Consider the following 43,140-nt stretch of genomic DNA (forward strand, 5'->3'; position numbering starts at 1 on the left):
GGCCCGTCCGTTCCAGCTCGCCGGCGACCGCCTGCGCGCCTGGCCCGCCGACCTCGACGCGCTGCCACAAGTCGTCGAGCAAAGGGTCGACGGACGCACCGTACGGGGCTTTCCCGGTTTCGTCGATGCCGGTGGCGCGGTGGACCTGCGAGTGTTCGCAACGTCGGCGGAGCGGGACCACATGCTGGGGCCGGCCCTGCGCCGACTGGTGCGGCTCAGCGTGGCTTCACCGGTCAAAGCCGTTGAGCGACAACTGGCCCCGCGAACACGGCTGGCACTGGGGTCGAACCCGGATGGCTCGCTGACCGCGCTGCTCGAGGACTGCGCCGACGCCGCGACCGACACGTTGATACCCGGGCCGCTGTGGACCCGCGACGAGTTCACCGCGCTGCGCGAGCGGGTGCGCGGGAACATGGTGTCGGCGACGGCCGACACCGCGGCCCGCGTGGAGCGGGTGTTGGCCGCCGCGCAGGACGTGCAACTGCTCCTGCCCGACCAGCCACCGGCTGCACAGGCCGACGCGATCGCCGACGTCCGCGCCCAGCTGGATCGGCTCTTGCCGCCGGGCTTCGTCACCGCCACCGGACGCGACCACCTGACCGATCTCACCCGCTACCTGAACGCGATCCGCCGGCGCCTGGACCGGCTGCCGCACGGGATCGACGCGGACCGAGAGCGGATGCGGCGGGTGCACGCCGTCCAGCGGGCCTACGACGAATGGGTTTACGCGCTGCCGCCCGCGCGGCGGGCGGCCGACGACGTCCGCGATATCGCGCGGCAGATCGAGGAACTGCGCGTGAGCCTGTGGGCGCAACAGTTGGGCACCCCGCGGCCGGTGAGCGAGCAGCGAATCTACCGAGCCATCGACGCGCTGTGGGACCGTTCGGCGGATTAATCCCCTCCCACTCTCAACCTATAGCGCACTGGGGGGCTTGCGGCAAGGCCCGGGTGATGCCGCACAATCGCTGGCCGAAGTCGGTTTTCGCTGTTAACGGGGGTGGGAAATGTTGTCGCACAGGAACGTCGACCATGCGGTGCTGGTTGTCGGGGGAGGCCCGACGGGGCTGATGTTGGCCGGTGAACTGGCGTTGGTGGGGGTCGATGTGGCGATCATCGAGCGGCGCGTCGGCCAGGACCTCGTCGGCGCCCGCGCGGGGGGTTTGCATGCGCGCACCATCGAGGTCCTCGATCAGCGGGGAATCGCCGATCGGTTCCTCGCCCGCGGGCAGGTCGCCCAGGTCACCGGGTTCTCCCAGATCCGTTTGGACATCAGCGACTTTCCCACCCGGCATCCGTACGGTCTGGCGCTGTGGCAGAACGAGATCGAGCGGATACTCGCCGACTGGGTGCGCGAGCTGGGCGTGCGGTTGTACCGCGGATGCGAGGTGACGGGCATCGCCCAAGACCATGGTCGCGTGGGCGTCGCGTTGTCCGATGGGCGATCCCTCCGCGGGGAGTACCTGGCGGGGTGCGACGGCGGACGCAGCGTGGTCCGCAAGACCGCGGGCATCGACTTCGTCGGCTGGGCGCCGACCACCAGCTACCTGCTCGCCGAGGTCGAAATGGATCGGGGCACAGGCGATTCGCCGGTGTGGGGGATCCGCCACGACGCGATCGGGGTTCATTCTCTGGCCGCGGCCGACGATGGGCGGGTGCGGGTGATGGTCACCGAGCAACGCCTGGGCCCCGCGAGCGAACCCAGCCTGAGTGACCTCCGCGAGGCGCTCATCGCCGTCTATGGTACCGACTATGGGATCCACAGTCCCGCTTGGCTTTCCAGATTCACCGACACGGCGCGACAGGCCGCAACCTATCGTGCCGGACTCGTCCTGCTCGCCGGTGACTCCGCGCATGTCCACCACCCGATCGGCGGACAGGGCCTGAATACCGGCGTGCAGGACGCGGTCAACCTGGGATGGAAGTTGGGGCAGGTGGTCAACGGAACTTCACCGGACAGCCTGCTCGACACCTACCATGCCGAACGGCACCCGGTCGCCGCGCGAGTGCTGCGGAACTCGATCGCGCAGATGGCGCTTCTTCGCCCGGACGACCGCACCAAGGCCTTGCGCGAGACCATGTCCGAACTCCTCGAGATGGACGAGCCCCGCAAACGGTTCGCCGCCATGATGTCCGGCCTTGATATCCGCTATGACCTGGGCGACGGGCACCCGCTGCTCGGACGCCGCATGCCCGACCTCGACCTGACCACGAACGACGGCCCCCTGCGGGTTTTCACGCTGCTGCACCGGGCCCGGCCGGTGTTGCTCAACCTCGGTGGACCCGGCCGTTTCGACGTAGCCCCATGGACGAACCGGGTTCAGCTGATCGACGCGCAATATGCGGGTGCCTGGAAGCTGCCGGTCGTCGGTGCGGTCGCGGCTCCCGAGGCGGTGCTGATCCGGCCGGACGGACATGTCGCCTGGGTCGAAGGATGCGGCCGGTGCGAGCTTGGCGACGCGCTCACCGCGTGGTGCGGCGACCCGCGCGGCTCCTAGCTGCTAGTCCGGTGGTTCGTCGCCCGAGCCGCGGGTGGGGGCGCGTTCTCGGTCGCTGGGCTTGCCGGCAACGCCCTCGGCCTCCCGGTCGTCGGCGACCTTCTCCTCGAGCTGGTCGACGATGTCCTCCAGCTCCTGAGAATGACCGCGCAGATCTTTGTCGGGTTTCGTCATATCGCTTCCCATTGACTGTGATCGGGTACCGTCCCGTCGGTATCCAGTACCCCGTCAGCCGGGTGGTAACCCGTCGGGGGCTGTGATCCTCGGTTCATCGTCCACGCCGGGTGGACCAGCTGGCAACGACGGACGCGACATAACGCCGCGGCGGTGGAAGTATCGCAATTGTGGCCGACAAAAAACCGCAGACCATCTCTTACCCGGCGGCTGACGGACGTCCCCGCCGCCACCAGACCGAACGACTCGACCCCCACGTCATCGTCCTGTTCGGCGCGACGGGGGATCTGGCCAAACGCAAGCTGATCCCCGGTCTGGCCTACCTGGACCAGTCCGAGCTCGCACCCGATATCCATATCGTCGCAACGTCGCTGGAAGACCTCAGCGACGACGAATTTCGCGAGATCGCCAAAGACGCGATCGATTCGTTCGGCACGCACAAGCTCACGCCCGAACAGTGGGCCAACTTCGCGAAGATCGTCACCTATGTCCCGCAGGGCGCGGGACCCGAAGCGTTGGCCGCGGCGGTCGCGGACGCCGAGGCGGAACTCGGTCCCGACGTCCGGCGTCTGCACTACTTGTCGGTGCCGCCGAAAGCCGCGCGTCAGGTCATCACCATGCTGCGCGACGCCAAGCTCGTCGAGCGCTCAAGGGTGGTGATGGAGAAGCCGTTCGGGACCGACTTCGCCAGCGCGGTGGCGCTCAACGACTTCGTGCATGAAACATTCGAGGAATCCCAGATTTTCCGCATCGACCACTTCTTGGGCAAGGAGGCCGCCCAGAACATCTTGGCGTTCCGCTTTGCCAACGGCCTGTTCGAGCCGATCTGGAACCGCAACTTCATCGACCACATCCAGATCGACATCCCCGAAGCCCTCGGCCTGGATCAGCGGGCGAATTTCTACGAGGAGACCGGCGCCTACAAGGACATGGTGGTGACCCATCTGTTTCAGGTGATGGCGTTCGTGGTCATGGAGCCGCCGACGGCGCTCGAGCCCTTTGCCATCAGCGAAGAAAAAAACAAGGTGTTCCGGTCGATGCTGCCAGTCAAGCCGTCCGAAGTGGTGCGCGGCCAGTACAACGGATACCGCGACGAACAGGGTGTGGCCAAGGACTCCGACACCGAGACGTTCATCGCCCTCAAGGTCGGCATCGACAACTGGCGCTGGGCCGGCGTGCCCATCTATCTGCGCACCGGCAAGAAGATGGCGGAGGGCATCCGCATCATCTCGATCGCGTTCCGGGAGGCGCCCCGGACGATGTTCCCGCCCGGCTCAGGGGTCGGGACTCAAGGTCCGGATCACCTCACTTTCGACCTCGCCGACAACTCGAAGGTGTCGCTGTCTTTCTACGGGAAGCGGCCGGGCCCCGGCATGAAGCTGGACAAGCTGTCCATGCAGTTCTCCTCGCAGGAGATCGACACCGTGGTGGACGTGTTGGAGGCGTACGAACGGCTCATCCTCGACGCGATGCGTGGCGATCACACGCTTTTCACCACTGCCGAGGGCATCGAATCGTTGTGGGAGCGTTCGCAGGAACTGCTCGACGACCCTCCGCCGGCGAAGATGTACCAGCCGGGCACCTGGGGCCCCAACGCCATTCATCAATTGATCGCACCCAATGCGTGGCGGCTGCCGTTCGAGCGCGAGTGGCGGGACGTGAGGGGCTGATTGCACCCCGGTTAGCCGGATCCGTCCTGGGCAACCCAGGGCATATGACGAATAAGACCAATACCAGAAACGACGTCGCCAGCATCCAAGCGGTAACCCAAGCATGGGAGAAGGCACTGGCGGAGCACGATGTCGAGGGGCTGCTGGCGTGCTATGCGCAGGACGCGGTACTGGAAAGCCCGGTCGCCGCTCACATACTCGGCGGCCCGGGGGTGTGCCGGGGTCACGATGAGCTGCGTCCGTTCCTGACCGAAGTCGTTGCTCGTACACCTCATGAACGCCAGTACCACCGCGCCGGATTCTTCACCGATGGGCACCGCGCGACGTGGGAATACCCGCGCGAGACGCCGAACGGTCTCCAGATGGACTTCGTCGAGGTCATGGAGATTGACGACGGGCTGATCACCGCCCACCGCGTCTACTGGGGATGGCGGGGCGTTCAGATCCTCATCGACGATGAGTACCACCGGGCGGACGGAAGCTAGGGATCTGAACTCCCTCCGCTTTACGCGGCCCACCAGAGAAGGCCGCGTTCAGCCCCGTTCGGCACTGATGTAGGTGACGGCGCGCCGGAAAGTCTTGAGGATCTCGCTGTCGGGAACGGCGAAGCCGTAGTCGGCGTACAGCCGCTCGGTGGGGTGGGGGGTGACGACCCAGCCGGTGGCGGCCAGGTGCTCCCCGGCTGGCTGGCGCTCCCCGTGCCACACCAGTTCGGCGACATCGATGTCCAGCCCGTGCTTGCGCCAGGTGGTGCGCATCGCCCGGGCTCGCTCATCGCTGAACACGCCCATGTCGGTGATGTTCTCGGTGGCCAGCCGGCTGCCCGGCGCGCTGAGCGCGGTGATGTTGTCCAACAGCCGGTCCTGTGCCTGCGGCGGCAGGTACGGGAGCAGACCCTCAGCGATCCACGCGGTGGGGGCGGTAACGTCAAAGCCATTGTCACGTAGGACTTTTGGCCAGTCGTCACGCAGGTCGATACCCACGGTTCGGCGTTCAGCGGTCGGTTCGGCCCCGATCCGCGCCAGCGTGTCGCCTTTGAACGCGATCACCTCGGGCTGATCGACCTCGTAGACGACCGTGCCCGCGGGCCACGGCAACCGGTAGGCGCGAGCGTCAAGTCCGGCTGCCAAGATGACGGCCTGACGTACGCCGGCGCCGGTCGCCGACGTCAGGAAGTCATCGAAAAACTTGGTACGCACGGCGATCTGCTCACGACGCTGCTGCAGCGTCAAGGGCATGTCGTCGCTGTCGAGCGGGATCTCGCCGTCCAGCATGCGGACGAAGAACGGGTGTCCGACCGCGCGCACCAACGGCTCGGCGAACCGGTCGTCGAGCAGCGGGTCCGGCGCACGGGATGCCAGCGCCCGGGACGCCGCAACCATGGTCGCGGTCGCCCCGACGCTGGAGGCCAGATCCCAGCTGTCACCCTCGGTGCGCGCGGAGCCAAGTGTTGACATTCGCTGCTCCCTCCTGGGATTCAGCCGCCGCGGCGGCCAATTCGCGTTTCGCGAGGCTCACCGTAGACCCACCGCGCGGCTAAACCACCCGAATCGAAGGGTACTTTCTGCCTATGCCGCGGTCACTATGCACCCATGAGCTCGCCGACGAGAAGCGAATCGGTTGATGGCACCCACGTTGCGCCCGCGTCGCTCGGCCTTATACCTGCCGGGCAACAAGCCCCGGGCATTGGAGAAAGGCAAATCGCTCGCCGCCGACGTGGTCATCTTCGACCTCGAGGACGCCGTCGGGCCTGACGCCAAAGCCGATTCGAGGGCGACGGTCTGCGACGCGATCGCGTCCGACGGTTACCGCCCCCGGGAGGTCGTCGTGCGCATCAACGGTTTGGACACCGAGTGGCACGACGAGGACCTGGCAGCCGTGGCTCGCTCGACCGCCGACGGCGTGCTGGTGCCGAAGGTGGAGTCGGGTGACCAGGTTCGAGCGCTGGCCGAAACGCTGGACGCGCTCGACGCGCCGGAGTCGTTGCGGCTGTGGGTGATGATCGAAACGCCGCGGTCGTTCCTGCGGGCTGAGGAGATCGCCTCGGCCAGCAATCGATTGGCGGCAATGGTGGTCGGCACCAATGACCTGGTGAACGATCTGCACGGCTTGCACGTGCCGGGGCGCGCGCCCGTCGTGCCCGCGCTGGCGTTGGCCGTGCTGGGAGCCAGGGCGGCCGGAAAGGTGATCCTCGACGGGGTCTTCAACGACATCACCGACGAAGACGGATTTCGTGCCGAGGTCCGGCAAGGCCGCGAAATGGGTTTTGACGGCAAGACTTTGATTCATCCGTCCCAGATAGCCCCGGCCAACGACCTGTTCGGCCCCTCGCAAGAGGAACTCGCCGACGCCCGCAAGGTCATCACGGCCTACGAGGAAGCGCGGGCCGCGGGCACCAGTGTCATCACGGTGGACGGTCGGATGATCGAGAGCCTGCACGTCCGCAGCGCCGAGCGGATTCTCGCCCTCGCCGAGCTCATCGCGGAATTGGCATCCGCCTCATAGGCGTGCTCGCTTATTGCTTGTTGACTTTGCCGGCGATCTGACCGGCAAGCTTGACGGCCAAGTCCGATGGGTCCTTGCGGACCGCGCTGACATCGATCGCGACGTTGTTGCGCACGGTCAGCGCCCGCTGGCAGGTCATGGTCAGCAGAACGTTGCCGTTGTCGCGAATAGTCATCGTCAGGGTGGTGCTCAACATTCCGTTCGCGTTGGAGACCGCTCCCACCTGCCAACCCGTCTCCGGGGTGTCCTGCCCGGCTGGGGTGGTGAACTGGCGGTTGGCGCAGGCCGGCCAGCGCTGCGCCGAGGTGGAGAAGAAGGAGTTCGCCTCCTTGGCGGTCGGGAACAACACCACCACCTGTTCCACCTCGGGGTCCGGTTCGCTGGAATTCGGGGGACTGGGCGCGAGTTCGTCGTCGCCACTGGAAGCGGTGTAGCCGCTGCCGGCATACACGGGGGCCTGCCCGGGGCCGATGGCGTAGACGCAGTCGTCGGGGAATTTCCAGCCTGCAGGCCACGGCTGCTTCGCGGCGTCGTCCTTCAGCTTGTCGCTCTTTTCCTTGCTCTTCGATCCGGTGGTCCCCAGGGCGCTGTCAAGGTCCGCTGACGTAAGCAGCAAGCCCGGTAGCGCGGCCTGCGCCACCGGCGGACTGGTGGAGGTCGTGGTCGAAGAGCCGGGAGCGCCGCCGTTGCTACCGCCGCACGCGGCAACCAGAATTCCGATGGCGGCGGCGGACACCGCGGTCGATAGTTGGCGCATGTGTTGCTCACCCTTCGTGGTCGCACCGAGCCGTCGAGCATCCGCGCGACCGGCGCATCCGCCGCCCGAAGCTCAGAGGTGGACGGAAGCATAACCGCTCCGGCAGCAAATTGCGTGAATCATCGCAAAGTAGTCATCGGTTCAACCGTCCAACGGCGCTGTTCCGCGTTGAGCGCATGCGAACACGGCGAGCTTTCACGCCGGAGTCGGATTCGCTGGGCACCGCGTGAAATGAAACCGTTCGCAGATCAAGGGTTTCCTAGGTCAACAAATGGGCGGTTTCTGGCCAGGCTCCCTTGTCGCACAGTCTGCCGACGAGGTGAACAAGGCGCACAAACCGCTTCGATCCGATATCCGCGGCCGGTAGGGTGCATGCAGCAAACAGATCTTTGGGGGACAAAGGAGTGTCCGATGCGGCGAGCCCAAACTACCTGCGCGGGACTGGTCGCCATCGCGATCGTCACGGCGGGATGCTCGAACGACTCGTCGCCGACGACGTCCTCGTCCAGTCAATCGCGGACCTCGAGTTCGCAGCCGCCCGCCGCGTCACCGTCTCCGACGACGCCGGCGTCGTCTTCCGCGCAAGCCCAGTCGTTCGACCAATCCACCTGCCTGGATATCTCCTTCGCCAAAGACAACCTGATGGTGGCCAACAACCCGGAGAAGGCGCGCAAGTACGCCGACACGCTGGAGAAGTACGGCCCACCCGAGACCGTGAAGGCCGCAATCGAGCACTTCGTCACCACCGGCGGTGCACAGCCCAACGATGCCGATTTGAACAGCAACAGGGACCTGATCACCAACTGGATCAAGCAGGCCTGCCACGACGTGAACCCTTGACCTGATCAGCCACCTCTAGGCGACCGAATCGGTTTGCCCTCTTGTGGTGCGAGTCTCACGGCCCGGGCCGGTGGATCGACGGTGACCACGGGGTAGGTTGAACGCGGTCCCGGACGATCCGAGAGGAGACACCTTGCGTGACACCGCGGCCATGACCGACGCCGACCGCACGTGGATGGTCGACACCCTGCTCGCGCTGCTGCAGACGCCAAGCCCGGCGGGGCGGACGGATGCGGTGATGCAGCACATCGGCGACATCTTCGATGACTTCGGCGTGCCCTTCTCTTTGACGCGGCGCGGTGCGCTGACCGCGGAACTTCCAGGGGCGTCAGCCACCACCGACCGCGCGCTTGTCGTCCACGCCGACACCATCGGCTGCATGGTGCGCAGGCTCAAGGACAACGGCCGCCTCGAGGTCATCCCGGTCGGCACCTTCTCGGCCCGGTTCGCCGCGGGCGCCCGGGTGCGGATCTTCTCCGACGACCCCGACGAATTCATCACCGGCACGGTCATGCCCCTCAAAGCCAGCGGCCACGCATTCGGTGATGAGATCGATCTGCAGCCCACGGACTGGGAACACGTCGAGGTGCGCGTCGACCGCAAGGTCTCCTCGCGGGACGACCTCGTCCGCCTCGGCCTGCAGATCGGCGACTTCGTCGCCCTCATCGCCAGCCCCGAACTGACCGCCGACGGCTATATCGTCTCCCGCCACCTCGACGGTAAGGCGGGCGTCGCGATCGCGCTCGCCCTGGCCAAGAACTTCGCCGAGCAGAAGCTGGTGCTGCCGCACCGCACCATGCTCATGATCACCATCACCGAGGAGGTCGGCCACGGGGCGAGTCACGGCCTGCCCGCCGACGTCGCCGAATTGGTTTCGGTGGACAACGCCGTCTGCGCGCCGGGGCAGCATTCCATCGAGGACGGCGTGACGATACCGATGGCCGACCTGCACGGGCCGTTCGACTACCACCTGACCCGCAAGTTGTGCCGGCTCGCCGAGGAGCAGGGCATCCCGTGCGCGCGCGATGTGTTCCGCTTCTACCGCTCAGACGCCGCCGCGGCGATCGAGGCGGGCGCGGGCACCCGCGCCGCGCTCGTCGGGTTCGGCCTCGACGGCAGCCATGGTTGGGAGCGCACACATCTGGACTCGTTGCAGGCGGTCTACTGCCTGCTGCACTCCTGGCTGCAGACGCCACTGACCTTCGCCAAATGGGACGCCAAGCCGTCGGGCAAGCTGCGGGACTTCCCGTCGTCCAAACAACCCGCCCCGAGCGAGCGGTGGGTGCCGCTGGCCCGCGGGGAACACGATTCGCCCGGCGAGGCGTCGCCGGGCTCGCATTGGCCGCCCTCGGAGGGTCCGCAGGCCTGAGACGCAAACCCCCTAACGGTCGCCGCGGGGGATCCGGTCTGCGCGCCAGCACCTGGACTTCATGGGGACGTCTATCGCTTCGGCGTCAAAGAATCGCTCGTTCAAGGCGGCGCGGGCATTGGCCAGTCGCGCCGCGCGCTCATCCGGCGACGCGGTGATCACCCTGCTGTAGGTGCCGACCATCGAGACGACATCGTCTATGGTCATCGTCCGCATAAACGTGAACGTCTCGCGCGAAACGTTGTGGAAGATCTGCGGGTCGGGAAGCACGACGTTCTCGTGGCGCCGGCGGAAGCGGTCGGGGGATTCCGCCTCGGGCGTGTCTTCGCCCGGAAGCAGGTCCAGGTCCCGGACCCAATCCACCTCACGGTCTCGGCTGGTCCAAATCAAGCCGAATCGCCCGTGGTCGCGCAGCACGCGGCCAATCTCGGGAACTGCGCGCTGGGGATCCATCCAGTGCCACGCCGAGGAGACGAACACCGCGTCGACGGAAGCGTCGGGAAGCGGGATCAATTCACCCGTGCCTTCGACGGCACGCACCTCAGGCGACCGCTCGGTGAGCACCGCCCGCATGCGTGCGTCGGGTTCCACGGCGATGACCTTCGCCGCCCTGCTGATCAGGGCGCGGGTGAACAGGCCGGTGCCCGCACCCAGGTCCACGGCCACGCCACACCGGGGCGGCACCAGCCAGTCCACCGCCCCTTCCGGAGGCCGCGGACGAAAGCCGTCATAGTCGTCGGCGATCGAGCCGAATGACATCGCGCGTTCCTGGCGGTCGGTCATAGCGGCCAAAGTAATCCGTCTTGCTGGGCGGGAGGTGAGAACGAGTTGTGCGTCACCACAGCGCACTGTGGTTGACGAGCGCGTCGGCTATCAGCCCGATCCCGAAGACCAGGAACAGAAGTCGCACCGATATCGGGCCGTAGCGGGTCAGGGCCCGCACCAGACTGCGCTGAATGCGCTTGGCTCGCATGGTTTTCCTCATCGAAAGCGCAAGGATCAACAGCGGCGGGGAAAGCGCGATCGACCAGTAGACCAGGATGACCAACGGCCAGAGCGGCGGCCTCGGGTGTAGGGCGGCGAGCATGGTCAAGGCGGTGAGATAGGGGATGGCGGTTGGCGCTTGGCCGCTACCGACCGCCAACCCGAGAAACCCGAGCAACCACGGGCGCTGGCGCATCGCCGCCAACGCCCAGCCGGGCGCCGATGATTGAGCGGTCAGCGGGAAGTAGGCCAGGCCGGTCAGCAGCACGCCGAGCGCCAGCTCGCCGCGAAAACGGACGGCCGGTGTCACGTGGAAGCCGACGGCGTGGGTCAGGAAGCTCAGACCCAGCACCGTGCACACCCCGAACGTGGTCGTCACGGCGAACACGCCCGCGACGAAGCTGAGGGCACCCGGAACCGGCGAGCGGCGATTCAACCGACTGTCGAAGATGACCGCGGAAACCACACCCAGGTTGAGGACGTTCAACGAATCGAGAAGCGCCAGGCCGGCAAGCGCCAGCACAAGAGCACCCACCTGCCAGAGCCCCGCTTACCGTGCGATCTCGCGGGGCGCGCACATCGAAGCGGCGATCATGCTGCAGACAATACGAGGCGAAGACCCGCCTGTCTGTCCGAGGTTGCGTACGTGGGGCCACGAGTGGATCACCGGTGCGGTTCGGATGGGTTTCGATCCGGTCACAGGGCATGGGGCACCGCGAATTTCGTTGTCGCGGCGTCAAGGATGCGAAACATGAGGCAGACGCGGGAGGCCGCCGGTGGCGCGTGAATTCTCCCGTCAGGCCTTCCTGCGGGGTACCGCCGGAGCGCTGGCCGCCGGTGCGGTCTTGGGCCCGGGCCGGGCCGCGGCCGCCCCGAATCCCACCGGCTGGGAGGGTCTGTCCACCGCCATCGGTGGACAGGTGCTGTTGCCGGACAACGGTGGGTTCGGCTCGGCCAAGCAGGTCTTCAACACCAACTACAACGGCTTGACGCCCGCGGCGATCGTCACCCCGTCCTCGGCGGCGGACGTGCAGAAGGCCATGGCGTTCGCCGCGGCGCACAACCTCAAGGTGGCTCCGCGCAGCGGCGGTCATTCCTACATCGGCGCGTCCACGGCGAACGGCGTCATGGTGCTCGACCTGCGCCAGCTGCCGGGGGGAATCAACTACGACGCCGCCACCGGGCAGATCACCGTGCCGCCCGCGACGAGTTTGTATGCCATGCACGAGGCGTTGGCCGGCGCGGGCCGGGGCATCCCGACCGGCACCTGCCCGTCGGTCGGCGCCTCCGGGCATGCCCTGGGCGGGGGACTGGGCGCCAATTCCCGCCATGCGGGCCTGCTCTGTGATCAATTGGTGTCGGCCTCGGTGGTGCTGCCCGGCGGCCAGGCGGTGACCGCGTCCAACGCCAGCAATCCCGACCTGTTCTGGGCGTTGCGCGGTGGCGGTGGCGGCAACTTCGGCGTGACCACTTCGCTGACGTTTGCGACGTTTCCGACCACCGATCTCGACGTGGTGAATCTGAACTTTCCGCCCGAATCGTTTGCGCAGGTTCTGGTGGGGTGGCAGAACTGGCTGCGCACCGCCGACCGGAACAGCTGGGCACTGGCGGACGCCACGGTCGACGCGATGGGAACGCATTGCCGGATCATGGCGACCTGCCCGGTCGGGTCCGGGGGCAGCGTCGGGGCGGCCATCACCAAAGCCGTTGGGGTGCAACCCTCGGGGACCGAGAACCACACCTTCAATTATCTGGACCTGGTGAGGTATCTGGCCGTCGGGAACCTCAACCCGGCACCACTTGGATATGTCGGCGGATCCGATGTGCTGCCCGCCGTCAACGCCGCCACCGCCCAGGGGATCGCCAAGGCCGTCGAGGCATTTCCCCGCGGAGCCGGGCGGATGTTGGCGATCATGCACGCGCTGGACGGCGCCCTCGCCGACGTGGCGCCGGGAGCCACCGCCTTCCCGTGGCGGCGGCAGTACGCGCTGGTGCAGTGGTATGTCGAAACCGGTGACGCGGCGGCCGCGACCAATTGGCTCAGCACCGCGCATCAAGCCGTGCAACCGTATTCGGTCGGCGGTTATGTGAACTACGTCGAGGCGAACCAGCCCGCGTCGCGGTACTTCAGCTCGAACCTGTCCCGGCTGACCGCCGTGCGCCAGAAATACGATCCCGGCCGAATCATGTTCTCGGGACTCACCTTCTAGTGAATGGCGTGGGTGTCTGACCTCAGGACATAATCCGCAGCATGACCGACACGGTAAAAGTCACGCTGGATCGCAACAGCGTTGCGATGGGCGACGACGTCGAGTCCCATCGGGTCTTCTGGATCTTCCCCGGCTCGGCCACCGTCGACGATTTGCTCGTCGAAATCTCCCACTACCTGCCGGGGGTTGCCGGACCGGTCGGGTGGTTTGTCGACGTCAACACCGACGATCAGCTGCGTCGGCGCGACCTGGGGCTGATCTACACGCGCGACGACCTCGGGCAGGAGGATCACATCTGCAGGTTGACGGCCGGTAAGACAACATTGGCTGATCTGGCCCGCTGGTCTAACCTCCCCGACCTCGATGTCTACGCCAAGTATCTGACCTGGGACATGGGACGTCCGCTCACGTTGAGCGAGGTGACGGGCGGCGCCACCTACACCGGGGCCCAGCCGACCAAGCTGCAATCGGAAGCCGCCGCACAAGCCGACACGGACTGGGTTCTGGTGCACGAGCTGGATCGCCGCGCCGCAGCGATCGCCAGCGCGCGGCGTGACTGGATTCGCACCAACATCGTTTCGGGGAGCCCGCCGCCGCCCGGGACCGAGGTTTTCATCGCGCGGAACTTCCACTACTTGGCCGATCTGCACTGCCCGGCCAGCATGGATGTCGCCGCGCAGCTGCTGGGGACCGATGAAGCGCGATACGAAAACCTGGAATCCACAACCGATTTCGATGCGCGCCCGGCGATGGTGACCCTGGCGTTGGTGCTCGCGGCGTTTGAATGGCGCACCGCCCGCGGCAGCTGGCAAGCGGGCGGACGCCCATACCTCAAGCCGTACTTCGAATACCTCGCCGGTTGCGGCTACCGGCTGTCCCCGATAGAACACGTCATGGCCGGGCACATCACGGCGACGCAATTGAAGTTCTCAGCGGACGACACCACGAGGCTGGACCGCATCCGGCAGTTGCGCAATCTGCAATACCAGCTGCGCATGAACCGCTATTACAACAAGACGCTGGCCGACGACCAGTACCAGGCCGCGATCGCGTCTGTCCACGCCGAACTCTTGGAGCTCGGCGAGCTTCCCGGGCCCGTGTAGCCATCGCGGCGGGGAGTCGACTTCCCGGCTGGCCCCGGCCCGCCAGTGCTGCAGGTCGGCGCACCCGAACCGGCCAGTCGAGCTAGCTTGAGGCGCTGAGGATCTTGATCGCGAAAACGAGCGAGTCGCCCGGCCGGATTCCCGCGCTGGGCTGACCGTTCGGGTAGCCATCCGCCGACGTCATCGCGACGGCCACCGTGGAGCCGACCTTCTGCCCCGCGATGGCCTTCTGGAAGCCCGGCACGACCCCGCTGAGCGGGAAGTCGATGGGGGCGCCCCGCTGGTAGCTGCTGTCGAAGACGGACCCGTCACGCCCGTTGACCCCCATGTAGCAGACGGACACCGTGGCGGTGCCCGGCACGACGGGTCCGTCTCCGGCGTGCAGCGTATGGACCTGGGTCTGCGTGACGCTGAACGGTGTCGTCACGTCCACCCGCGGAGCGGCCGTATCCGTGGAACCGGTAACCGCGACGCTGCCGCTGGTCCCGGCCAGGGTCCAGTCGGGGGTGCCACCGGCCGGCGGTGCCGCGGTGGGGCATGAGCCGGCGGCGGCGGCGTCGTTCGACGCGGCGATCGCCAGGACACTCGCCGCGACGCAGGTCGCGACGGCTGAATACACCAGGGAGGACTTCACGGGCGTCACGCTACAGGCCAGGGATTGCGCGCATTGGCGCTGCCCTTAGCCGGGTCGCAGGCGAGCGCGAGGGCCGCGAGGCGACTTCACTGCGAAGCAAGCGGCCTTCTCGGCGTTTCGTTTATTCTTCAGATGCGCGCTGCTGTGGACCCGAAAAGTGCCGGCGGCCTGGCGGAACGGAGCGAATCGAATGTCCTCACCTCGCTTGCTTGCCCCACTGGCCGTCGCGGTGGCGGCGGGCGCCGCCCTGGTCGGGAGCGCTGCCGTCGCGACCGCCACCACACCGCAAGATGAGGCATACCTCGCCCAATTGCGCGCCGTCGGCCTGTCGTGGCCACCCCAGACGGAAGAGGCTCTCATCGGCGAGGCCCACCTCATCTGCTACGACCTCACCTGGGGTTGGACGCCACAACAGATCGCCGACGACGTCCACGCCCACCTGAACGCGAGGGGCGTCACGCTGTTAGACGTCGGAACCATGGTCGACGCCGCGCACTCGGTCTATTGCCCCGGCAACGTGTGCGACGCCCCCACGCTTTGCACGTGACAGCCCGTCAACGCAGCGCGCCCTGATCACCTGGTCCGGTTTCCCGTCAGGGCGCCCACCCCCGAAACACGCCAGCATCACGCAGAACTGCTCGTGCGGTGTGACATGGCCATATCCTGCTTGCAAACCGCACGCGACCGATCGAGGGAAACATTGCCATTCACACGAAGCCAAGGCGTGGTGGTCGTGTTGGCAACCATCGCGCTCGTCGTGTTTGCCGGCATGTTGTTCGGCGCCGGTAGTGCCTCCCAGCACGCGGTAGTCGCGTCGACAGGGACTTTCATCGGGGGCGTATTCGCCACCACATTCTCGGTCCGTGCCGCCCGCCGCTCTCGAGGCCGCCAACGGTTTGCGTGGACGGTCCAGTCGATCGCGCTAGTGGGTTGGACGGCCGGCGAAGCCGTGTGGTGTTACGAAGCTGCGGGTGGCACCCTTCCGGCCGCGGATCTTTCGGCGGCCAGCATGGGCTACTTGATTCTGCCGCTGTGCGCGTTGATCGCCTCGGTTGCGATTCCCAGCCGGGACGACTCCCGATTCGGACTCAGCCTCTTCCTCGACGGCATCCTCATCACGGCGTCGATACTGGTCGTCCTCGTCGTTCTGCCGCTAGGTCGCGTGACCCACCCATCAGAGGAGCTCAGCGTCGCGCAGATCTTGTCAGCCGCCGCCGCGGCCGTGTATGTGGGTCTGGCCACCATGGCCTTCATCGTCCTTCGGAAGGCCGAGGCGGGCCGCAAGCTGTCGCCCGCGCTGATAATGCTGGGTTGGGGAGTCATCGGTGCGGCCGGGATCGTGTACCTCTACCAGGACAATGCCCACCAGATGCCCAATGACCTCGTCATCCTTGGCTGGGCCGGCGGCATGTATCTCCTCGCGCTCTCCGGTATTGCTTCCCGGCCCACAGCGGAACCCGATCTGGGCTTTTCGCAACCCTCGTCGAGGGCCGCTCTGTGGCTGCCGTACCTGCCAGTCCTGCTGGCCATTGTCGTTGGCGCTGTGCACTTTTGGCCCACATACCGAGGCGAGGCATTCATCTTCTCGGTTTGCGTGGTGCTGTTCCTCACCACCGTGATCCGCCACATCCTGCTCTTGGACCGAAAGCAACGCCTGCTTGTCGCGATGTCTGACGCCGCGCTGCGGGACCCGACAACTGGCTTGGCGAATCACCGACTCTTCGACGATCGCCTCGCCCACGCGCTGCGCTTACACGTTCACCACGGCGTGCCCGTCAGCGTCCTTGCGGTGAGCGTGGACGATTTCAAGTTGGTCCATGACACGCTTGGCGAGAACGCGGGAAACCAACTATTGCGCGGCGTCGCCGAGCGGATCCAGGCCAACATCAACGACAGCCACACCGTTGCGCGGGTCGGCGGCAACGAATTCGCCGTCCTGGTCGAAGACCGTCCCGACGTGGCAACGCTGGTCGCCAACGGGCTGGCCCGATCATTCGAAGAGCCCGTCGCCATCGACGATCACCGCCTGGACGTTCGTGTAAGCATCGGCGTGGCCTCGGCCGGATCTGGGGTCGCCGTCGCTCCGACGTCGAGCAACCTCCTCGAACAGGCGGACGCGGCTCGCTCCTATGCCCAGCTGGCGGGCGCCGCCCATGTGCGGACCTACACCCCGGGGATGGACACCCACATCGGCGAGGCGCATGAACACGAGAGTGCCATCGCCCGACTGCAACTGCTCGGAGAACTGCGACGCGCCATCGAGAGCGGCTCCCTCACGCTGCTATACCAGCCAAAGTTCAGCATGTGGACCGGTTGCGTCAGCGGGGTAGAGGCGCTCGTCCGGTGGCAGCACCCGCAATTTGGCGTGCTGGAGCCGGACAAGTTCTTACCGCTCGCACGCGAACACGGGCTGATGGACGCGCTCACCGATCTGGTGCTGTCACGAGCCGTCGCCGATGCTGCCGCCTGGCACAGGGCGGGCACCGCGATCCCTGTCGCCATCAATCTGGGGGCGCCCTCGGTCAACCAGGATTCGCTGCCCGATCGCATCATGTCCGTGATCGATACCTACGCGATGTCTCCCAGTTGTCTCACGATCGAGATCACCGAGGAATTGGTGGTCGCCGACTTGGCGAAGGCACGCACAGTGCTCAATCGTCTTCGTGAGCACGGCATCCGGGTGGCGATCGACGACTTCGGCAGCGGCTACGCCACTTTGACCTACCTGCGCGAGCTGCCGGCCGATGAGGTCAAACTCGGCCGTGAATTCATCGCACCGATCCTGCACGACGGCCGCGCCGCCACGATCGTGCGCTCGGTGCTCGAGTTGTCATCGGGGTTCGACATCACCACCGTTGCCGAAGGCGTCGAAGACTACGCAACGGCCCGCCGGCTCAAGGAATACGGTTGCGACGCCGTGCAGGGGAACTTTTTCTGCCCGCCGTTACCCGCTTCCGACATCCCGCGGGTCCCCGCGAACTCGACGCTCGCGGCGCAGTAGTTCGGCGCCGCGAGTCATCCGTTTTCCCTGGCTCCGTAGGCGGCGGCGATATCGGGGGAGCCAGGCCACCCCGAATAAGTGGGGCGCGAAGGCCACCCTTCGGGTGAATCCAGCCACTCCTCCTGCCGCCCCCACGGCAGGATGTCGATCAGCCCGAACGTGTGGCTGAGTTGCTCGGTCCCTCGCCCGTTCGTATGCCACGTGCGGTACACGGTGTCACCATCGCGCAGGAACACGTTGACCCCGAAGCCCCCGCCGGGCGGCGCATCCATGTCGGCGGCGAAGGGGCTCTGCGAGGACGAGTACCACTCCATGCGGTTGCCGACCTTCCGCTTGTAGGCGAGGGCTTCCTCGATCGGTCCGTTGGTGACGATGACGAATCGGGCGTCGTAGTTGTCGAGGAATTCCAGCCGGGTGAATTGCGACGTAAAGCCTGTACACCCGCTGCACTGCCACTCCGCGCCGTCGGACCACATGTGGTGGTACACGATGAGCTGCGAGCGGCCGCCGAACACATCGACCAGGCGGATGGGCCCGTCAGCGCCCACCAGCGTGTAGTCCGGCAACTCGACCATCGGCAGACGTCGGCGCTCAGCGGCGATCGCATCCAGTTCGCGGGTGGCGGCCTTCTCGCGTTTGCGCAATTCGTCGAGTGCGGCCCGCCAGGTTTGCTCATCGACGACCGGCGGCAGGGCGGCACGTTCAGAAGACATGGGATCCACCTTTCCCTTCGATTGGCTCTTCTCCCAGGGTCTGACCGGTGAAGTGCCCGGAATTCATCGCAGGACCGCCGTAGTCGCGGAAGCGTCGTCGACGCGCACGGCTCTTGACCCCTTCGCCCCGCCTCGCTTCGATGAAGGTTAGGCACGAGGGGAGGCCCACAATGAGGACGTTTGTTCGCCACCTTGTCGTCGTCGCCATGATGGCGTTCGCGTCAATGGCAGCGGTGACCATCGCGACGCCGGCGGTGAGTTCGGCGGACTGCGCTGACAATGAGTGGTGGGACCCGACGGGCAAGGTATGCCGACCACTCGGCGTCGGCCCGCAACCTTTGGCGTGCGATCCGGGTCAGTGGTGGGACCCGACGGCTAATGTGTGCCGGCCTCTTGGCGTCGGGCCGCAACCGCTGGCGTGCGACAACGGCTGGTGGTGGGACCCCGGAGCCAATGTATGCCGGCCGCCCGTGGTACCGCCGGCCGGCCAGTAGGAACGAGTCGCTGGACTCACGGTGCCGTAACCAAATTGGGTTTCCGCGTCGGTGCCTCAACAATCACCCGCACGCGGCTTGCAAAGAGTTTCCGATAGCAGGAGCCGAGATTCTCAAAGACCCGGAATTGCTTACCCCGCAACATGTTTGAGGGAGTTCCCGGCACACATAGCAGCGCTGCGTCTAGTGGTGCGAGCGCACTATCAGCAAACAAAAGCGCGCTGGATGAGATGCCCGATTTGGGCTACGGCGTCGATCCTCGCCCGCCGGTGAACTGCCTGACGAGCAGCTGAAGACGTTCCGATTCGTAGCCGGGTCGTAGCCGTCCGGTGCGGGTAAGGCTGACCAGTCCGTGCAGTGCGGCCCACAACACCTCGGTGAGGGCGTCGGCATCCCGCTCATCTGCGACCAGGCAGACCGCGTGGCGCAGCTCGGCGAACCCTGCCGCCAGCTGAGGCGGTGTGTCTTGGGCGGCGAAGCGCAAGGTGGTCGCGCGGGTGAACATCGCGTCGTATACGGCCGGGTTATCGCGGGCGAAGTCCAGATAGGCCTGGGCGATCCGGGTGAGGACGTCGGCGGCCCCACCCTCGCCCGAGCGGGCGGCCCGAATGGCGTCTGCGAGTTCGCCGAAGCCATCGACGGCGACGGCGTCAGCGATGTGTTCCATGCCGGTGAAGTGCTTGTACAACACAGGTTGGCTGTATTCGATTTCGGTCGACAGTCGACGAGTGGTGACGGCGTCCCAGCCTTCGGCCTCGGCGAGCCTGCGGGCCGTGGTGACGATCAGCCGCCGCCGGGCGGCTCGCTCACGCTCCCGACGATCCTCGATAGCCATGCCCAGATGGTAGCACGACTAGAAATACTAGCGCCGCTATTGACTGCGCTCGACGCGAGCGGTTAGCGTTGCTAGCAGCTGCGAGCAAGAGGAGTAACGAAATGGCCCTGGATTTCCTCACGCGTGCGGTCGCACTGCTCGCGGTGCTGGGCACCGCGGTGGTCTACGGCACCGATGTGTTCTGCGCGATCGTGTTGCGGCCGGCGCTGGCGGCCATCGACAACGACGCGTTGGTCGCGGTCATGGGGAGGGTGCATCGATACGGAGACCGGCGAATGCCCATGCCTGGGGTGCTCGGGATCGTCGCCGCCGCGGCGAGCGCGGTGCTGGCCACCGTCGCCGCGCACTGGCCGCAGGCGATAGCGGCGGCCGCCGCACTGGTGTTGCTGTTGGTCTGGGTTGGGCTCTACACAAAGGTCAGTGTGCCCATCAATCGCCAACTGACAGCGGCCGCCGACGCCGGACAACCACTCCCGAGCGGACGTGTGCTGCAAGCAAAGTGGGACTCCGTCATCGATGCCCGCGCGGTGCTGGAAGGTCTGGCGGTAGCCGCCCTGTGCGTGGCGCTGGCGATCTGACGAGCCCATAACCGGCCGAGTTCGATTGAAGGGGAACAGAGTTCGATGTTTCAGCTCAGGATTTACACTCTGCGATCGCCAGCAGCTTTGGAGCAGTATGCAACGGTGCACTGGGCCCGCCATCTCGCGACCTTCGAGACATTCGGGGTGACCACCCCCGGTGTGTGGACCGAGCAAAGCGGCGGTTCAAACCGACTCGTCGCGCTGATCCGCTACCCACCGGGCGCAGACCTCGAACAACTCACGGGCCACATCATGGCCAGCGCGGAATTCGCCGCCGACATGGCCGGCTTCGACATCGGCGACATCGTCGACGTCCAGACGACACTGCTTGACCCGACCTCGTTCTCATCAATTCACTGACGAAACCCAGGAGTGCTCGACATGACCATCACCATCATCGGCTACTCGCTCGCCGGACTGCTCGCCGCGGGCATCATCTTGATCGGCGCACGCTTCCTCGTCGCGCCGCGTATCGCCGCCGCCGGCTACGGGGTGCTGCCCGATCCGGACCGGCCGGGTGCGGGCGCGTATTTGAGCGTCAAGGGCGTGCGCGACATCGCCTCGGGGCTAGTCGTCATCATTTTGATGGTCGCGGGCGCGACCCATCTGGTCGGCTGGGTGATGTTGGCGGCCACCATCATTCCGCTCGCCGACGCGGCCATCGTGTTGCGCAACGGCGGCTCCAAGTCGATCGCCTGGGGCGTCCACGGCGTCACCGCCGCCGTCATGCTCATCACGACAGCGCTCCTGCTCGTCTCCTAACGCGTGGGCGGCAGCGGATGCCGGAGCTGTGCAAGACAGCGAGCGCTGAGCCCCCTTTGAAATTGGGCGTCAGTGCTCGTCGTAATGTCCGTCGTGCGCGGCGTGCCGACAGCCGTCATGCACATAGTCGACGTGGTCCCCGTGGGGGATCGCGACGTGGCCACATCCGTCGCCGTGCCGATGATCGTGGTGCTCGTGCACCGTGTGGCCAGCCGGCTCGCATTCGTCGTAGTGGTTCTCGTGCTGCCGATGAACGTGACCGTCGTGGACGTAGTCGACGTGGTCACCATGCGGGATCGCGACGTGACCGCATCCCGCTCCGTGCATGTGGTCGTGCTGAAGATGTTCGTTGTGCAGTGTGCCGGTCATTGTGTTCATCACCGCCCGTACCGAAATTGATTCGCGCGCTATTGGTGCGACCGAGAGCTCCACTGTAACCCCGTACTCGTGCACGACGCCAGACATGGCCGTAGTTCATCTGCCCGCTGACCCGGCCCGCGGTGGCGCACGGATCCAACGGCGTGGGGCGCTCGTTGGAGGGCGTGCTTCACGAAGTGCCGCTAGGCCTTTCGGCGCGACGCACCCTTATCCGGCTGCGACGCCGAGGGGCGGTTCCACGCTGGCCGTGGGGAGGCATCCGGTAGCAGTTACAGCAGTAAACACGAGGATCGCGGCAACGGCGACCTTTGTGGCTAGACGTGACATGACGACTCCATTCATCCGGCCCCTGCCCAAACTGTAGAGGGATCCGAGCCCTATTTCAATAGCCATTGAAATAGGGCTGACTTGCAGGCATAGTCCTTACAGAGAATTCAGCCGCAGAGCCCGTCAATCGTGGCGAATCGAATGAGAAAGGAAGTCACTTGACGTCCAAGGTTCCACCGGTCAAGGTCGCGCTAGCCGTTGAACAGGTCCGTCATCGCCTGTCGCGGTTGCGCCAACGCTTCGCTCCGCCTGCAGCGGTGATGATGGAGTTGATCCTGAATGCGTGGGTTGCTCAAGCGATTACGTCTGCTACGGATCTCGGCGTGGCGGACGCCCTGGCGGATGGCCCGCTGTCCGGTGAGCACCTGGCGAACCAAGTCGGCGCGGACGCCGACGCTCTGAGTCGGCTCATGCGCGCGTTGATCGGCATCGGGATTTTCCGCCAGCGCAGCGACGGGCGTTATGCACTCACCCCGCTCGCGGACACTCTGCGCACCGATGCGCCCGTGTCGATGGCCGGGATGGCGCGGTGGGTTGGGTCGCCCCAACACCGCGAGCACTGGAGCCACCTGACCGACGCGATCCGGAGCGGGAACGCGGTGGTCCCCGAGGTTCGCGGGAAACCGGCCTTCGAGTACCTAGCTGACGAAGTGGAGCTAGGGGAGATTTTCAACTCGGCCATGACCAACGTGTCCGAGTTCGCGACCGTGCCCGTGACCGCGGCTTACGACTTCAGCGCTTTCGGCACGATCGTCGATGTCGGTGGGGGACACGGTCGGCTGTTGGCGGCGATCCTGGAGACGGCCCCGAATTCGCGCGGTGTGCTGTTCGATCTTCCGCAGGTCGTGGCGGACGCTCACGAATTATTTCGCAAGTACGGTGTCGACGACCGCGTCCGAATCGAGGAGGGTTCGTTTTTCGATTCGGTGCCGGAGGGCGGCGACGCGTATGTGCTCAAAAACGTCATCCACGACTGGCCCGAGGAAGACGCGGTCCGAATCCTGAAAAACGTCCGCACCGCGACCCGCGCCGGCGCACGACTGTTGCTCTGCGAGTTTGTCATTCCTGACAACGACCGCGACTTCCACGGCAAGTGGGTGGACATCGAAATGCTGGTCGTCGCCGGCGCGCGCGAACGCACCGCGGACGAATATGGTCGGCTGTTCAGCCGAGCCGGCTTCCGGTTGAACCGCGTCGTCGACACGGTATCGCCGCTGAGCATCGTCGAGGCGACCGCGGTGTAGTCGAGACATTCGCCGCCGCGTCGGCGCTTGGCCGGCTTACTACGACGGCAGGTCCAGCCCCAGGTCCTCGGCCGGAACGGTCAAGAACCGGTGCACTGCGGGCCCCACCGACCGGACCACCTCGTCCACCCCGAGCGTCGACAGTGGCGGCACACGCATGATGTACCGCAGCATCGCGGTGCCGACGAGGTTGGTCGCGGCCAGCATCGCACGCAGTCGCGCTTCTTCACCACCGCCCAAAGTGCTGGAAACCGCAGTGAACAGGTAGTCGTACAGGAACCCGCGAAATGCATCGTTGGCATCGCTGTTCGTCGTCGCGGATTGCACCATCGACGCCATGCTCGCTGCCGTATCGGGTTGCTCCCAGAGCCGAAGGTAGGCCCGCACCACGCGGCAGCCCAAGTCGTCGTCCTTTTGCGCGAGCTCTGTAGTGAGCAGGTCAGACGGCAGCACCAACTTCATCGACTCCCGAAACAGTGCCGCCTTCGAGCCGAAGAGATAGAGGACCATCGACGGATCTACTCGCGCATCGTCGGCGACCACCCGCAGGGTCGTCTTGTCATAGCCATGCATGGCGAACTGCCGCTTTGCCGCGCGAAGGGCCGTCGCCTCTCGCGGGCGCCCCCGCGCTCGAGTCACAGTCAACCGCAAGCCACGTGCTTTTTCCTGCGAGCCCTTCGCTTCGTTTCATCAGCAAGCGAACCCCGATTTTAACAAGCTGCAATCGGCGGCGTCCGCGCCAGCACCGAAAATGACTTGCTAGGCAACAAAATTGGCAATACACGTGAGGCAAGGCTGCGCGGTGGGCAGCACCGTCAGTGCTACGCCGAACGCAACGCCGACTCTTCTCGGCCGCTCAGCGCGGCGACTCCCAGGCCGGCGAACAGTGCCGCGCCACCCCCGGCGACGATGGCACCGGCAGACGACAGCGTGCGGGCCCGGAATCCGCGAATGGCAGCGATGACGTCCAGTAAATCGGTCAGCAGCCCTAGCTGCAGCGCGCGCGTCCGCAGTCGGGGTGAAGCGGCGACGACGACATCGTCTTCATCGAATTTCGGCTCCCCGCCAGCCTCGGAGGCGACGTACTCGAATGGCCCAACGTCAACCGGCTCCGGCTGCGTGACGGCAAAGGGATCGAGCGCATCACCTACTTCCACCCTCTAGCCGTGCTGCCAGCACTGGTGCACCACCCGTCAATAGCGTGGCGCTGGTACCGCTTCAAGGTGCGGAAGTGCAAGCGAGATTCGACGGGGGAATCATGCCCGCCGACCGGTAGCGTTACGCGGCATGACCGACTCCGTCGTCGTCAGGGTCAAACCCGGCAGTCGCAAGGGCCCCCTAGTCGAGGTTGGCCGGGATGGTGAGCTGACCATCTACGTTCGGGAGCCGGCGGTTGACGGCAAGGCCAACGATGCCGTCACCCGGCTACTGGCAGCCCACCTTCAATTGCCCAAAAGCCGGGTCGAATTGATATCCGGAGCGACGTCGCGGCTCAAACGGTTCCGCGTGAGCCGCTGAGCGCAGCACCCTCGTACGTCATGTCACATACCGATGTCCTATTCCGTCTAGCAAGCAGAGGCAAGAAAGCACTGTCGGAAGGGCGGCATCATGAATCGATTGAGTACACCGGCGCGGATCTTCCTGATTGCGGTGACGGCGGCCGTAGGGGTCGCCACCGTGGGGATCGGGATCTGGTGCCTGGTCGATCCGAATTCGTTCGCCGATGCTGTCGAATTTGATGCGCACCGGCACTTCTTGCATGACGTGGGCGCGTTTCAGGTGGGCCTGGGGCTCACCCTGCTGCTCGCCCTGATTTGGGCCGACACGCTGGCCACGGCGCTGGCCGGATTCCTGGTGGCGAACACCGTGCACACGGTGAACCACATTGTGGACCTGGACGTGGGCGGCTCCATCGGCCAAGCGTGGGTGCTCGCTGTGATTTCCGTTGCCTTGGTTCTTGCGCTCGTGCTGCGGTTGCGTCAGCTCGGCTACGTTCTGGGATCTGTTGGCACAACGAGTAATCCGATGCTGGCGCCATTCGTGCGCCAAAAGACCATCAGCCTCACGACCTTTCGCAAAGACGGCACAGTGGGCTCCAGCCCGGTCAGCATCGTGGTAGACGGCGACCACGCCTATTTTCGAAGTTTCGAACGGGCTGTCAAGGTGCGCAGAATTCGCCACAATCCGAGTGTCGAATTCTGCCGGGCAAGGGCATCGGGCAAGCCGATCGGATCCACGCTATCTGGCCGCGCACGTCTGCTAGAGGGCGCTGAATACCAGAAGGCGGCACGTCTGCTGCGGCAGAAATATCCTTTTCTGCATGGCGTGCTGGTGCCTTCGGCACACCGGCTCATGCGGTCCAAGTTCGGCCGCACCATACACGCAGAGTTGGCTCTGTTTTCCGAATCGCGGAGCTAGCACCGTTGTGGTCACCTCTCCTCGGTGCGGACCTGAATTGGTTCGCCGGATGAATCACTGGCTCTTCTGGGCCGCGAGCATGGCATCGCCCAGTAATGCTGTGATGCGAGTTATTTCTGCACAATTCAAGCGCCCACTCCGACCCCACGGCGAGGTGGCGTAGCGGTAGGGGCGCTGTCAGCCGAGCACGGTTGGCGCGGAGCATGACTCTGTGCTGTGACCGTTAAGGATCGTTACCGAAATCGTGATTTTCTCCCTCTTATCATTGCATTACGCGAGATCCAAAGCTTTCGACCTCAAACAACGCCGATCGGCATCCGCGAGCCTAGGGGGCTGATATGACGACCGCAATCGCAGCGCACGAGCCAGTCGAGAAAGATGCGCTCCACGCGCATGACGATGTCACTTTGGCGATCGCCAGAGTTAACGCTTTTGGCTGTCGCGGGGAAACTGTTCTCGCCGAATTGAAGCCGCGCTGGCGCGCCACCGAAGAAGAAATCATGCGCGCGGCGATCACGGTGATTTTGGTAGCTCTCGTGGCGATGATCGGCATCGCCGCGGGCGGGATCTTGACAATGGGCTAGCAGCGGATACGGCGCGTGGCCGTAAGCCCGCATGAGAGAACTCGATCTGAGACCACAAGTTATCGGCATGGGCGGATAGCTTGAAAAATGCTGCAGCACAACACTAGTAATCCGTTGTATTCGATTTCTGCATACTGCTCCCGCGCGACGTCGCCGGGGAGCGGACGTCAATGCGTCGTCATGAGACAAGCTGCCCAGCAGATGCGCACCATCGTTGAAGTCAGAGCTGGATCGCCTACCGACTGGACTGCCTGCAGGGATGACGGTGTTCGAGATCGATCAACCGGCCGTCATCGAGTTCAAAACCACTACACTGGCCAAGCTCGGTGCCAAACCAAAAGTTGACTTGCGCACGGTCGCCGTCGACCTGCGCGACGACTGGTCGACGGCGCTGGCGACAGCGGGTTTGGACACCAGGAAGCCCACGGTGTGGATCGCCGAAGGCCTATTCGGCTATCTCACACCGGAGGCCCAGGATGGGCTGCTCGATACGGTCACTGCGCTGAGCGCGCCAGGCAGCCGACTCGGGAGTGAGGCGGTGCCGAATACCGCCGACATGGACCCCAACGCAGCGCGCGAACGCATGCGCGAGGCGACGGCCAAGTGGCGCGACCACGGCTTCGAACTCGACTTCGACATAATCGGGTTTGAGGGTGAGCGCCACGACGTCGGGGCGTACCTAGAGGCACACGGCTGGACGTCGGTCCCAACTCCGATGGCCGAGCTGCTCGCTCGCCACGGGTTGGGGACGATCACGCAGACCGACGATGACCGACAGACGATGAACGGCGTCACCTACTACACGTCAACGCTGGGCACAGACCGTCAGCGTTAGCGGCAAACCCATCCCACCGGCCTGCGCGATCGCGCTGATGCAACCCTCAATTGCCGCTCGGCGTGGCGATTCTCGCGCGGGATCGCACTATCCGCAGAATCGGAAAATCTAAACCGTGGATGCCCAGCTGCGTCGGCGTTGCATCGCCGCGGGCGAAATTAAACGCGTTGCGGAGCAAACGATTGGACAGCCTCGACGAGCTCGTCAGCCGCCTCCCAATTCAACAGATGCCCGGCGTCGGGCACCGAGACGAGCCGCGCACCGGGAATGCCCTCAACGAGCCGGCGCGAATGGCTGAGCGGTGTCGTGCGATCGGCGGTGCCGACCATCACCACGGTCGGTGTCGTGATTTCGCCCAGTCGTGGATACCGGTCCTCACGCGAGAACGCCCGCACGATCGGCAGTAGCGGCCCGTGCTCCTGCATGTGCTTGTTGAAGAATTCGACGAACACCGAGATCATGGCCGGCGACGGACGCGCTCCGCACTGCGCGGCGCCGAACAGCGTCGCGACGGTCTCGTTGCGCATCAACCGCTGCATGATGCCGAGTTGCAGCAAGGGGATCTGCAACCGGTTCTGCGGCGCCTCGTCCAGGATGCGGCCCGCCCAGGTGGCGAACAAGATGAGACCGCGCAGCCGTGCCGCCAAGCCGACGTGATCGAGCATCGCGCGGATGGTGACGAACCCGCCCATCGAGTGGCCAACCAGGACAGCGTCGCGAAGATCGAAATGCTCTGCGACAGCGGCTAAGTCGGCTGCCATGGGCTCTGATCCGACTCCGTCGGAGCCTAGGGTCGAGCGCCCGTGGCCGCGCTGGTCGAACGCGATGACCCGAAACCCGCGGGCTTGCAGTTCATCCCACACCAGGTTCCACTCCAGAACGTTGGCGCTGTAGCCGTGGACCAGGAGCACCGGCGGGCCTTCGCCGGCCACCAATGCATGCAGCTCGGTACCGTCAGGGCGAGGGATCGTGACGCGCTCCCCGGTGGGTTCGACGACCAGCTGTTCGCGCGGGAAGGGGTCGGGGTTTCGCCCGATGCGAGTGGTGATTTCCCGCGCGGCGGCCCAGCCGACCACGCCGGTAGTCCCAAGCGCGACGCCCGCCGTCAGCCCTGTTCTCACGCGCAGATCCTTCCACCGGGCAGCGTCGCCCGCCCTACTCGACACCGAGTGCTTCGCACACCCAAGGTATGTCACTTAGGTACGGTGGCGGCACTCACCATCGTCGGCGTTGTCCGCTGCTGGCTTGCTCCAGGTCCGTCGCTGCCTGCTTTTGCGGTGAAATGCCGATTCCTTGCAGACATTAGGTCCAAATCCAAAATAGCGCCCGGGATTGGGTGCACGGTCGGTATCGTATTTTCGCAACCCTCACACGTCGCCGGGAAACGGGGGTGAATGTGGAGAGCCTGGTTCAGACACTGGCCGCGTCGATGGATCCGGCGTCTCTGATGGGGCGCGTTGCGGAGCAGGCTTGCGCGTTCATGCAGAATGCCGATGGAGCGGCCGTCACTCTACTTCGCGCCTCCGATAACGCTTACGTGACCGTTTCCGGACACGGCGTGCTCGCGTCTACACCGGGTTTCGTAGTGCCCAAACAGAGCAGTTTTCAGGGTCTCGCGGCGCGTGAGAAACACCCCAAGCTGATAGCCGATGCCCTCGTAGACCGACGACTGTCACCACGCGTTCGTGCGATGAACAAGCAATGGGGGACACGGTCTTGGGCCGCGATTCCCCTCATGTACAACGACGAAGCCATCGGTTCGCTGCTGCTGGCCGCGACGACGCCCGGTGCGTTCACTGACGCCGATGTCGACGCGATGCTCGACATCAGTGAGTTCGTTTCCGCGGTGATCGGCGCCCAATCACAACTCTCCACGCTGCTGACCCACGTGATGACCGACAGCGAGGATCGCGGGCAACGCGCCCTCACGGCGCGATTCATCGCCTCGGTGATGTTGCCCGAAGCAGTGGAGACCGAGGGGCTGCGGCACCGCCTGGACGCAGTCCTGGCTCAGCCGAGCGCGCTGAGCGCGGTCTTCCAACCAATCGTCCATCTGGCGAGCGGCACGACGATTGCCTACGAAGGGTTGATACGTTTTCCCGCATCGTCGGAGTTGACCCCAACGCAATGGTTCAGCGCTGCCCGGCGCCTGGGCCGCGGTCTGGATTTAGAACGCGCCGCTTTGCACACCGTCCTGAGTGCTGCTCAACGCATTCCCGGGGATTGCCCGGTCACCGTCAATCTCAGCCCGAGCGCCACACTGGAGCCGGAGATTCAAGACGTGCTGGCGGCCCAGGATCGGGCGTTGGTCCTGGAAATCACCGAGCACGAACCGTTTCCCGATGACCTTGGCCCGGGTCTCAAACCTCTGCGTGATCGCGGCATAGGGGTGGCAGTCGACGATGCCGGCGCCGGATACGCCAGCTTCACCCAACTGCTGCGGCTACGTCCGGACATCATCAAGATCGACGGGGAGTTGATCGCCGGCATCGACGACGATCCCGTTAAGCGTGCGTTGGTGATCGCCCTGAACGCGCTGGCGTCGGAGCTGCACGCGAAATTGGTGGCCGAGGCGGTTGAGACAGCCAGCCAGCTCGAGACCCTCATTCGTCTCGGCATCGAATACGGTCAAGGTCTACATCTCGGGCGACCTCAACCAGACGCTGTGCCATACCCAGACAGGCGCCCTTGAGTTCGACCTGCTCGACATTGCGGTCGGAGCACATCCGACGATCGATTCCTGCGAGCCCTCCGGCGCCCGCCGCGGCCCAGCAAGCCCAGACCCATGTCGTCAACTCTCCTGATCACACGCAGCGATACCGATGTTCCGCCAATTGTTACCGGATCATTTGGAATGCGCACAGCAACCGACCTTGTCGGCATCGAAAAGCCGTCGAGAAAAGCGAATAGTCAACCTAATGGCCGACGTCGGCGCATTGCTGCCGACCATAGGTGGGTGGCTCGATCCGAAAGCTCGATCTGGAGCCCGTCGGCCAGCGCGGCGTAGACGTCGTTGAGTCGGCCCCTTGAACGCTCTGAGGATTCACGCGACACAATTTGTAGCGTGAAGACGAGGAACGTCCGATTCTCCATTGACAAAAACGGCTTGGGTTATTGATAACCCGCGATATTCAATCTCCACCGCATTGCCCTCGATACGCCTTAGACAGACTAGTCGAGATGTGGAAAGGGAGTGGCCGCCCATCGCCGCGTGGCAGCGGCCGAATGAAAGTGAAGTCGATTCCCGGCGAGTTCGATTGCTGACAGGCGCGACGTCATGGTGCCTGAAAGCGATCTCCACAGCGATCATCAACCTTCGTCCGAGCTGATCGTGGACGGCTTGAGCCAAGCGCGCTTAACCCGGCCAGCGTCGGGATAGCTTCTCGGACGCCCACGCCGGCCATGTCGGTGCGCCGATGATCGTGCCCGCGGTCAGCTGCGCAACAATTCGAGGGCCCTTGCGGCGTGAATTGTCGTAGATCGTTGCGGTATCGGCGATCTCGATCGCATCGGTCACCAACTGCCATAATCGGCGGTGCCGTTCCCGGATCTTGTCCTCGGGGACGTCGTGACCGCCGTGGCGGACGCGCCGCCGCACGCGTTCGACGGCGAGGCCCTCGGGGATCAGCATCACATGCAGAGCGATGACGTATCCCGCATCGTGGGCAGAGCGGATCAGGTCCAGCTTCGACGGATGGGAGAAGACGGTCTCAGCGATGAACGAGACGCCAGCCTCGATCAGCTTGGCGCGGGTATCTGCAGCGATGCGCGCCGCATCGTAGGCGTGCGCAGCTGGATCGTCGGGCCAACGCTGCCTGGCGATCTCGTCGGCGTTAACGAACACGCTGCGTGGCAACAACGGCGCCAACGTGAACGCGATGAACGTCGACTTACCAGCGCCGTTCGGACCGACGACGAGGTCGAGCCGCTTCACCGGCGCCGCGCGAAGTCATGGCTCATCCGTCGACATCGATCACCGAGGTAGTGCCGTCGGGCCGGTATTCGACGATCTCGCCGTCGTCGTTCAGCGCCACTGTCGTGATGCCCCGCGCTGAGAGCAGGTCACCGTAATGGGCGGTGGTGAGCGACTCCTCAATAGCGGCCGAGATCTCTGCATTGAAGACGAGCCCCTCATCCCCAGACAGCTGGCTCGTGTCCAGATCGCCGGCAAGGGCGGCCTCGACACGGCGACGCGAGGCCGTCTGGTGGCTCGACACCGCCCGGCCAACCCGAGCCCAATGATCGAGTTGCTGCTTGGCAGAGCGGCTTTGGCGGGCCCCCTCGGCAGCAGCGCTCTCCACCAGGTCGGCGGCGACCCTGGTCACGCGGTCGGCGACGTTCGTCATATCGGCCACCTCCTGTAGCAGAATGCTACGCCTTGTAGCGCAATGCTACAACACGGCACGGGCCGCTCAGGTTGGACGGGCGCAGTGAAGCAAGGGCTGCGCGATAGGCCGCACCTTAACTGCTATACGCAGGCACGGGCGACAGTTCTCGATCGTAGAGTGCCGTGACTCCCAGGCCGGCGAACAGCGCCGCGCCGCCTCCGGCTACGAGGGCGCCGCTGGGGCACAAGGTGCGCGCCCGGACGCCGCGTACGGCAGCGATGACGTCAAGCACGTCGGTGAGCAGTCTAGTTGCAGCGCGCGCGTCCGCAGCCGCGGCGAAGCCCCGTCGGTGATCGCGACTGCCAACGTCAGCTCACGCGAGCCGAAAAGTTGCGTAGTGAAGGGCTGGTCGCGGCCGGAATTGAGTCCCATGAGCCGGCCCGTCGTGTTCGGGGCCAACCACGCGGTGAGGCCGGTAGTGAACCGTAGAGCGGCAAAGGTGCGGATGAGGGCGCTGCGTTGCATGCGCTCAACACTTCAGGAAAGCCATGGGCCCTTCAAGGAAAAGCCGCGCGACACGCGTTCAGCAACTCGGCAACTGTTGGCGGCGTGGTCGGCCGAGGCGCCTCCCGGCTCACACGGCGAGGTGGGGCAGCGGTAGGGCCCACCGTCAACCAAGCATGGTTGGCGCGGAGCACGACTCTTTGCTGTGACTGTTAAGAATCGTTACCGCAATAATCGTGATTTTCGCACTCGTACCATTGGATTTGAGAAGTCCAAAGCTTACGTCCCAAAATGACGCCGATCGGCATCCGCAAGCCTGGGGGGCTGATATGACGACCGCAATCGCTTCGCACCAGCCAGTCGAGGACGACGCGGCCTACGGGCATGACGATCTCACTTCGGCGGTCGCAAGAATCAACGCTATTGCCTGTCGAGGAGACATCGTTCTCGCCGATTTGAGGCCGCGCTGGCGACTCACGGAAGAAGAGATCGTGCGCGCGGCGATCACGGTGATCTTGGTAGCCCTGGTGGCAGTGATCGGCGTCGCCGCGGGCGCGATCTTGACAATGGGCTAGCAACGGATACGGCGGGTGGCCTTCAGGCTGCACGAGAGATTCGGCCAGAGCGAAGATTAACTATGAATTCCGCTGTGGTGGAACAGGTTTCGATATTTCGAATTTAAATGCATTGCCGGCCTGTCGTGTTTGGGGATGTCCACACCGCGCGGGTTGACCGCGGGTCTTCTGCCAATAGGTCACTTTTTGATCGAACGTCGGGGGTTGGCCAGGTAAGCGATAACGGTCCAGCGGTCAACGTGTTCTGCAAGGATTGAGCGTCAACGCCGCGGGTCGGAGGGGAAGCGTTGCCGTTTCAGAGTCGCCGCCTGGGTTTCGGGCTCTCTATCGTCGCCGTCGCGGCGGCAGCGTTGAACGCGCTCGCCCCGTGGGGAGTTGCGATCGCGCAACGTGTGCAGTTGGCCCTCGAGGCAACGCTGTGTATCGGCGCATTACTCGTTGGGCTTGTCGTCGTGGGGCGGGTGGCAGGCCTCTCCCGGTGGTGGCGGGTCGCCCTTCTGGCGGCGATAGCCACGTTCCTGACCGCCGAGTCTCTCTCGCAGCTGGGCGGTGCCGCCCACACCGGCGGGACCGCGCCGGTGCCTGCCGTCGTCGGCTACTTTTCGGCAGGAGTCTTGTTCGTCGTCGCGATGCTGCTGCTGGTGCGCGCGGGCCATGATCACGACGCCCGCACCCCGTCGCGCATGTGGCCGGGGGTCATCACGACCGTTCTCGACGGACTAGTGAGCGCGCTCGCGTTCTTCCACTTGGTGTACGTCGCCCGCTTAGGCGCCATGGACGGCGCCGCGCTGCCGCGGTCGACCAATACCGTTGTAGTTTGGGGGATCGCCGCTGTCGAACTCATCACGGTGGTGGGCGCGGTCCTCCTCGCGATGTGGTACCCGCCGTACCGGCCGGGCCGGGCGAACTACATGCTTCTTGCGGCCGCAGTGATTACCCTCACCTCCTCGGACAGGCTGCTCGCCTATCTGCGGAGCGTCGGCGTGACGACGCTGGATCTGTGGGTCGGCGTCGGATTCGTGCTAGCTCCGCTGTTGATCGCATGGAGCCTGATCGTCCTGCCTTCGCGACCCCGCCCTGACGACGACGAACAGCCAACCAACTGGGCACGGCTGACCCTGCCCTATGTGGGGTTCATGGGCAGCACGACCCTACTCACCTTTCAAGTGCTGGTCGGACGACGGATTGACCCCCTCTTCGCCAGCACCTACTTGGCGTTGGCGTTGCTTGTCGCGACCCGCTACTTGGTGGCTATGCGCGTGCAACGCATGCTGACCGAACAGCTTGTCGCCGCGAAACGCCGCCTTGCCTACCAGGCCCACCACGATGCACTGACCGGCCTACCGAATCGATTGCTGTTGGCCGAACGGCTGGACGAAGCCATCCGCGGCGGCCCGTTCGTCTTGATCTTCGTCGACATCGATGACTTCAAAGAGGTCAACGACCGTTTCGGGCATGCGGCCGGCGACGAGTTGCTGTGCGCGATCAGTGCGCGTCTGCAAGATTGCCTCGGCCAGTCCGACACGTTAGCGCGGATCGGGGGAGACGAGTTCGCCGTCCTCACCACCGGTGCTGTCGACGCACCGGAGATGGTCGCCGACCAGCTCCGGGTGGCTCTTCGAAGTCCGTTCTCGGTGCATGGGACATCGGTGCGGGTGCGTGCGAGCATGGGCCTGGTCAGTCGCGGTTACCACGACGGTCCGCCGACCTCCGACGATCTGCTCCGGCAAGCCGATATCTCGATGTATACCGGGAAGCGGCTGGGCAAAGACACTGCCGTGGTGTACCGCCCGGCGTTCAGTGCTTCAGAAGACTTCACGACGGCGCTGCGCCATGCGAATGACGCTGCGCCGCCGGGCTTTCAGCTCAAGTATCAGCCCGTGGTGACCCTGCCAGACGGCACGCCGGTCGCGGTCGAGGCACTGGCGCGGTGGACGGCGCCCAGCGGGGTGCAGATTCCTCCCCAAACCTTCGTCTCACTTGCCGAAGCCAACGGCATGGGCGCCCAGCTCGATGCCCTGGTGCTCGATCAGGCCTGTGAGCAGATCCAAAACGCGGGCGTCGATCTGAGCCTTCACGTCAACATCGGCGCCGCCCGGTTGGGCAGCCGTGATTTCGAACGCGCCGTCAGCCGCACACTCGCGCGGCATGGCTTGTCGCCGCATCGGCTCGTCCTGGAAATCACCGAGACCGTTCCCATCGTCGATCTCGCCGAGGGAGCGGCCGCCATCAGACGTTTGAACGAACTGGGCATCGGGGTGGCCTTGGACGATTTCGGCACTGGATTCAACTCACTGGCCTACCTGCACGAGCTGCCCGTGCAAGTCGTCAAGCTCGACCGCGGCCTCGCGGCGGGCGTCCAGCCGGGACGAAACCTGACGCTCTACCAGTCGGTCATCCGATTATGCGAAGCACTGGGGCTCAAGGTGATCGCAGAAGGGATCGAAACCGTCGAGCAGGCGGAGACCGTCTTGATGGCCGGCTGCCGATTGGCGCAAGGCCACTTGTTCGGGGCAGCCTCCGGGCTGACCGATATCGTCTCAACTTTCACGAGCAGTCCTTCACGCACAAGAAAATAGCGAAATCGGAAGGGCGACTTCTACAGTAACCCAGCGGAAAGCTGAGCGATCGCCCGCTCGACTACGGCGCCGAGCCGGCAGCGAGCTCGTCGCGGTTGGGCTGTTGGGCAAGATGGCTGTGCTGACGCAGCCTTAGCTCGCATCGAGGAATCGATTGCGTACCTCGGCTGTTTGAATCGGGCAGTTCTCGTACCACCGCCGACGACGGAACGGAAGGCCACGATGCGTGTATACCGGTTCGATAACTCACGCGGACTCGACGGTCTCGAGGTGCACGACGAGCCTGTCCCGTCGCCGCAGCGCGGCGAACTGTTGCTCAAAATCGGTGCGGTATCACTGAACTACCGCGACGTCGCGATCCCGCTGGGACGCTACATGCGTGATAGCAAGTCTGGTCTGGTGCCGTGCAGCGACGCCGCCGCTGAAGTGGTCGAGGTCGGTGAAGGCGTTGACGACTACCGCCCAGGTGACCGCGTCGTGAGCTTGTTCCAACCGAGGTGGTTTGGCGGCCCGCTACCGGCCACCGCGGACACGGACAGCTACGGCAGTGGGCAGGATGGCTGGCTCGCCGAATATAAGGTGGTATCCCGGGAATCGGTGGTTGCCATACCAGCCGCCTTATCCGACGAACAGGCCGCAACACTGCCGTGCGCGGGTGTCACGGCCTGGAATGCATTGGGCGGCCCAACGCCGATCCGCGCCGGCCAGACTGTGTTGACCCTTGGTTCGGGCGGAGTGTCCGTCTTCGCTGTGCAACTAGCCAAACTGCTCAGCGCTCGCGTCATCGCGACAACGTCGAGCAACGAGAAGGCGCAGACGTTGGCAACGCTGGGTGCCGACGACATCATCAACTACCGCGACCATTCACAGTGGAGTGAGCAGGTACGCGCCCTGACTAATGGCCGTGGTGTCGATCGCGTCGTCGAAGTCGGCGGGCCCGCCACCATCGATCAATCATTGCGGGCGATCGCGATCGGCGGAGAGGTGACGCTGATTGGTTTCCTCAGCGAGGCCAACCCGGGAATCGATTACTTTCTCCTCAAGGGCGCTGGTGCGGTAACCCGGTCGATCACTGTCGGGGATCGGACCGATTTGCAGGATCTCGTGCGCGCTGTGAGTACCTCCAGACTCCAACCGGTGATCGACAGAATCTTCGAATTTGACGATGCGGCAGCGGCATTCCAGCGTCTCGCGGATGGAAGACATGTAGGCAAGCTAGTGATCCGAGTCAGCTGAAAGGCGACGTCGACTTCCCCGGTCGGCGGGTGGTTGGGCTTCGACCTGACCGTTCAAGGGCACCTATCACCCTCGATGCGATTGATCGAAAGTTTCACCGCGACAGGGGCCCTGGCTCAACGAGCTCGCCAGTCAAGGGGCGGGCAGACGAGGTCCGACCCTGATTCATCAGATGAAAACGGAGCGGCCTACTGGTAATCCGCCGTCTTCGAGCCGGCGGCGCACTCCTGTTCATGTGATCGCGGTGGAACCCTCAGCGACGCCGGCGGAGGAGCGCCAGGACACGGGTTGTACTGTATCCAGGCGACTTTCGGAGGTTCACCATGACACGACCTGCCCACGAGACCTGGAGTCCGGCCACCAGAGTGGGAGCCACGGCCACGATGGCGGCGGCGGCGAGGGCCATCGCCACCAGGGATGAGGTCATCGACGATCCTTTCGCCGAGCCGTTGGTGCACGCGGTCGGTGTGAGCTTTCTGACCCGCTGGGCTACCGGCGAGCTCCTCGCCTCGGATCTCGACGCCGAGGGCAGCCCATGGGGCCTGGCGCAGATGCCCGCATCGATTGCGGCCCGCACGCGGTACTTCGACGAGTTGTGTGCGGATGCCGCGGCGGAGGGCATCCGCCAAGCCGTAATCCTCGCCTCGGGCCTCGATGCCCGCGCCTACCGACTGGACTGGCCCGCAGGGATGACGGTGTTCGAGATCGATCAACCGGCCGTCATCGAGTTCAAAACCACTACACTGGCCAAGCTCGGTGCCAAACCAAAAGTTGACTTGCGCACGGTCGCCGTCGACCTGCGCGACGACTGGTCGACGGCGCTGGCGACAGCGGGTTTGGACACCAGGAAGCCCACGGTGTGGATCGCCGAAGGCCTATTCGGCTATCTCACACCGGAGGCCCAGGATGGGCTGCTCGATACGGTCACTGCGCTGAGCGCGCCAGGCAGCCGACTCGGGAGTGAGGCGGTGCCGAATACCGCCGACATGGACCCCAACGCAGCGCGCGAACGCATGCGCGAGGCGACGGCCAAGTGGCGCGACCACGGCTTCGAACTCGACTTCGACATAATCGGGTTTGAGGGTGAGCGCCACGACGTCGGGGCGTACCTAGAGGCACACGGCTGGACGTCGGTCCCAACTCCGATGGCCGAGCTGCTCGCTCGCCACGGGTTGGGGACGATCGCGCAGACCGACGATGACCGACAGACGATGAACGGCGTCACCTACTACACGTCAACGCTGGGCACAGACCGTCAGCGTTAGTGCGCCTCCCATTCCACCCCACCACCGACCCGGGCGCCTGCGCCGCCGAAGTCCAGTGAGCTCAAGGCATTCCGCCGGGGGAGGGGACGTCAAGGCAATCATCGCGTTGCCAGATGCAGCACTTACTCACACGTCCCGGTGGCTCGCGGGACACAATTGACAGGTGCGCTTCTTCCAGGTCGACTGTTTCGCCGACCGACCCTTCACCGGCAACCCGAACGCAGTAGTCCTGTTGAACTCGCAATGGCCCGCGACGGAGTGGCTGCAACGCCTCGCTGCGGAGGTGAACTTGCCCGCGACCGCGTTCGTCCGCCAGGCACAACCTCACCGAGGCCTGCGATGGTTCAGCCCGCATACCGAACTCACGTTGTGCGGCAGCGGCACCCTGGCGGCCGCTCATATCCTGTGGGAATTAGGAGAGTGTCACGAAGCGCTGAGATTCGCTACCTGCGCCGGACTGCTTGAAGCACGCCTGCAACCCGATCACCGCATCACGTTGAATCTTCCGAGTGACGATCCCACGCCGGTTCCAGTTGGGCCGGAACTCGTTGATGCGCTGGGCGTTAGGCCTCAGGCGGCGGCGAGGGGACGACTTGACTTGCTCGCCGAACTCGACTCAGCCGATGCCGTTCGCTGCGTCAACCCCAATCTAGAATCACTGGCCATGCTCGATGCGCGCGGCCTTATCGTCACCGCGCCTGGAGAGGCTGACATCGACTTCGTCTCCCGCTTTTTCGCCCCGGCCGCTGGAATCGACGAGGACCCCGTAACGGCCTCGGCTCACTGCACACTTGGGGCCTACTGGTCCGCCAAGCTCAACAAGACCGTCCTGACTGGGCACCAGGTATCAGCCCGCGGCGGCTACATCGACGTGCACCTAAACGGCGGCCGCGTCGACCTGACCGGGGGAGCGATAACCATCACGCGCGAAGAATTGACGGTCTGACCGCAGCCGCGACGCCACAGCCTGTCGAATTCCGATCACTTCGCTGACTTCAAAGACGACCCAGCGGCGGGCGGCTTGATCTATCGGTTGGTTTGGACCGGCACGATCTCGGTGCGGCCGACGGCGGCGTCGCGCTCGGCGGCCAACGCCGTGCGCCGTGGATCGACCATGTAGCCATCCATCGCCTCCCACGACGCCCATTCGAACAGCTGAATCTCCAGCGGCCGGCCGCCCGTGCCGTCGGTGCGGTCCCGGCGCAACACCTCACCGTTGTGTTCAGGCACCAGCGCTAGGACGGCGTCCTCATAGGCAGACAAAGCTTCATCCATACCCGGGCGCGGCCACAGAAACACATACATCGTCAGCGACACACTCCGAGTGTGCGCGGTAGTGAACACCGGGTGGCTACTCATGTGAAGAACATACGGGTCCGGTTTGCAGCTAGTTGGTGACGTTGTCTACGCATTTAACGCGACTTGCTTGGATAGTGGACCGCCTGCTCAGGAGGACACGCAGTTGTTCGGTCTCAAGGGATCCGGCGGTCGGGTAGTGGGAACCGTCAACTTGAGTGGAAAATGATGGAGCTGGACGGTCTCATCGGAGCTGGCGGATCCCGGTCGGCGACCTGTCGTTCCGGTCGCGTGAACGCACGCCGTCCGCAGGATCGGAAGCTGGATCCGGTGCTGCGTCGTGCCCTCAATGTGGCACACAAACGCCGACATACCGTTGTCGCGACAGTGCCTGACGCTGGTGTCATGAACGAGAACGCGAACATGATGGATACAAACTCGGCTGCTGCGGATGCGGCGCTTGCGGTGTGGTTGGAGATGTGGAACTCAGGCGGTGAAATCGCGCGTCGGATCTGCAGTGAGGATTTCCGGATTCATTTCATGATCTCCGAGTCGGATGGGTCCAACCCGGGTGACGACGTGCTGGGCGCCGAGAGTTTCGCTCGGTTCCTAGATTGGTATCGCGAGCAGCATCCAGGTGTGCTGTTCACCGAGGTCGCGCGGGCCGTAGCCGGCGTGCACGGGCGCATGCTGTGGAACGTGCAGGTCGGGAAGATTGCTGCGGGCGGGATCGATGTCTTCGACTTCACGGAAGATGGGTTGATCCGTGAGGTGTGGTCGGTGACCGGGACGCGCGCGCACCTGACCTGAGACCGGGGGAGACTCGAACTCCATGAGGAGAGTCGAGCGGTTGTACGCACTGGTCGATCTGCTGCGGGGATCACGCCGGCCGTTGTCGGCGGCCCGGCTCTCGGAGGAGTTCGCGGTGTCGAAGCGCACGATTGAGCGTGACATCCAGTCCCTCCAGCGCTCGGGGGTCCCGATCTATGCCGACCACGGAGTGTCGGGCGGGTATTCGATCCTGCGGGCACACTCCCTGCCGCCGCTGAATCTCACTGTGCCGGAGTCGCTGGCGGTGCTCGCGGGGCTTGGTTTGCTGGAGACCTCGCCGTATGGTGCGGCGGCGCGTCGGGCGCGGGCGAAGGTCCTTGCGATCAGCCGCGAGGATCAGCTCGCGCCAGTCGATGAGGCGTTGGCGACGATGTTCGTCGTCGACTCCCAGTCGCCGTCCGAGGCGGCGATCGCGCTGATACCCGAGGCAATCGCCGCGCGCCGAGTCGTCCGGTTGGACTACACCTCCGAGGACGGCCAGGTCCACACCACCCGTTATGTGGAGGCGATGGGTCTGCTGCGCGGAGGTGATGCGTGGATGTTCGTGGGATGGTGTCGGCTGCGCGAAGGCATCCGCGGATTTCACCTCGACCGCATCCGGCACCTGGAGATCACTGGAGAGGTGTTTCCCGAACGCGATCCTGCGGTGCTGGACGCGGACCTGTCGCGGTGGCGCACTCGGCGGCTAGGATGACGCCCCGGGGCCGGTAACCGCGGGCATGTCGCGGTGCGACAGACCGGACGCCACGACGCTTGCGAGCGTCTGTGACCAGCTCAGCTTCGCCCAGCAGCCGCTTGAGGCCAGCGTTACCACTGCGAAATACGATGGTGCACGCCAGAATACGAACATAGCCATGCATAGGCACGCCTTGAGTAGATTGGATCCATGAGTCTGAAGAACGCGCGCGTTCTCGTCATCGGCGGCACCTCCGGCATCGGCTTGGGCGTAGCGTCCGCAGCGGGGGACCGCGGCGCCATACCCATTGTGGTTTCACGGCATGAGTCCAGCGTCGCTCGCGCGCTGGCCCAATTGCCCGAAAACGCCCGCGGCGCAACGGTCGACCTCACCGACCTCGCGGCGGTCGAGCGGCTGGCCGCTGACGTCGGCGACATCGACCACCTCGTATACACCGCCGGCGACTCGGTCACGATGGCGCCGGTCGCCGATCTCACGCCGGAGATGATCACCGGTTTCTTCCAGACCCGGTTCGTCGGTGCGCTGACTGCCGTGCGCGTATTCGCGCCCCGCCTCACGGCTGACGGGTCAATCACTTTGACGAGTGGCCATGCCGCAGAAAAACCGCAGTTCGGCGCTCTGCCTGTAAGCCTCTGCGGCGCAATGAACGCGCTGACCACCGCCCTCGCCGTCGAGCTCGCCCCGATTCGCGTGAATGCCGTGGCCCCCGGCTTGGTGCGTACGCCGATGTGGGATGCGATGGGCAATTCCGACCGCCGGCACATGTTCGACCAAGCCGCACAACAAGTCCCACTGGGCCGCGTTGGCGAGGTCGCTGACACGGCACTGGCGTATCTGTACTGCATGGAGCAGGCATTCGGTACCGGTATTGTGCTGACCGTCGACGGCGGCGACGTTCTGGTCTAGGTTCGTCGGCGCCAGCCCGCGGTGTTGCGCGCCGCGAGGGTGCTGACCAACAGTTAAGCCATTGCGCTGGACGCAGCAGCTTCTGGGAATTCAAACCTGCGGACGTGGCACGTCCACAACCACATGTGCGCTACCGAATTGGCTCCGGTACTCCGCGGGGAGTGTGTGCCTGGATGCATCAGATCAACCCCACGCACTTTGCTGGTAACCCTGCACATTGGATTCGCGCATATTCCGCGAAACGCGCCTCCGGCAGGGGAGCGGCGCGGCGAAACGGAGGGTCATTTACGGTCGGCTATTGCCGCGCTCACCGCCGCCGCCGTGGCGGCCGCAACTGGACGGTGTGTCGCGCGGTGCTGAGCCGAAACTGGCGACCAGCGCAGCACCTACGGCAATTACCCCGCCCGCGGTCTGACTTAATGCCACCGCAGCGGCAAACTCGAGAGCCGGACCGCGTCCTCGAGGATGACCGGCGGCACGGACTCAGCATCCAACACGAACGCGGGGATGGTGCGTAACCATTCGCTGGCCAACACAGTCAACGCTGTTTTCGCCAGACTGACGGCCACACAGCGGTGCGGGCCCCCGCCGAACGCCCAGTAGTCCGCCCGCGACCCGTGGCCGTCCGCTATGTCTTCTTGGATGGCCGCCGCTACGCACAGCAAGACCGGGGCCCCTGCCGGTATCTCGACACCCGCCACGGTGACGTTCTGCGCAGCCCTGCGGATAATCACCGGGGCCGGCGGCTCGCGGCGCAGCACGTCTTCGACGAATCCCTCAATCCCTGCGGGGTTTTCGCGCAGCGAAGCGCATAGCCGCGGGTCGCGGGCAAGGTCAAGAAACACGAAACCCACCGCGCTCCTAAACGGCGTAATGCCCGCGGCGATCAGCATCTCAACTACCGCGCACGCGTCAGCTTCGTCGAACCCATCGTCACCGGCAATCAACCCGGACATAACATCCGCAATATCGGGGCTGGCGCGGCGCTGCGCGAAAGCCTCCGCCAAATAGGCGAGCATCTCAAATTTTTTCACCAGATTCTCGAAGCGGCCACCTGTGCCCGCGGCCAGAGGTGCCCGCTGGATCGCCCAAAGCGCTTTCTCCCAGCCCAGCAACCTATCCCCGTCTTGCGGCGGCAAGCCCAACACTGTCAGAAGAACCTGAGCCGCGAATGGCTCCGCAACATCGGCGATCACCTCACAGCTACCCTGCGGGGCCACCGCTTCGACCACCGCCGCGGCCCGATCTTGCAACGCGGGTTGCATCTGTTTCACCGCGCGGGAATTCAATAACGGCTGCAAGATTGCGCGCCAACGCGCATGGTCCGGCCGATCCAAAGCGTTATGCGAAAACACTTCCGGGTTGCGCAGCGCTGCGAGCACGTCATCGGCCCGTGTGAGGCAATAGCCATTCATAAAAACGCTGTCCTCGATAAACACGACCGGCCCGCGCTTGCGCAGCGCGTCCCAAAGCTCGCTGCGATCCTCTTTGAAGAAATCGGGCAGCAACGTGTCACCGATCGGTGAGAGGTGATCTATCCCAGGCCGCACCTGCGCCGGCACGCTCACACATCGCCGAAGTAGTCGCGGATCTGGTCGAACTCGTCCAACAGGTCGAACTCGTCGAACAGGTATAGCCGCTCCCGCGCACGCCCCTCCCCACGGTAAGGCAACCCCTCACGCGCAAGCTCACTCCCGGACAGCACAACCGACTCACCAGCCTTCAACCACACTCGAACTCACACATCCGGCCTTCAATGCGCCACCAATCCCACGACGCCTGCTTGGTGTCGATCAGCCATTGCCGCACACCGCTCGTAGTCGACAGCCGGCGCGGCATTAGGCGCCCCTCCCGGGCCAGCGGATATTCGCTGCACGGCGGCCCTGATATACGCCACCCATCATACCGACGCCTCGGGAACATCGGTCTTGATCCGCGCCAACGTCTCCTCGGTGACCAGCGTTCCAGCACTGTCGGGTGCGAACGTGTAGCGCCATGTGAGGCAGACAA

Annotated in this window: 45 protein-coding genes and 1 pseudogene; 29 read left to right on the forward strand and 17 right to left on the reverse strand. The window is 64.9% G+C overall.

Annotated features, from left to right (window positions below; translation table 11 throughout):
• Together A5692_RS14660 and A5692_RS14665 are read left to right on the forward strand one after the other, a co-directional pair.
• Positions 1 to 895, forward strand: an 895-nt coding sequence (locus A5692_RS14660; RefSeq protein ID WP_156766086.1) for a DUF3418 domain-containing protein, incomplete at its 5' end; no start/stop codon positions are given.
• Between the two features lie 109 nt (positions 896 to 1,004).
• Positions 1,005 to 2,495, forward strand: coding sequence for an FAD-dependent monooxygenase (locus tag A5692_RS14665; protein WP_068057128.1), 1,491 nt, complete (start codon positions 1,005 to 1,007; stop codon positions 2,493 to 2,495).
• Between the two features lie 3 nt (positions 2,496 to 2,498).
• Here A5692_RS14665 and A5692_RS14670 read toward each other — a convergent pair whose 3' ends face one another.
• The gene (locus tag A5692_RS14670; RefSeq protein ID WP_068057130.1) at positions 2,499 to 2,681 is read right to left on the reverse strand and encodes a hypothetical protein; all 183 of its coding nucleotides are present in this window, start codon (positions 2,679 to 2,681) and stop codon (positions 2,499 to 2,501) included.
• Positions 2,682 to 2,839: 158 nt separating this feature from the next.
• On the opposite strand from A5692_RS14670, the gene zwf reads away from it, so the two are divergent.
• Positions 2,840 to 4,339 (forward strand): glucose-6-phosphate dehydrogenase, encoded by a 1,500-nt coding sequence (gene zwf / locus A5692_RS14675; protein WP_068057132.1) that lies wholly within the window; start codon positions 2,840 to 2,842, stop codon positions 4,337 to 4,339.
• Positions 4,340 to 4,383: 44 nt separating this feature from the next.
• Positions 4,384 to 4,824, forward strand: coding sequence for a nuclear transport factor 2 family protein (locus tag A5692_RS14680; RefSeq protein WP_068057134.1), 441 nt, complete (start codon positions 4,384 to 4,386; stop codon positions 4,822 to 4,824).
• A gap of 48 nt (positions 4,825 to 4,872) precedes the next feature.
• Here A5692_RS14680 and A5692_RS14685 read toward each other — a convergent pair whose 3' ends face one another.
• Positions 4,873 to 5,796, reverse strand: coding sequence for a class I SAM-dependent methyltransferase (locus A5692_RS14685; protein WP_068057136.1), 924 nt, complete (start codon positions 5,794 to 5,796; stop codon positions 4,873 to 4,875).
• Positions 5,797 to 5,962: 166 nt separating this feature from the next.
• Between A5692_RS14685 and A5692_RS14690 the strand changes: the two genes are divergently transcribed.
• On the forward strand, positions 5,963 to 6,844 hold the full coding sequence (locus A5692_RS14690) for a CoA ester lyase (protein WP_068057138.1): 882 nt from the start codon (positions 5,963 to 5,965) through the stop codon (positions 6,842 to 6,844).
• A 10-nt stretch (positions 6,845 to 6,854) separates the two neighbouring features.
• Here the strand turns inward: A5692_RS14690 and A5692_RS14695 are convergent, their stop codons facing one another.
• Positions 6,855 to 7,601, reverse strand: a complete 747-nt coding sequence (locus A5692_RS14695; protein ID WP_068057140.1) for a sensor domain-containing protein — start codon at positions 7,599 to 7,601, stop codon at positions 6,855 to 6,857.
• Between the two features lie 411 nt (positions 7,602 to 8,012).
• Here A5692_RS14695 and A5692_RS14700 point away from each other — a divergent pair, with 411 nt between their 5' ends.
• Both A5692_RS14700 and A5692_RS14705 read left to right on the forward strand, forming a co-directional pair.
• On the forward strand, positions 8,013 to 8,441 hold the full coding sequence (locus A5692_RS14700) for a hypothetical protein (RefSeq protein ID WP_068057142.1): 429 nt from the start codon (positions 8,013 to 8,015) through the stop codon (positions 8,439 to 8,441).
• A 133-nt stretch (positions 8,442 to 8,574) separates the two neighbouring features.
• Entirely contained in the window at positions 8,575 to 9,810 is a 1,236-nt protein-coding gene (locus A5692_RS14705) for an osmoprotectant NAGGN system M42 family peptidase (protein ID WP_156766087.1), read from the forward strand.
• 12 nt (positions 9,811 to 9,822) lie between these two features.
• Here the strand turns inward: A5692_RS14705 and A5692_RS14710 are convergent, their stop codons facing one another.
• Positions 9,823 to 10,593 carry a class I SAM-dependent methyltransferase gene (locus A5692_RS14710; protein ID WP_068057144.1) on the reverse strand — a complete coding sequence of 257 codons (771 nt, stop codon included), beginning with the start codon at positions 10,591 to 10,593 and terminating at the stop codon, positions 9,823 to 9,825.
• A 52-nt stretch (positions 10,594 to 10,645) separates the two neighbouring features.
• On the reverse strand, positions 10,646 to 11,329 hold the full coding sequence (locus A5692_RS14715) for a GAP family protein (protein ID WP_068057146.1): 684 nt from the start codon (positions 11,327 to 11,329) through the stop codon (positions 10,646 to 10,648).
• A gap of 241 nt (positions 11,330 to 11,570) precedes the next feature.
• Between A5692_RS14715 and A5692_RS14720 the strand changes: the two genes are divergently transcribed.
• Positions 11,571 to 13,004, forward strand: coding sequence for an FAD-binding oxidoreductase (locus A5692_RS14720; RefSeq protein ID WP_068057148.1), 1,434 nt, complete (start codon positions 11,571 to 11,573; stop codon positions 13,002 to 13,004).
• A 41-nt stretch (positions 13,005 to 13,045) separates the two neighbouring features.
• On the forward strand, positions 13,046 to 14,107 hold the full coding sequence (locus A5692_RS14725) for a hypothetical protein (protein ID WP_068057150.1): 1,062 nt from the start codon (positions 13,046 to 13,048) through the stop codon (positions 14,105 to 14,107).
• Positions 14,108 to 14,189: 82 nt separating this feature from the next.
• Here A5692_RS14725 and A5692_RS14730 read toward each other — a convergent pair whose 3' ends face one another.
• Positions 14,190 to 14,750, reverse strand: coding sequence for an FKBP-type peptidyl-prolyl cis-trans isomerase (locus tag A5692_RS14730; RefSeq protein ID WP_068057152.1), 561 nt, complete (start codon positions 14,748 to 14,750; stop codon positions 14,190 to 14,192).
• Between the two features lie 181 nt (positions 14,751 to 14,931).
• Between A5692_RS14730 and A5692_RS14735 the strand changes: the two genes are divergently transcribed.
• Positions 14,932 to 15,288, forward strand: a complete 357-nt coding sequence (locus tag A5692_RS14735; RefSeq protein WP_068057154.1) for a DUF732 domain-containing protein — start codon at positions 14,932 to 14,934, stop codon at positions 15,286 to 15,288.
• 186 nt (positions 15,289 to 15,474) lie between these two features.
• Positions 15,475 to 17,742, forward strand: coding sequence for a bifunctional diguanylate cyclase/phosphodiesterase (locus tag A5692_RS14740; protein ID WP_197514466.1), 2,268 nt, complete (start codon positions 15,475 to 15,477; stop codon positions 17,740 to 17,742).
• 14 nt (positions 17,743 to 17,756) lie between these two features.
• Here the strand turns inward: A5692_RS14740 and A5692_RS14745 are convergent, their stop codons facing one another.
• A complete protein-coding gene (locus tag A5692_RS14745) occupies positions 17,757 to 18,455 on the reverse strand; it encodes a DUF899 family protein (RefSeq protein ID WP_068057159.1) in 699 nt (232 codons plus the stop codon).
• Positions 18,456 to 18,625: 170 nt separating this feature from the next.
• On the opposite strand from A5692_RS14745, the gene A5692_RS28310 reads away from it, so the two are divergent.
• Positions 18,626 to 18,949 (forward strand): hypothetical protein, encoded by a 324-nt coding sequence (locus A5692_RS28310; protein ID WP_082962722.1) that lies wholly within the window; start codon positions 18,626 to 18,628, stop codon positions 18,947 to 18,949.
• Positions 18,950 to 19,193: 244 nt separating this feature from the next.
• Here the strand turns inward: A5692_RS28310 and A5692_RS14750 are convergent, their stop codons facing one another.
• Positions 19,194 to 19,784: a TetR/AcrR family transcriptional regulator gene (locus A5692_RS14750; RefSeq protein ID WP_068057161.1), complete on the reverse strand. Its 591-nt coding sequence runs from the start codon at positions 19,782 to 19,784 to the stop codon at positions 19,194 to 19,196.
• Positions 19,785 to 19,885: 101 nt separating this feature from the next.
• Between A5692_RS14750 and A5692_RS14755 the strand changes: the two genes are divergently transcribed.
• From A5692_RS14755 to A5692_RS14765, 3 genes are read left to right on the forward strand one after another with little or no spacing between them, the layout of a single operon-like run.
• The gene (locus A5692_RS14755; protein WP_068057163.1) at positions 19,886 to 20,362 is read left to right on the forward strand and encodes a DUF1772 domain-containing protein; all 477 of its coding nucleotides are present in this window, start codon (positions 19,886 to 19,888) and stop codon (positions 20,360 to 20,362) included.
• A gap of 45 nt (positions 20,363 to 20,407) precedes the next feature.
• Positions 20,408 to 20,725 (forward strand): NIPSNAP family protein, encoded by a 318-nt coding sequence (locus tag A5692_RS14760; RefSeq protein ID WP_068057165.1) that lies wholly within the window; start codon positions 20,408 to 20,410, stop codon positions 20,723 to 20,725.
• 21 nt (positions 20,726 to 20,746) lie between these two features.
• Positions 20,747 to 21,127 (forward strand): DUF4267 domain-containing protein, encoded by a 381-nt coding sequence (locus A5692_RS14765; protein WP_068057204.1) that lies wholly within the window; start codon positions 20,747 to 20,749, stop codon positions 21,125 to 21,127.
• A gap of 69 nt (positions 21,128 to 21,196) precedes the next feature.
• Here A5692_RS14765 and A5692_RS28315 read toward each other — a convergent pair whose 3' ends face one another.
• Positions 21,197 to 21,496, reverse strand: a complete 300-nt coding sequence (locus A5692_RS28315; protein WP_082962724.1) for a hypothetical protein — start codon at positions 21,494 to 21,496, stop codon at positions 21,197 to 21,199.
• Between the two features lie 494 nt (positions 21,497 to 21,990).
• Between A5692_RS28315 and A5692_RS14775 the strand changes: the two genes are divergently transcribed.
• A complete protein-coding gene (locus tag A5692_RS14775; RefSeq protein WP_068057168.1) occupies positions 21,991 to 23,076 on the forward strand; it encodes a methyltransferase in 1,086 nt (361 codons plus the stop codon).
• Between the two features lie 39 nt (positions 23,077 to 23,115).
• Here the strand turns inward: A5692_RS14775 and A5692_RS14780 are convergent, their stop codons facing one another.
• A complete protein-coding gene (locus tag A5692_RS14780; protein WP_068057170.1) occupies positions 23,116 to 23,727 on the reverse strand; it encodes a TetR family transcriptional regulator in 612 nt (203 codons plus the stop codon).
• Between the two features lie 170 nt (positions 23,728 to 23,897).
• Complete coding sequence (locus A5692_RS29505) at positions 23,898 to 24,233, reverse strand: hypothetical protein (RefSeq protein ID WP_197514467.1); 336 nt, start codon at positions 24,231 to 24,233, stop codon at positions 23,898 to 23,900.
• A 130-nt stretch (positions 24,234 to 24,363) separates the two neighbouring features.
• Here A5692_RS29505 and A5692_RS14790 point away from each other — a divergent pair, with 130 nt between their 5' ends.
• The 4 genes and pseudogenes from A5692_RS14790 to A5692_RS14805 all read left to right on the forward strand — a co-directional run.
• Entirely contained in the window at positions 24,364 to 24,594 is a 231-nt protein-coding gene (locus A5692_RS14790; RefSeq protein ID WP_068057172.1) for a DUF167 domain-containing protein, read from the forward strand.
• An 87-nt stretch (positions 24,595 to 24,681) separates the two neighbouring features.
• A complete protein-coding gene (locus tag A5692_RS14795; RefSeq protein ID WP_068057174.1) occupies positions 24,682 to 25,494 on the forward strand; it encodes a PPOX class F420-dependent oxidoreductase in 813 nt (270 codons plus the stop codon).
• 338 nt (positions 25,495 to 25,832) lie between these two features.
• The gene (locus A5692_RS14800) at positions 25,833 to 26,078 is read left to right on the forward strand and encodes a hypothetical protein (protein WP_068057176.1); all 246 of its coding nucleotides are present in this window, start codon (positions 25,833 to 25,835) and stop codon (positions 26,076 to 26,078) included.
• Positions 26,079 to 26,311: 233 nt separating this feature from the next.
• A pseudogene (locus tag A5692_RS14805) lies at positions 26,312 to 26,913 on the forward strand (SAM-dependent methyltransferase); the annotation flags it as partial.
• Positions 26,914 to 27,071: 158 nt separating this feature from the next.
• On the opposite strand, the gene A5692_RS14810 reads toward A5692_RS14805, so the two are convergent.
• Positions 27,072 to 28,034 (reverse strand): alpha/beta fold hydrolase, encoded by a 963-nt coding sequence (locus tag A5692_RS14810; RefSeq protein ID WP_068057179.1) that lies wholly within the window; start codon positions 28,032 to 28,034, stop codon positions 27,072 to 27,074.
• A 269-nt stretch (positions 28,035 to 28,303) separates the two neighbouring features.
• Here A5692_RS14810 and A5692_RS14815 point away from each other — a divergent pair, with 269 nt between their 5' ends.
• On the forward strand, positions 28,304 to 29,605 hold the full coding sequence (locus tag A5692_RS14815; RefSeq protein ID WP_082962726.1) for an EAL domain-containing protein: 1,302 nt from the start codon (positions 28,304 to 28,306) through the stop codon (positions 29,603 to 29,605).
• 663 nt (positions 29,606 to 30,268) lie between these two features.
• On the opposite strand, the gene A5692_RS14820 is transcribed toward A5692_RS14815, so the two are convergent.
• Positions 30,269 to 30,847: a zeta toxin family protein gene (locus A5692_RS14820; RefSeq protein WP_068057182.1), complete on the reverse strand. Its 579-nt coding sequence runs from the start codon at positions 30,845 to 30,847 to the stop codon at positions 30,269 to 30,271.
• Positions 30,848 to 30,869: 22 nt separating this feature from the next.
• Positions 30,870 to 31,259, reverse strand: coding sequence for a hypothetical protein (locus A5692_RS14825; RefSeq protein ID WP_068057208.1), 390 nt, complete (start codon positions 31,257 to 31,259; stop codon positions 30,870 to 30,872).
• A gap of 815 nt (positions 31,260 to 32,074) precedes the next feature.
• On the opposite strand from A5692_RS14825, the gene A5692_RS14830 reads away from it, so the two are divergent.
• From A5692_RS14830 to A5692_RS14850, 5 genes are all read left to right on the forward strand, one after another.
• Positions 32,075 to 32,320 (forward strand): hypothetical protein, encoded by a 246-nt coding sequence (locus A5692_RS14830; protein ID WP_068057184.1) that lies wholly within the window; start codon positions 32,075 to 32,077, stop codon positions 32,318 to 32,320.
• A gap of 287 nt (positions 32,321 to 32,607) precedes the next feature.
• Entirely contained in the window at positions 32,608 to 34,899 is a 2,292-nt protein-coding gene (locus A5692_RS14835; RefSeq protein ID WP_068057186.1) for a bifunctional diguanylate cyclase/phosphodiesterase, read from the forward strand.
• 270 nt (positions 34,900 to 35,169) lie between these two features.
• Positions 35,170 to 36,135: an NAD(P)-dependent alcohol dehydrogenase gene (locus A5692_RS14840; RefSeq protein WP_231984326.1), complete on the forward strand. Its 966-nt coding sequence runs from the start codon at positions 35,170 to 35,172 to the stop codon at positions 36,133 to 36,135.
• 323 nt (positions 36,136 to 36,458) lie between these two features.
• Positions 36,459 to 37,400 (forward strand): SAM-dependent methyltransferase, encoded by a 942-nt coding sequence (locus tag A5692_RS14845; RefSeq protein WP_068057190.1) that lies wholly within the window; start codon positions 36,459 to 36,461, stop codon positions 37,398 to 37,400.
• Positions 37,401 to 37,563: 163 nt separating this feature from the next.
• Entirely contained in the window at positions 37,564 to 38,346 is a 783-nt protein-coding gene (locus A5692_RS14850; protein WP_068057192.1) for a PhzF family phenazine biosynthesis protein, read from the forward strand.
• An 80-nt stretch (positions 38,347 to 38,426) separates the two neighbouring features.
• Here the strand turns inward: A5692_RS14850 and A5692_RS14855 are convergent, their stop codons facing one another.
• Positions 38,427 to 38,663 (reverse strand): hypothetical protein, encoded by a 237-nt coding sequence (locus A5692_RS14855; protein ID WP_231984327.1) that lies wholly within the window; start codon positions 38,661 to 38,663, stop codon positions 38,427 to 38,429.
• Positions 38,664 to 39,101: 438 nt separating this feature from the next.
• On the opposite strand from A5692_RS14855, the gene A5692_RS14860 reads away from it, so the two are divergent.
• The 3 genes from A5692_RS14860 (at position 39,102) to A5692_RS14870 (ending at position 41,130) form a co-directional block, all read left to right on the forward strand.
• Positions 39,102 to 39,506, forward strand: coding sequence for a nuclear transport factor 2 family protein (locus A5692_RS14860; RefSeq protein ID WP_068057194.1), 405 nt, complete (start codon positions 39,102 to 39,104; stop codon positions 39,504 to 39,506).
• Between the two features lie 22 nt (positions 39,507 to 39,528).
• Positions 39,529 to 40,221, forward strand: a complete 693-nt coding sequence (locus A5692_RS14865) for a YafY family protein (protein WP_068057196.1) — start codon at positions 39,529 to 39,531, stop codon at positions 40,219 to 40,221.
• A 192-nt stretch (positions 40,222 to 40,413) separates the two neighbouring features.
• On the forward strand, positions 40,414 to 41,130 hold the full coding sequence (locus tag A5692_RS14870) for an SDR family oxidoreductase (protein WP_068057198.1): 717 nt from the start codon (positions 40,414 to 40,416) through the stop codon (positions 41,128 to 41,130).
• A 416-nt stretch (positions 41,131 to 41,546) separates the two neighbouring features.
• On the opposite strand, the gene A5692_RS14875 is transcribed toward A5692_RS14870, so the two are convergent.
• On the reverse strand, positions 41,547 to 42,692 hold the full coding sequence (locus tag A5692_RS14875) for a cytochrome P450 (RefSeq protein ID WP_068057200.1): 1,146 nt from the start codon (positions 42,690 to 42,692) through the stop codon (positions 41,547 to 41,549).
• Positions 42,693 to 42,694: 2 nt separating this feature from the next.
• A complete protein-coding gene (locus tag A5692_RS29100) occupies positions 42,695 to 42,835 on the reverse strand; it encodes a hypothetical protein (RefSeq protein WP_156766089.1) in 141 nt (46 codons plus the stop codon).
• Positions 42,836 to 43,140 lie beyond the last annotated feature (305 nt).

The organism is Mycobacterium sp. E342 (assembly GCF_001667665.1).
In the GTDB taxonomy this organism is placed as follows: domain Bacteria; phylum Actinomycetota; class Actinomycetes; order Mycobacteriales; family Mycobacteriaceae; genus Mycobacterium.

What these genes read in the sequence shown, in the direction of transcription:
- A5692_RS14755 (WP_068057163.1), top strand. Translation starts at nt 19,886, where the DNA reads ATGGCCCTGGATTTCCTCACGCGTGCGGTCGCACTGCTCGCGGTGCTG.
- A5692_RS14690 (WP_068057138.1), top strand. Translation starts at nt 5,963, where the DNA reads ATGGCACCCACGTTGCGCCCGCGTCGCTCGGCCTTATACCTGCCGGGC.
- A5692_RS14680 (WP_068057134.1), top strand. Translation starts at nt 4,384, where the DNA reads ATGACGAATAAGACCAATACCAGAAACGACGTCGCCAGCATCCAAGCG.
- A5692_RS14765 (WP_068057204.1), top strand. Translation starts at nt 20,747, where the DNA reads ATGACCATCACCATCATCGGCTACTCGCTCGCCGGACTGCTCGCCGCG.
- A5692_RS14670 (WP_068057130.1), bottom strand. Translation starts at nt 2,681, where the DNA reads ATGGGAAGCGATATGACGAAACCCGACAAAGATCTGCGCGGTCATTCT.
- A5692_RS28310 (WP_082962722.1), top strand. Translation starts at nt 18,626, where the DNA reads ATGAGGACGTTTGTTCGCCACCTTGTCGTCGTCGCCATGATGGCGTTC.
- A5692_RS14735 (WP_068057154.1), top strand. Translation starts at nt 14,932, where the DNA reads ATGTCCTCACCTCGCTTGCTTGCCCCACTGGCCGTCGCGGTGGCGGCG.
- A5692_RS14710 (WP_068057144.1), bottom strand. Translation starts at nt 10,593, where the DNA reads ATGACCGACCGCCAGGAACGCGCGATGTCATTCGGCTCGATCGCCGAC.
- A5692_RS14760 (WP_068057165.1), top strand. Translation starts at nt 20,408, where the DNA reads ATGTTTCAGCTCAGGATTTACACTCTGCGATCGCCAGCAGCTTTGGAG.
- A5692_RS14830 (WP_068057184.1), top strand. Translation starts at nt 32,075, where the DNA reads ATGACGACCGCAATCGCTTCGCACCAGCCAGTCGAGGACGACGCGGCC.
- A5692_RS14725 (WP_068057150.1), top strand. Translation starts at nt 13,046, where the DNA reads ATGACCGACACGGTAAAAGTCACGCTGGATCGCAACAGCGTTGCGATG.
- A5692_RS14700 (WP_068057142.1), top strand. Translation starts at nt 8,013, where the DNA reads ATGCGGCGAGCCCAAACTACCTGCGCGGGACTGGTCGCCATCGCGATC.
- A5692_RS14750 (WP_068057161.1), bottom strand. Translation starts at nt 19,784, where the DNA reads ATGGCTATCGAGGATCGTCGGGAGCGTGAGCGAGCCGCCCGGCGGCGG.
- A5692_RS14860 (WP_068057194.1), top strand. Translation starts at nt 39,102, where the DNA reads ATGAACGAGAACGCGAACATGATGGATACAAACTCGGCTGCTGCGGAT.
- A5692_RS14685 (WP_068057136.1), bottom strand. Translation starts at nt 5,796, where the DNA reads ATGTCAACACTTGGCTCCGCGCGCACCGAGGGTGACAGCTGGGATCTG.
- A5692_RS14800 (WP_068057176.1), top strand. Translation starts at nt 25,833, where the DNA reads ATGACGACCGCAATCGCAGCGCACGAGCCAGTCGAGAAAGATGCGCTC.
- A5692_RS14870 (WP_068057198.1), top strand. Translation starts at nt 40,414, where the DNA reads ATGAGTCTGAAGAACGCGCGCGTTCTCGTCATCGGCGGCACCTCCGGC.
- A5692_RS14695 (WP_068057140.1), bottom strand. Translation starts at nt 7,601, where the DNA reads ATGCGCCAACTATCGACCGCGGTGTCCGCCGCCGCCATCGGAATTCTG.
- A5692_RS14865 (WP_068057196.1), top strand. Translation starts at nt 39,529, where the DNA reads ATGAGGAGAGTCGAGCGGTTGTACGCACTGGTCGATCTGCTGCGGGGA.
- A5692_RS14845 (WP_068057190.1), top strand. Translation starts at nt 36,459, where the DNA reads ATGACACGACCTGCCCACGAGACCTGGAGTCCGGCCACCAGAGTGGGA.
- A5692_RS14665 (WP_068057128.1), top strand. Translation starts at nt 1,005, where the DNA reads ATGTTGTCGCACAGGAACGTCGACCATGCGGTGCTGGTTGTCGGGGGA.
- A5692_RS14790 (WP_068057172.1), top strand. Translation starts at nt 24,364, where the DNA reads ATGACCGACTCCGTCGTCGTCAGGGTCAAACCCGGCAGTCGCAAGGGC.
- A5692_RS14745 (WP_068057159.1), bottom strand. Translation starts at nt 18,455, where the DNA reads ATGTCTTCTGAACGTGCCGCCCTGCCGCCGGTCGTCGATGAGCAAACC.
- A5692_RS28315 (WP_082962724.1), bottom strand. Translation starts at nt 21,496, where the DNA reads ATGACCGGCACACTGCACAACGAACATCTTCAGCACGACCACATGCAC.
- A5692_RS14825 (WP_068057208.1), bottom strand. Translation starts at nt 31,259, where the DNA reads ATGACGAACGTCGCCGACCGCGTGACCAGGGTCGCCGCCGACCTGGTG.